This window comes from Streptomyces pluripotens (assembly GCF_000802245.2).
Lineage (GTDB): Bacteria > Actinomycetota > Actinomycetes > Streptomycetales > Streptomycetaceae > Streptomyces > Streptomyces pluripotens.
This window is the reverse complement of the sequence record NZ_CP021080.1, coordinates 1207898-1263824: the sequence shown is the minus strand read 5'-3', so window position 1 is coordinate 1263824 and position 55927 is coordinate 1207898. Positions and strand designations below refer to the sequence as shown.

Below are 55927 nucleotides of genomic sequence, written 5' to 3'. Positions count from 1 at the left end.
CCCTTGAGCCGCAAGGAGATCACACGATGCTGCCCTGGAAGCGAGTGTTCAGACCACTCGCCGCCCTCCTCCTGACAGCCGCCGTCGCCGTCGTCCCCGCCGCCACCGCCCGGGCCGCCACCGCCCCGAGTAGCGGTTGGAACGACTACTCCTGCAAGCCCTCCACCACCCATCCCCGCCCTGTCGTCCTGGTCCACGGCACCCTGGGCAACTCGGTTGACAACTGGCTCGCCCTCGCCCCTTACCTGAAGCACCGCGGGTACTGCGTCTTCTCCCTCGACTACGGTCAGCTGACCGGTGTTCCGGTCTTCTACGGTCTCGGCCCCATCGACAAGTCCGCCGAGCAGTTGTCGGCCTTCGTGGACAAGGTGCTCGCCGCAACCGGGGCCGCCAAGGCCGACCTGATCGGTCACTCCCAGGGCGGCATGATGCCCCGCTACTACCTCCGGTTCCTCGGTGGGGCGGCCAAGGTGAACGCCCTCGTCGGCCTCGCCCCCGACAACCACGGCGCCACGCTGAGTGGCCTCACCCACCTGCTGCCGTACTTCCCCGGTGCCGCCTACCTGATCAAGGCCGCCACCCCCGGCCTCGCCGACCAGATTCCCGGCTCCGCCTTCCTCACCAAGCTCAACGCGGGCGGCGACACCGTCCCCGGAGTGCACTACACGGTCATCGCCACCAAGTACGACGAGGTGGCCACCCCTTGGCGCAGCCAGTACCTGAGCGGTCCGGACGTCCACAACGTCCTGCTGCAGGACCTGTGCCCGCTCGATCTCTCCGAGCACGTGGCGATCGCCCTCTTCGACCGGATCGCCTTCCACGAGGTGGCCAACGCCCTCGATCCGGCCCACGCCAGGACCACCACCTGCGCGTCGGCCTTCAGCTGACGTGCCGCCGGGGCCTGTCCGGCCTGAGCCGCCGGACGGGCCCCGGAGGTGTCACCGGCGCTGGTCGCCGCGCGCCCGGCGGCGGGCCGACAGCAACAGCGTTGCCGCACCGAGTGCCAGCACCGCCGCACCACCGATCGCGGCGCGGAACGTACCGGGGGCCGCGCCGGTTTCGGCGAGGTGCGCCGGCGTCCCATCGGCCTCCGGCCGGTTGGCCGGGGAGGCGGGCTGTGCCGGCTCGCTCGCACCGCCGTGCCCGCCGCGCTCGGCGGCCGGCTTGCCGGCACCGGCCGAGGTCTGCCGACCGGAGGACGTGGAGGGAGCCGGAACGGCTGGGGCCGGGGCGGTGGTTGGGGTGCGCAGGCCCCGGCCACCGCCGAAGTCGACGTCCGAGCAGGAGTAGAACGCCTCCGGGCTGTCCGAGCGCTGCCAGACCGCGTACAGCAGCTGCCGACCGGATCGCTCGGGAAGCGTGCCGGGGAACGTGTAGAAGCCGCCCGAGCCAACCGGGTCGGTGGCCGTCGCGACCGGGTGCTCCAGGTCCAGGTCGGACCAGGCCAGCGGCTTCGTGGGGTCGTAGCCGGGCTTGGTCAGGTAGACGTGGAAGGTGCCCTTGTGCGAGGCGGTCACACGGTACTTGAACGTATACCGCCCGCTGTGCACGCTCGTTGCCGGCCAGTCGGCGCGGGCCAGGTCGAGCCCCTTGAACTCCTCGTTGCCGGCACTGCACAGTCGGCCGTCAGGGATCAGGTGCCGGTGTCGTCCGCCGGCGTCGCCGATCCGGATGCCGTTCCAGTCGTACAGCGCCTGGGTGCCGCCGGCCGCAACCGCAGCCCTGCAAGCGGCCGACGCCGGACTCTCCGGTCCCTCCGCGTAACACTGCACGACGCGGCTGACCGGGTCGCCCATCGAGCCGTGCGCCGCTGCGGGAGCGGCGGCGAGCACGGTCAGGGTGAGCGGCACCAGACCGAGTACGGCGACGGCGGCAGCCCTGGGGCGGGTACGAGCGGGCATGCGGAACTCTCCTCGGAACGGTCCGTGGGATGGGCCGGATCCGGGTTGGGTGATCCGGAGCCAGTCCCAGGAAACCGCGGGATCGCCTGCCAGAGGCGGGCGGAGGAGATCTTTATGGTGCTGTTAAGGGGGTGCTCAGGCAGAGCTCAGGTAGATGGCGTGCGCGCCATGACCGACAGGGGACGCCGAGCGCCCGGGCGCCTGCGGCAAGCGTCAGCCGTCGGGCCACCAGGTTCGTGCGATGTCCTTGCGCACTTCCGGCCGGCGCGCGGGGAGTTCGTCCGCCTCTTCGCGGATCCGGCGGCTGTCCGTCCTCTTCAGGGGCTTCTGCACGGTCACACGGCGCATGGCTGCCTCCTTCAGAGCCTGCCCGGGTTCCGTGTCGGCACGGGAGCAGGCGCTTCCGGCGAGAGTTCCTCATCGGTGCCGGTCTGTCAGTGGCATGTGTCACTCTCCAGGGATGACGAACGGGAATGAGCACCTGGGCGCGGTGTCCGCCGGGACGGACGTGAACTGGGACGCCGAGGCCGCCGCCTTCGACGACGAGCCGGACCACGGCATGCGTGCCCCTGAGGTCCGCGCGGCCTGGGCGGCCAGGCTGCGCTCCTGGCTGCCCGAGCACTCCGCCGACCTCCTCGACCTCGGTTGCGGTACCGGCAGCCTGTCGCTCCTGGCGGCCGAGCAGGGACACCGGGTGACGGGTGTCGACAGTTCCCCGGAGATGGCCGGGCGAGCCCGCGCCAAGCTCGCCGGGCACGACGCGGTGGTGCTCATCGGGGACGCCGCGACCCCGCCGGTTGCCGAGGAGCGCTTCGACGTGGTCCTCGTACGGCATGTGGTGTGGGCACTGCCCGATCTCGCAGGTGCCCTGCGGCGCTGGCGGAGGCTGTTGCGGCCCCAAGGCCGTTTCGTGCTGGTGGAGGGCGTCTGGGGCACCTTGCACCCGGTGGGCATTCCCGCCGCCCGGCTGACCGCTCTGCTGGAGCCGCTCACCGCGCAGGTGCGCGTGGAGCGGTTGTCCGGCGACTCGCTGCTGTGGGGGAAGGACGTGACTGACGAGCGGTACGCGGTGGTGGCGCCGGTGTGAGCACGACCGTGAACCACGAGTGATCCCGCCCGGGAGCTGGTGTCAGGCCAGCAGCTCGCCGAAGCCGCTCCCGAGGGCCAGCTCCTCCAGTCCGCCGAGTGCGGCCACGGCGGCCGCCGCGGCCTCTGGGTCCCGCTCCGTCAGCCCGCTCTCGGCGAACTCGTCCTCGTCCAAGCGCCGTACGTCCGAGCCGTCGGCGGAGCGCCACAGGTCCAGGTCGAGGTCCTCCACGACCAGCTCCGCGCCGCGAAGGACCGCCGGGCGGGTGATGTCGCAGTACCAGCCCTTGAGGGACCCATCGGCCCCGCGGACCTCCTTCACCGAGTACCAGCGGTTCCGCCAGTAGTACTCGGTGAACACGTCACCCGGCTCGAAGCGCACGAAGCCGAAGTCGCGGACGTCCGAACCGGCCCACAGAGCGCGGACGGTCACCCGGACGCCGTCGTCCCGGACCAGCTCCGCCGGGTAACGGATCTTCGTACGACCTCCCTTGACCAGGACGACTTCCAGACGGGCCGTAGGATCAGCCAAGTTTGCGGACATGAGCGCACCTCCGTGGCGCAGGCCTCGTACCCGAGCCCCTCGTTGATCGCGGCCATGGCGTTGTTGCCGGCGTCGTTGCCCTGAAGACCTCGGTGATGCCGGTGGCGCGCGCCCGGTACAGGGAGTGCGCCTTGGCGAGCTGGGCCAGGTCACGCCCGCGGAATGCACGGGCGCGACCGGTCATGGTGGGGAATACCGGGCGTGGCCGCCGGCGTAGGCCACGGCGAAGAGCCAGGCGCCGAACGAGGGGGCCCTCGACGCCGCCCCGGACGTCAGGGCGGAGGTCACGCACGATCAGGGTCATGGAGAGGGACCGTACGGCGAGGGGAGGCCGGAGTGCCTCTCATTTTCCGCCCGGTTCCTGCCCCCGGACCTTCCGCTCGGTGCGGGACAATCGGGCTGTGAGCTTGAAGATCCGCATGAATGACAGCGCGCCCCCGTACGAGCAGGTGCGGGCGCAGATTTCCGAGCAGGCGCGGTCCGGAGCGCTGCCCGTGGGGTACCGGTTGCCGACCGTGCGGGGGCTGGCCGAGTCCCTGGGGCTCGCGGTGAACACGGTCGCCAAGGCGTACCGTGCACTGGAGAGCGACGGAGTGATCGAGACGCGGGGCCGCAACGGCACGTTCGTGGCTGCCGCCGGTACGGCCGCGGAGCGGGAGGCTTCCCTGGCCGCACAGGCGTACGCGGAGCGGGTGCGGCGGCTGGGACTGGGAGAGGAGGCAGCGCTGGCCGCGGTACGGGATGCCCTGCGGGCAGTTTATGGACGGTAGCGGGCCGGCCGTCATCGGTGTACCGCCGGTTCCGGGACCCTCGTCACCACCAGCCCCGCTCTCCCCGCCACCTTCCCGAACGCCTCCGCGTCCCGCACCGCCGCGCCGCCGGGGTCGTTGTTGAAGTACGCGTACACGTCCTCTTCGCCGGACCACGTCGTCGCGACACGGTCCACCCAGGTTTCCAGCGAGCGGCGGCCGTAGCGTGGCCAGGGCTGGGCCCGGCCCTCGTGGAAGCGGACGTAGCCCCAGTCGGTGGTGCGCCACAGCGGGGTGACCGGGCGGGCCAGGACGTCGGCCCAGCACAGGGCCGCGCCCCGGGATTCGAGCACGCTGCGGACCCGGGCCGTCCACCAGGAGTCGTGGCGGGGTTCGACCGCGACCCTCACGCCGGGCGGGAAGCACTTCAGGCAGCCGTCGAGCAGGGGCGGGTCGGCGCGCAGGGTGGGCGGGAGCTGGAGCAGGACCGGCCCGAGGCGGTCGCCCAGGCCTGCTGCGTGGGTCAGGAGCCGGTGGACCGGTTCCTCGGGGTCCTTGAGGCGTTTGATGTGGGTGAGGTAGCGGCTGGCCTTGACCGCGATCACGAAGTCCGGGGGGACCCGGACCCGCCAGGCGGCGAAGGTGTCGTACGACGGCAGCCGGTAGAACGCGTTGTTGATCTCCACGGTTGCGAACAGGCGGGTGTACTCCTCCAGCCACAGCCGTACGGGGACCCCGGCCGGGTAGACGACATCCCGCCAGTCCTTGTACTGCCACCCCGAGGTGCCGACGAACAAGGTCACAGCACCATCAAAGCACTACAGGTACAGGCCCGCGTCCGCTGCGCCCCGGGTGCCCGGCACCGAGGCGGGTGTCGTGCCCCGACGGAGCGCGTACAGCTCCGCGAGGGTCGCGCCCTCGCGGCCGAGGCCCTCCTCGGTACCGAGCCAGTTGACCGCCTCCCCGCGCGTCAGCGGTCCCACCTCGATGCGGGCCAGGCAGCGGCCGGGGCGGACCACGGCCGGGTGCAGACGTTCCAGGTCCTCGTTCGTGGTGACGCCGACCAGGACGTTGCGCCCCTGGCCGAGCAGACCGTCGGTGAGGTTCAGCAGCCGGGAAAGGGCCTGACCCGCCGTGTGCCGGGCCTCGCCGCGGATCAGCTCGTCGCAGTCCTCCAGCAGCAGGAGCCGCCAACGGCCCTTGCCGGCGCCGTCGTCCTCGCCGATCGCGATGTCCATGAGATAGCCGACGTCGGAGAAGAGGCGTTCCGGGTCGAGCACGCAGTCCACCTGGCACCAGGCCCGCCAGGAACGGGCCAGGGTACGCAGCGCGGAGGTCTTGCCGGTGCCGGGTGGGCCGTGCAGGAGGAGCAGCCGACCCGCGATGCGCTCGGGGGTCGTCGTCATCAGGCGGTCCATGGCATCCGCCACCGGCGCGGTGTAGTTGGGCCGGATCTCGTCCCAGGTACCCGCGGAGATCTGCCGGGTGGTGCGGTGCGGGCCGCGCCTCGGGGACACGTACCAGAAACCCATCGTCACGTTCTCGGGCTGCGGTTCGGGCTCGTCGGCGGCACCCTCCGTGGCCTGGTCGAGGACCGACTTCGCCAGCTCGGCGCTGGTCGCGGTGACCGTGACGTCCGCGCCGCGGTTCCAGCGGGAGACCAACAGGGTCCAGCCGTCGCCCTCCGCCAGGGTGGCGCTGCGATCGTCGTCACGGGCGACCCGCAGCACGCGGGCACCGTCCGGCAGCAGGGTCACGCCGGAGCGGACACGGTCGATGTTCGCCGCGTGCGAGTAGGGCTGCTCGCCCGTGGCGAAGCGGCCGAGGAACAGCGCGTCCACGACGTCGGGCGGGGAGTCGGAGTCGTCGACCTGGAGCCGGATCGGCAGAGCGTCGTGCGGGTTCGCGGACATGCGACCATGATCCGGCACCCGTCCGCTCCGTGCACGGCATTTCCGCCGCGGTGCCCCGGTGTCCCCGGACCGTTGCGGGTGTCCTGGAGCGGCCTGCGGTGTGCCCAAGTCCTGCCCCTTGTACGGCTTCCGTGGTTACTGTGTCCCCGATGGGACGTCATGGGTGGGATGTGGAGAATCGACGGTGGCGGCTCGCCGCCCTGCTGGGTGTGGGCGCGGTCGTGCTGGTCCTGGCCGTGACCTTGCTCGGCTCCCTGCCCGCCGACCCCGGCACGGCCGGCACCACACGCGACGGCGACAAGGTTCACGGCACCCCCGCCGGTCCCACCGCGAAGCCGGAACCATACGTCGGCTGGGGCTTCACACACACCCAGTACAGCGCCGACCAGGGAACCACTGCGGCCATCCGTCGGGTGGAACAACTGCTGCGCAAGGACGGCGGGTTAGCGCAGAACCAGCACATCATGGGGTGGGGTGCGGACAATCCCGAACCGGTCCAGGGGCACTACGACTTCGCCGCACTGGACCGTCGTGTCGACTTCGTCCGCGCCTCCGGCGGCACCCCGGTGATCACACTGTGCTGCTCCCCGGACTGGATGAAGGGGGGCAAGGCAGGGGTCGGCAACACCGACTGGAGCCGGTCCGCCCTGGAGACCGCACCCACACCAAACCACTACCAGGATTTCGCCAACCTCGCCGCGACCGTCGCCCGGCGCTACCCGGACGTGAAGCACTTCATCGTCTGGAACGAGTTCAAGGGCTTCTGGAACGACGCCAAGGCCCGCTGGGACTACGAGGGATACACCCGGATGTACAACCTCGTCTACGAGGCGCTCAAGAAGGTCGGCAAGGACATCATGGTCGGCGGGCCCTACCTCGTGATGGACAGTGTCGACCCGCGTGACCAGAACGCCTCCACGGCGCTCCGGGGCCCCTGGGGCGCCATGGACCAGCGGGTCCTGGACGCCTTCGCCTACTGGAACACGCACAAGGTCGGTGCCGACTTCGCGGTGGTCGACGGTTCGAGCTACACCCGCGACGACGAGCTGCTGCCCGACGAGTTCGCGGCCACCGGCAAACTCAGGGCCGTCAGTGAGTGGGTACGGCGGCAGACGCACGACCTGCCGCTGTGGTGGGCCGAGTACTACGTGGAACCCGGCGACGGCAACGACGACCGCAAGGGGTGGTCCGCACCGCACCGCGTCGCCGTCCAGGCCACCGGGATGATCGCCATGGCCGAGGGCGGCGCCGACTCCGGCTTCTACTGGAACCCGGAGGAGGAGAAGGGCTCCTGTCCCGGCTGCCTGTGGACACCCACCGACGGCCCCCACGGGGGCAAGGCCCTTCCCCTGTACGACCTGGTGTCCAGGTTCGCGAAGGCGTTCCCGCCGGGCACGAGGTACGAGTCCGTGTCCGTCGCCGCCGCCGACGAACCCCACGTCCGGGTCCTCGCCAGCCGCAGCACCGTCCTGGTGGTCAACACCCTCGACCGGAGGATCAGCGCGCAGGTCGACGGCAAGCGGTTCGACATGCGCGCGTACGAGGTGAAGTGGCTCGACCGGTGACCCGGCCGGGCCACCCTCACTTCATCGTCAGGAACCGTTGCACCAGTGAGGCCAGCACCACGGCCAGCAGCGGCAGCGAGAACCAGAATCCGCCCTGCAACAGCCGTAGCTGGCGCACACCCGGCCGGATCGCGACCCGCACCGTCTCGCGGGCGGCGAGCAGCAGGAGCAGGACGACGGCGGCCAGCGCGCCGACCACCGACCACGGCGTCCAGGTCACCTGCGGCCCGACTGGTCCCGGATCGGGTTTCGGCACCGGACCGACCGGTGGCTCGCGCAGCGCGTACACCGTGACATCGGCGTTGACCAGGGCCTTTGCCAGCTCCGGCCGGTTGTCGAGGTCCTCCACGAGCTGGCGCTGCCAGGCCGTGGAGAACCCCGCATCCAGTTCCAGGTAGGTCACCTGGCTCCGGTTGATCATCAGATACGAGTTCGGTCCCGCGTCCCTGAGCCTCTTGACCAGGCCCGACACCAGCCTCGGGTCGGTCGGCGCCAGAGTCGGCACATAGGTCACCCGCTCCATGTCCCGCGCGCCCCACGGCAGGGCCGGGGTGACGTCGTTGACCGGGTCCTGACTCAGCCACAACAGCCGTACGGTCGGTTTGTCGTGGGCGTACACCCAGTCCATGGCCGCGACCTCGCCCGGCCGGGTCCGCTCGAACGGTTCGTTCCCCCAGCGGGCCACCAGGAACCCACCCATCAGCAGCAGTCCCGCCAGCAGCGCGGCCGGCGGACCGAGGGCGAGCCGCTTCTCCGCGGTCTGGTTCCCGGACCCGTTCCCAGGCTCCTCCCGGGTGACGCCGGTCCGCGGGAAGAGCGCGAAGGCGCCGAGCAGCGCCGCGCCCGGCAGGGCGAACAGGAAGACCCGCAGTGCCATCTCGCCGCCGTACGACTGCATACCGAAGCCCAGGAACGGCACGAAAGTGAGCACCAGCAGCGATCGCTCGCGGTACCGGTTCAGGCGCCGTCGGCACCAGCCCCAGCAGGCCAGGACCAGTACCGAACCGGCCAGCAGCACCCTGGTGTACAGCACCAGCTTGTGCGTCGGACTCCCGCCCCGGATACGGCCGGTGACGGAGGTGGAAACATTGCTGCCCACCCCGCCCACACCGCCGAAGAGGTCGTCGAAGTGCCCGGACCAGTACGGCTCCGCCATGAAACAGACCCAGACCGCGACCAGCACCGCGAACAGCAAGGGCAGGCCGCGCAGTTCGCAGCGGCCGCTCAGCACGAGGGCCGCGAGCACGCCGAGCATCACGAACGGAGTGAGCTGGTGCGCGGGGACGCTCGCCGCGTACAGGCCCATCAGCACCAGCAGCAGCACCGTCCGCTGCCGCCGGTCGGCCGGCTCCACCTCGGCCTCGCCGGGTCGGACCCTGTTCCAGATCACCCGCGGCGGGCGGAACCAGACCAGCAGGATCGCCGTGAAGACCAGGTACAGCGCATAGGTGAAGCCCTGCGGGGAGAAGTAGTCCTGGCCGACCCAACTGCTCAGGACGAAGATCCACAAACCGGTCCACTTTGCCCGCCAGCTCGCCCGTAGCGCTCGGGTGAGTAGGAACATCGGTGCCAAACAGGCGAGTTCGATGACGGTGGGCCACCAACGGATGACCTCCGTGAAGTGGGTGACCCCGCACGCCCTGCCGACGAACGCGGCCACCGCGAAGAAGCCCGGCCAGCTCCAGCGTGCGTCCAGGTCCGGTACGGCGGTGCCGGTGCGATCGATGTAGTCGATGAAGCCGAGGTGCTGCCAGGCGGTCGGGAACCGCGGTGAGCTCTCGATCAGCGCGGGCAGGGCATGCAGGGACACCACGGTCGCCAGTAGCGTCACCAGCAGCAGGAACCGGTGTTCGCGGCGCAGCCACAGCAGCGCGGCGAACACGGTGATCAGCAGGGCCGCTCCGGCCAGAGTCGGCAGTGGCAGCACCGAGACCAACCCGAGGCCGCCCATCCGGTCCAGGTCGGCGTCGCCGAGTCGCAGCGCGGGGACCCAGTACAGCAGCAGCGCGAAGACGAGCAGACAGCCGAGAGCGACACCCGGGCGGGTGGGTAGCGGCCAGCGCCAAAGCGGCACGGGGACCGTTGGCTCCCCGGGTGCGGGGCCATTCGGTACGGCCTCGTGGGTGGGGGCCCCGGCCAGGACGTCGGCACCCGGTGCGGTTCGCTTACGGGGCGCGCCGAACTCCCGGGCCCTGACCGGTGCGTCGGTCCGGGCCGGCAGCGACGGGCCCGGTGCGGCCTGGGCAGCGGGCTCCTGCCTCTGCCCCACGAGCCCCAGTGGGGGCCGGGGAGGAGCCACCGGCGCACCGGTGGGCGGTGTTCCCGGGCCCGGGCGGACGTCCGGACGCCGCTCCAGGTGATCGAAGTCCACGTGGAGGCCGAGTGTGAGGGTGTCGGAGTCCAGCGCCCAGGCAGGTCCGTGCCTACGGGCCGGGGCATCGGCCGGGACCTCGTGCGCCCCGAGGTCGGAGACGTCCCCGTCCGGTGCCGCCGCCTCGGGCACGGCGACGGGTGCGGCCCGGACCGTCCGCCACAGTTTCGGCGCGGCGATCGCCACGATCACCGCGAGGCTGGAGATCTCGGCGACACCCGCTCCGGTCAGCCCCATCCGGGGGAGTAACAGCAGGGTCAACCCCAGCACCAGCACACACAGCAGGCCCTGTAGCCAGGCGAGTCCGGCGGTGCGGCTCTGTGCGCGCAACACGGCGAAGTAGGTTTCCATGACGACCCGCAGCACCGCGCCGACCGCGAACCAGCGCAGCAGCGGGGTCGCCGCGTCCGCGTAGCCCTCGCCGAACACGCCCAGGATCCAGGGAGCGCCCATGAACAGCAGGCCCGCGATCGGCAGCATGATCCTGGTTATCCGTTTCAGCGCGGCGCGGGTGTTGGCGGCCAGCCGGCCTGGGGCGTGCGAGCCCTCGACCGTGAGGGATGCGCCCATGTTGATGGCGAGCAGATTGATGGTGCCGCCGATGGTGGTGGTGATGTAGAAGTAGGCGTTCTCCGCGGAACTGACCTGAGAGGCGACGATCACGGGGACGAGGTAGACCACTGCGAGGGAGAACAGGGAGCCGGTGTAGTCCCCGGCCAGGAACTTCCCGATCTCCTTGAGGGCCGGCGGGGCGCTGTGCTCCTCGGTCGCCTTGACGTGCCGGGGCACCAGCCGCCGGAACACCAGCCAGCCCAGCGGCACCACCGAGGTGGCGATCGCGGCCCCCCAGGACACGAAGACGCCAGTGGTCGGGATGGCGACGGCGAACGCGGCCAGTAGGGCCAGCTTCACCGCGGAGAACACGGTAGTGCCGACCGGTACCCAGGTCGCGTTGCGCAGCCCGGTCAGCACCCCGTCCTGCAGGGTGAGCAGGTTCCATGCGGCGACGGCGCCGATGAAGCCCAGGCCGTTGAGGGTGCCGTGCAGGAACCGGTACGAGGGCCCCCACACGTCCAGGGTGAGGAGGAAAAGGCCGGCCGCGCCCGCCACCACCAGTGAGCTGCCCGCGTAGGTACGGAAGATGAGCCGTCCGGTGCCGGCTCCCGACACCGGGATGAAGCGGGCCAGTGCGCCGGTCAGGGTCACCGCGGTCAGCCCTGCCAGGAGCTTCATCGCGGCGATCGCGGCCGATCCCTGGCCGACGGCCGACTCGGAGTAGTAGTGCGCCGCGGCCAGCCAGAAGCCGAGTCCGAGGACGGCGGAGATGCCGGTGTTGAGCATCAGGGCGTAGGCGTTGCGGAAGAGCGGGCTGCCACCGGGGGACGGGTTCGTTCCGGGCAGCCGCAGACGGCGCTCGGACTTCCCGGGCCCCTCGGCGCCCTTACCGGCCTCGGTTGTGGTGGTCGTGTCAGACACGGGATCAGATGGCCTTCCGGCGGACCTGGCGGGCCCTGCGGACGAGGGCGTACCCCTTGGTGAGGGTGCGGTCCCTGGCGAAGTTGCGGGCGATGGCACGGCCGTGGAGCAGCCGCTCGAACTCTTCGACGCCCGTGCCACGGCGGACCGTGAGGCGCAGCAGTGCGTACGGGCCCTGACGGTGGTGGGCGAGGCCATTGCCGACGGCGAGCGCCTGGCCGTATCCGCTGTCGCGCACGGCCTGGCGGACCCGTCGGCTGGAATACCCGTAGGGGTAGGCGAACGACACCGGACGGGAGCCGAGCTCGTCGGCGACGACCTCCGTGCAGCGATCCAACTCACCGTGCAGTGTGCCGTCGTCGAGTTGGTCGAGCTGTGGATGGGTGTGGCTGTGCCCGCCGATCTCCACGCCGGCGGAGCTCAGGTCGCGCACCTGCCGCCAGTCGAGCATGGTGTCGAGGCCGCCTCCGGTGTCGTACTCGCCCCTGATCCAGCCGGTGGAGACGAACAGCGTGGCCGGGAAGCCGAGTCTGGCGAGCACCGGTAGGGCGTGCCGATGCACGCCCTCGTAGCCGTCGTCGAAGGTGATCAGCACCGGTCGGGCGGGTAGCGGACGGCCAGAGCGCCAGCAGCCCGCCAGGGCAGCGGTGGTGACCGGGGTCAGGCCCAGGTCACCGATGAGCGCCATCTGTTGCGCGAACGCCTCCGGCGCCACGGACAGGGCTCGGGTGGCACGGTTGGGTGCGGCGGCGACGGAGTGGTACATGAGGATGGGCACGGGCGCGTCACTCATGGCCGTTGCCCCTGCGTTTCCCGGACCGCCGCGCCGGAGAACGGACTTCCGCTCCGTCGTGCCCGTACGCTGCCCACCGCGTACCCGCCCGCTGCGGTGAGGATGCCGGTGACGATCGCTGCTGCGCGCCCCGCACCGCCCGGCCGGCCGAGCAGGGCGTCCCGCAGGCCCCGGGCGAACCCCGCTGGCAGCACCCGGGTGGCGTAGCGGCGCTCTGACTCCAGGCCCTTGGCCGCGCCCACGCTGCGGGCCACCAGGGCCTTGGACAGTCCCTCCGCATAGGTGCGGGTACGGAAGTAGCCGAAGCGTTCGCGGGGTTCGGGTACCCGATGGTGGATGACCGCCCGGTCGTCGATGAGCAGGACGGCGTCCGGGCAGGCCAGGCTGAGGCGGATGCACAACTCCGTCTCCTCGCAGCCCAGCGGGCGCCGGTCGCCGTCCCGTCCGATCCCGGTGGCGAAGCCGCCCGCGGCCTCGAACGCCGCACGCCGGAACGAGGCGTTGCCACCGAGGACGTTGCGTACCCGGGCCCGGCCCGGCGGCAGTCCCTTGTAGGTACAGCCCACCACCCAGTCGAACTCCTCCGGGAACCAGGCCGGTCGTCGGCCCGACGCCCAGACCGGGACCGTACGGCCGCCGACCGCCAGCACACGTGGGTCGGTGTACCCCTCGGCGAAGCTGCGCAGCCAGCCGCGTTCGGCCACGGCGTCGTCGTCCAGGAAGGCGATCACCTCTCCGCGGGAGGCGGAGACGCCGGTGTTACGCCCCGCCGACAGGCCGCGCGGTCCCGCGTTGGGCAGGACCCGGACGCCGCCGGTCTCTTCGTACGCACGGGTCAGCCGGTCGAGCAGGGCCGGGTTGTGGTCCACCACGAGAAGCGTCTCCAGCGCGGGATACGACTGTGCGCGCACTGAGCGGACCGCTGCCAGGATGTCCTCCCAGCGGTCCTCGGTGTACACGCAGATCACCACGGAGATGCCGGGACCTCTCAAGACGCCTCTCCCCGTCCGGCGGTGAGCAGCGGTGAGTGGTGCGTCCGGCGGCGCAGGTCGCGCCGGTTGGAACGCTCCTTGATGATGACTTTCAGCACCCTCAGTCCGTCCCGGACGGCTCTCAGGTTGCTCATGCCGTGGATGCGCAGGTACTCGTGGCTCGGGATCTCCTGCACCTTCAGCCCTGTCTTGACCACCCGGATGTTCATCAGGGTCTCGACCTCGAAACCGGTGCAGTCCAGGTCGATCTTGTCCAGGCAGTGCCGCCAGAAGGCGTTGTACCCGTAGCAGAGATCGGTGTAGCGGGCTCCGAACTTGCGGTTGACGACGGTGCACAGCGCCCAGTTGCCGAGCTTGCGGACGAAGGTCATGTCGTCCGTGCCGCCGCCGTTGGCGAAGCGCGAACCCTTGGCGAAGTCGGCGCCCGAGACCAGGGCGGAGACGTAGGAGACGATCTCGTTGCCGTCGGCCGAGCCGTCCGCGTCGACCATCACGATGATGTCGCCGCTGCATGCCTCGAACCCGGTGATCAGGGCATCCCCTTTGCCCTTGCCCCGCTGTTCGACGACCTTGACGTCCGGCCACAAGGAGCGGGCCACCTTCACGGTGTCGTCCGTGGAACTGCCGTCCACCAGGACGACTTCGTGGATCCAGTCCGGCAGCGTCTTGAAGACGTAGGGCAGATTCTCCGCCTCGTTCATGGCGGGGATCACCACGCTCACCGGCGGAGCGATCGCCAGGTGCGAGGAGATGGGCCGGTAGCGGGTGGCGACGGAAGGATCCTGGCCCGAACTGGGCGGGCGGAGAACGGAACTCATGAGTCATTTCCCTCTCGTCCGGTGGACCGCCCGCCCTTGGGGCGGCCCGGCTGTGTGTCCGGTTCGAAAGGGGGGTTCTCGTCTTCGGGCACGGTGAACTGATCTCCGTGCCCGAAGACGAGCTGGCAAAGCTGGCCGGCCTGCCGCAACAAGACGGCAGCCCCTCGCGCGGCACGACTCGGTCACCGTTGCGGTGACCGAGCACGGCACCCCCCTACCGCGCCCCGCTCCGGCACCGCCGCGGCCCTGAGCCCTCCCCTGAAGCCGTGTGCCGACGTGCCGGTGCGGGTGAGATGTACGACGTTATTGACGATTGAGTCCGAATGGCAAGACCTGAACCGCTGTCTCACCTTCTTATTGGTTTGGCTGTTACGCAACCTTGGTCTATGTCGTTGGCTTCTGTGGGTATTTACCCGAAATCCGTTCCCGGGCCAACGTCAGGAGCAGAAGGAGCAGGCTCAGTACGGTCACCGTGGCCACCCCGCCGCGGATCGACCAGCGGTGCACGGCCAGCATGCCTTGGGCGACCAGCATGTTGACGACGACCGAGCCCGCAAGTGCGCAGAGCGTCCGGGCGAACGGATCCAGTCCGCGCAGCGCCGCAGCGATCGCCACGGTTGGCGCCATGAGCAGGAAGGACAGCGTGCACGGGGCGCGCAGTGGAGAAGCGGAATCGGTGAGGGCGAGCAGTGCTCCGGCCGCACCGACGCCGGTCGCAGCCCCTGCGAGCAGCGGGGGTAGGCCCCTCCCCGGTCCTGCCCGTACCCCGGGGGTGCCTCCGGCGACATCGTCTGTTGAAGGTGTCTTGATGCGTAAGGTCTGCATGGGCGACTTTGCCCCCTGTCGCGCCGGATGCCGGACTTCAATGTGGCGCAGACCGAGGTGGGCCGTCAAGGCGGCGATTCCTCCCTAAACATGCGTTCCGCCGGGGCTTCTGTCCGGGTCTCCTGCCCGGCTCCCCCTCGTGCCGCTCTGCTCCCGCGACACCCTTCCTGACGCTATGTCAACTGATACTGCGTCAGCATGTCCGATCCCCCAGTGCAATAGGTGAGCAGTGAACGTCTCGGGCTGATTCTGTTGAGATCACAAGAGACTTGGCATGGACACTTCCCGTCAACACGCGTAGTTGCTACGACGGTTACTGAAGAGTTGCTGCTAAAGGGAGGTTCCATGAGACGTTCCCGATTTACCGGATTCGTGACTTCGCTCCTTCTCGCCGCCGGCCTCGGCCTCACTGGGGCCGCCTCGGCGCAGGCCTCCACGACGGCCGTGTCCGGCGGCTACGTGGCGCTCGGTGACTCCTACTCCTCCGGAGTCGGGTCTGGCAGCTACATCAGTTCGAGCGGCAGTTGCGATCGCAGTACGAAGGCGTACCCCTATCTGTGGAACGCCGCGCACAGTCCGTCGTCGTTCGCCTTCAACGCCTGTTCGGGCGCCACTACGGACGACGTCCTCGCGAACCAGCTCGGTTCGCTGAACTCAGCCACCTCACTGGTGTCCATCACCATCGGCGGCAACGACGCAGGCTTCGCAGACGTCATGACGACCTGTGTGCTCCAGTCGACCAGCGCCTGCCTCTCCAGGATCGACACCGCCAAGGCGTACGTCGCCAACACGCTCCCCGGCAAGCTGGACACCGTCTACAACGCGATCAGCGCCAAAGCCCCGTCCGCCCGAGTGGTGGTCATCGGCTACCCCCGCTTCTATCTGCTCGGGCAGCTCTGCCTCGGCCTCTCCGAGACGAAGCGGTCCGCGATCAACGATGCGGCCGACTACCTCGACGCCACCGTCAAGACCCGTGCCACGGCCCACAACTTCGTATTCGGAGACGTCCGTCCCACGTTCGCCAACCACGAGATCTGCTCCGGGGACTCCTGGCTGCACAGCCTCAACTGGCTCGACATCGGCGAGTCGTACCACCCCACCGCAGCAGGCCAGTCGGGCGGCTATCTGCCCGTGCTGACGAACGCAGCCTGACCCGAGCGGGCTCGCCCCTCAGGGTGAGGTTCCGGGCGAGCCCGACGGAGCGGCGGAGGCCCCGTACGAGGGGGTCTCCGCCGTCGTGCAGGTCACCGAGAACGGCACGGACTCCGACGTGGCCCGCACGGGAGTGCGCACCTCCACGCTGATTTCGTCGTTGATCGCCCCGCTACCGGAGTACGCCGTCACGGTCAGCCGCTGCTGCCGGGTCCGCCCGCCGCCCGATGGGAATGACAGCGTCTTCCACCCCGGGTCGGACACCGATCCACGGGCTGTCACCCACCGGTACTCCACCTGAGCGGGCAGCCGTCCCACCGTGAACGTCGCTGTGAAGGTGGGCGCCTGGGCGCCCGGCGGTGGGCAGGACCCGGAGTACACCGAGTGCGCACTGCTCAGGCCGACGTGCACAGACTGGGCCGGCCGGCTGACTGACGGACCGTCACCCGTCGATGTGCTGTGCCGCGCGGACGGTGGCACGCTGGTGGCCGATGCGGTGCCGCTGCTCGCCGTGGGGGTGTGCGCACCGCTCGCCCGGCCGCTGCTCGCAGTGCCGCCGGTCCGGCCGGTCCCGGCGTTCCGGTGGTGGAGCAGCGTGTAGGTCAGCCCCGTCAGCGCCAGGACGCCCGCGAGCACGCCCGCGGCCAGCATCACAGCGGAACGCCGCCCGCGCTCCGGCCGGAGAGGGGGCTCGGGGGTCGCGGGCCGGGGCTCCGGGTACCCGCCGGGCGGCGGGATCGGCGGAGTGCGCGAGGGCTGCGCCGTCTGGGCGGCCACCGTCGGGACGTACGGCGCCGCCGGCCGCATCGTGTCCGCCCGCAGGGGCCCACCCGCCGCGACCAGTCGCAGCTCCCGTTCCGCGTGCTCGGCGGACAGCCGCTCGGCCGGGTCCTTGCGCAGCAGCCCACCGATGACGGGCGCGAGCGGACCGGCATGGCGCGGCGGCGGCAACTCCTCGTCCACCACCGCGCGCAGGGTGCTCAGGGGGGTGTCCTGCCGGAACGGAGAGATGCCCTCGACGGCCGCGTACAGCAGCACACCCAGCGACCAGAGATCCGACTCGGGCCCGGGCGTACGCCCCAGTGCCCGCTCCGGAGCGAGGAATTCGGGCGAGCCGATCACCTCACCGGTCATGGTCAGCGCGGAACTGCCCTCGACCGTGGCGATGCCGAAGTCCGAGAGGACCACCCGGCCGTCATCCGCGAGGAGCACGTTGGCCGGCTTCACATCCCGGTGCAGCACCCCGGCGGCATGCGCGGCACGCAGCGCGGACAGCACCTCGGCACCGATGCGCGCGGCCTGCTGCGGCGACAGCGGACCCTCCGCCTCCAGCCGGTCGGCGAGGGACCGGCCGGCCACCAACTCCATCACGATCCAGGGCCGGCCGCCCTCCGCGGCCACGTCGTACACCGTGACCACGTTGCGGTTCGCGACTCGGGCCGCCGCCCACGCCTCCCGCTCCAGGCGCGCGTACATCCGTTCCACGTCGGGGCCGGGCAGCCCGGCGGGCGCCCGTACCTCCTTGACCGCCACCTCGCGGTGCAGCACCTCGTCACGGGCACGCCACACCGTCCCCATGCCGCCCTCGCCCAGCGGGGACAACAGACGGTAGCGGTCCGCGATCACACGTTCACGACCCGGTTCTCCGGACACGGGCGCCCCCAGGGTATGTTGCGCGAATTCTCCACAAAAGTAGCTCAACCGAGTGCGGATGCAGCCCCCCTGAGCAACAATCCGGTGCCGAGCGCGACGACCGCCAACGCGGACACCAGCGGCACCGTCCGGCGCACCAGGGCGGTCAGCGGATGGGCGGTCCAGCGCGGGCGCCGTTCCAGCACCCGGGTCATTCCCGAACCCAGCCGGACAACAGCGAAACCGGCCGCCGTGAGGGTGAGCGCGAGACCGGCTCCGTACGCCACGACGAGCAGCAGCCCGAACCAGGCCTGCCCGAGTGCCGCCGCTCCTACCAGCACGACCACGGCGGACGGGCTGGGCACCAGCCCCCCGGCGAAGCCGAGCAGGATCGTGCCGCGAAGCGTGGGCGCGGTCGAGTGCGTGTGCGTATGGCCTCCGTGGGTGTGGGTGTGGGTGTGCCCCCCACCCGTGTGGGCGTGATCGTCGTCCCCGTGACGGTGGGCGTGGTCACCATGGAGGTGCTCGTGAGGGTGATGGTGGTGGGCCGACTCCTGGCGGCCACCAACACCGGCCAACTGGCGCTGCTCAACATCGTCCGGCGCGTGCGCATGGACGTGCGCGGCCTCGTGCGCACGACTGCGCCAGGCCCGGCGTACCAGCCCGGCGCCGGCCACCAGGACCAGAGCGCCGCTGGCCGTGCCCAGCCAGGCGATCACGGTGGGCGTGGCCGCGGAACCGGCCGTGACGAGGAGACCCAGGGCGACCACGCCGAGCGTGTGGGTCACCGTGACCGAGGCGGCCAGCGGAAGCACGTCCCGCAGTCGGGCCCGGCCCCCGCGTGCCGCCGCCGTGGCGGCCATCAGGGTCTTGCCGTGGCCTGGCGCCAGAGCGTGCATCGCGCCCAGGACGACCGCTATGAGCAGCGCGAGCGCGGCGAAGCCGACGGTCAGGTCGTGCCGGGCCACGAGTTCGTCCAGTGCCCGGGTCCAGCGGTCCGCGCCCCGGGGCAGTACGGCGGCGCCCGGGGCGTCCTGCCGCTGCTCCCGCGCGACGAGCGCCGGGCCGCCGGGGCGCACGCGCAGTACGGCGGCGGTGGTGTCGGCGGGAGAGGCCAGCAAGTCCTGTGGGTAGGCGGTCAGTTCGTGCGAGACCGACTTCCCCGGTACGTCCGTTGCGGTCAGTGTCATACGGTCGCCGCGGGCGGTGATCTCCCGCCATCCCGCCCCACCGGCTGTGTCTGCGCTGTGGAAGCCGAGGGACTCGGTGCCGTCGCGGGGGAGCGGGGCGGTCAGCCGGCACTCCACCCGCAGGGTGTGCAGCCCCGCCTGGCCCGGGCGCAGGTGTGCCGTGGAGTCCTCGGCGGTCAGCGCGACCGTGCGTCCGCCGACGGTGAGCCTGCTGCCGGCTGCGGCGCGTGCGCACCGCTGTCTGGCCCACGCCGTCAGCCCCAGCCGGTCGAGGTCGGGTTTGACCTGGGTCGCCGGGATCTCGGCGAGGTCCTCCACGTGGTCGACACGCAGCTGCCCGGGAGCGACGACCAGGCCGTCGTAGCGGTTGACGGTGAAGTTGCCGAGGGGGTGCGCGCTCGCCACCCCGGCCGGCAGGAGGGCCAAGGCGCCCAGGGCGAGGAGGACGAACGGCAGCCGCGGTTTCACTGGGCACCCTCCAGGGCCTTGCGCGCCCTCGTGGCGCCCAGCGGCGAGAAGCCCGGGTTCAGTTTCAGGGCTGAGGTCAGTGAGGCGCGGCCGGCCGTGCGGTGTCCCGTGGCCAGCTCGATCACGCCGCGGTGGTAGAGGAACGCCGCGTTGCGGTAGCCGGTGGCCGTGGCTGTGCGGGCGTACGGCAGTGCCTCGCCGTCGCGGCCGTTGACGTGCAGCGCCCAGGCGAGGGCGTCGGCGGTGTGCACGCTGTGCCGGCGGGTCCATTCGGCCCGGGCGGCCCGCAGCGCCGCAGCCCGGTCGCCGTGGTCGGCGGCGGCCATCGCGGTGTCCAAGTCGGCGTCGACGCCGTTCGCACGGGCCAGCGCGATCCAGGCGTCCACGAGCGCGTACTGGCGCTGGGCCTTGGCCCGGTCCCCGGCGGCGCCCCGCGCCTCGTACAGCTCACCCAGTTCTACCAGGGGGCGCGGGAGCGGATAGCGGGACACCACCGCTTCCATCCCCTTGATCGCCGTGTCGCGGTCACCGGTGGCTGCCTGCGCGCGGGCGCGGCCTTCCAGCGCCGGGAGGTAGTCGTCGTCGGCGGCCAGGGCACGGGCGTAGGAGGTGAGCGCGGACTTGTAGTCGCCCTGGTTCCAGGCGAGCAGTCCGAGCTGCGCGGCCACGTACGCCGTGTCCCCCGGCGAGGTGGCGGCGGACAACGCCTGTTTCAGGACCCGGCGTGCCGTCGTCACATCGCCGCGCAGCTCGTGCACGTAGGCGTACCGGGTGAAGACCGGGACGCCCGGCTTGCGTGCGTCGGCGGTCTCGGCGGCCTCCGCCGCCTCGGAGTAGCGTCCGAGTTCGACCAGCGCATCGACCCGGGAGGACAGCGCTCGCTCGCTGTACGGGTTCTGCCGCAGAGCCCGGTCGGCATAGCTCAGAGCGTGCTGGAAGTCGTGCCGGGCGGCGGCGAGGGCGGCACAGCCGGCCAGGGCCTGGTCGTTGTCCGGGGCCAGCGCCAGGGACCGCCGCAGTGCCCCGTCGGCCTGCTTGTACCGGGAGGGGTCGCCCTTGGTCCGCGCCTGCTCGTCGTAGGCGAGGCCCAGAGTGGCCCAGCCGCCGGAGTCCCTGGGCTGGGCCCGCAGATGCGCCTGGAGCGCGGCGATGCTCGCATCCAGGTTCCCCCCGCTCAGCACACCGGGGTCGACGGCGACGGCGGCGGTCGGGCGGGATGCCGGTGCCCGGCCGGTGCCGAGGGCCATCGCGCCACCGGTCAGGGCAGTTGCCAGCAGAGCCACGGACGTGGCGAGTTGCGCGAGCCGCCAGCGCCGTCCCGCGGTACGGAAACGGCGGACGGCCGCCACGCGCTCGTCGGAGTCGGAGTCGGAGCCGGAGCCGGAGCCGGAGTCCGCCCCGGCCCCGGCCGGGGCCGGGATGGCGGCCCCGTCGCCGGACGCGGCCTCCCCCGCGGCAGGCCCCCCGGTCCCGTCCGGCTTCCCGGTCCTGTCCGGCTCCCCGCTCACCCGTGGCTCGCCGGCTTCGTCGTCGTTCGTACGCGGGGACATGCCCTCTCCTCGGTCGCCTGATGTCATCTGATCCGCCCTGGTGCTCACTTCATGCCGCTCGGGTACCGGAAGGAGGCGCGGCCCGTCGTCGGGGGAAGGCGGACGCGGGTCGCGCCGGTCTCGGTGGGGTGTGGGCGTTAGTATGGGCGCCGCACACGCCGGCGCCACCAGGCGAAGGCGCTGCCGAGCAGCAGGATCGCGGCCGCTCCGGAGGCCGCCGAGGCGGCGATCAGCATGGTGTCGCCCGAGCCGCTCCCGGAGGACCCGGTTGGCTGCAGCGCGTCGCCGAGCTGGCTGCGTACGTCCGTGCCCGAGGTCGTGCCCTTGGCGAGCGGGCCGCGAGAACCAGAGGCGGGCTGGGCGATGTAGGGGAAGTACTTCTCGAACTTCCGGTCGTTCTTGTTGACCGCATCACCCAGATCGTTCTTGGAGCCGACCAGTTCGCCCTCCATGACCTGCAGTGCCGCGTCCACCACATCGTCGGTGAGCCGCCGGCCGTTCGGGAAGCCCGCCTTGTCGCCGTCCAACACGCCCAGCCGTTTCGGATGCATGCTCGGCTTGATGGCGGTGTTCAGACGCAGTTCCTCCGCCGGTCGCACGTGCGGCGGCTGGTTGAGGCCCTTGACTCCCTTGAGGAAGACGTCGACCAGGTCGTTGCGCGGCTCGGCGGGGGCCTTGATCTTGTAGATGGACTCGATCAGCTTCGGCAGCTCCGGCTCGGTGACGTTCTTCAGGAACTGCGCGTCGTAGGCGGGCTGGGAGGCGTTGAACCGGTCCTTGTCCTTCTGCGGGTTGACGACCTCGTTGACCAGGGGGTTGCCGAGCCGCGAGACCTGGGAGTAATAGCCCTGGGCGTTGCGGCGCTGGGTCGTGGACCAGATGCCGACGACCGGCTGCTGGGCGGACTCGCGGATCAGGTCGTTGGGCACCTGAAGGGCGATGGTGTTGACGTTGTAGCCCTTGAGGGTGTCCCGTCCGACCTCGCTGAGGTTGCCTCCGTACAGCAGGTCGAAGACGCGCAGGTCCGCGAAGAACGGATCGTCCGCCTGCCCGGCGAAGGTGGTGGTGCCGCCCGCCGTCTTGTAGACGGCCTGTGCGCGCAGCTTGCCGTAGTCCGGCATCGACGCCTTGCCGACGTTCGACGGCGCCACCGGCGCATCGTCCGCGAGCTTGGTCTTCGACACCACGTGCCGGTTCTTCAGCCGGATCAGATCGAGGTCGTAGGTCTGTGTGACGTTGAGGTCGGGGTCGGCCAGGTTGGTGACCGGTCCGGTGTTGTAGAGGAAGGTGTTCTTGTTCCTGGTGTGCGTCTTGAAGGTGTAGCGGAATATCAACTCCTCACGCGCGTCACCGTTGTTGTCGACGTGCAGGTCGTACTGGGCGTCGTCCGCGAACGTGTAGAAGTTCGGTCCGCCCGCGGGCTCCTCGAACGGGATCCAGTTGGCCACGATCGTCGTCGTGTCCGGTTTGTCGGGGCTGACGAACGCGTACAGGTCCGTGTTGTCGTACTGCGGAGCGCCCGAGATCAGCGGGGCCTCCCGGTGCGAGGAGGCGGAGGCCGCCCCGGGTTCCAGCGTGGCGACGCCGGCGGCTGCGAGCCCTCCGGCGGCCAATGCACCGCAGATGAGCGTGGCCAGGCCCGTGCGCCCCGTGCCGCTCCTGGAGAAAAGAGGTGTCATGCCGTCCGTCCTCAGTGCCAACTTGCCTTGACGGAGGGGTATACGGAGTGGCACCACCGTGCGGATTGGTCGGAGGGGAAAAAACTTCTGTGCGCTTGCGGCCCGCGTTTTCGGCCCGCTGATCCGTACCACCCTGGGGAGGTGTGTGCGGTGCGAATGCGCGGTACGCGAGGAAGGGCAGGCTGCGGCCACGGCGAGGCAGCCGGTCGGGCGGCCGACGAACTGCTGGTGCTCGTGGCCGGCGGTGATCAACGGGCCTTCGAGGACCTGTACGGACTGGTTTCGGGGCCGGTCTACGGGCTGGTGCGACGAGTGGTCCGTGACCCCGCCCAGTCGGAGGAGGTCGCCCAGGAGGTCCTGCTCGAACTGTGGCGCTCCGCCGCCCGTTTCGACCCGGGCCGGGGCAGCGCCCTGTCCTGGATCCTCACGCTTGCCCACCGTCGCGCCGTCGACCGGGTGCGTAGCGCCCGCGCGGCCGGCGACCGCGAGCAGCGGGAAGCGATACGCGCCGAGGAACCCGCCTTCGATCACGTCGCCGAGGAGGTGGAGGCAGGCCTGGAACGAGAGTGGGTGCGCCGCTGCCTGAACCGGCTCACTGCCCTGCAACGCCAGTCGGTGACCCTCGCCTACTACGACGGGTACACCTACCGTGAGGTCGCCGAGCGGCTCTCGTTGCCACTGGGCACGGTCAAGACGCGCATGCGCGACGGACTCACCCGGCTGCGCCAGTGCCTCGGAGGAGCCACATGAGCACCCTCGGCAGGCTGCTGCGCCGCGAGGCCCCACACTCCCTCGCTGCGCCCTACGCACTCGACGCCCTCGAACCCGGCGAACGGTGCCGCTTCGAGAAGCACCTCCAGGGATGCGACCGGTGCGCCGCTGAGGTACGGGCCCTGGCCGAGGACGCGGTGCGCCTCGCCTGGCAGGCGGCGGCGCCCGCACCCACCGCCCTGCGGGACCGGGTTCTCGCCGCCGTGCGCACCATCCCGCAGGAGCAGGCACCGGCCCGGGAGCGTACGCGCCGGCTGCCGCCGCACGTCTGGGGTGTCCAGCCCCCGCCGGGACGCACCCGCACGCGACGGATGCGCTCCCTCTTCGTGCCGCTCGCCACTGCCACCGCCGCTGCCGCCCTCGTAGTCGCCTCACTCTTCGCGGTCCAGGCGAACCGCACCCAGGACCGGCTCGACGCCGAACGGGCCCGGTCACGTGAGATCGCCCACGTTCTTGCTGCTCCCGACACCCGTGCCGCACGCAGTGAGGACGCGCACGGCCGCAGTATCGGAGTAGTCGCTTCCGAATCGGAGCGGGAAGTCGTCGTCACCCTGAGCGGGTACGGCACTCCGGCCGACGGGCGTGTGCATCAGCTCTGGCTCATGCGCCCCGGTGCGCAACCGCGTTCCCTTGGGCTCTTCGCGGGCGACACGCCCTTGGTCGCGACGGGTCTCGATCCCTCCTCGACGTCACTCGCCGTAACCGTCGAGCCTGACGGTGGGTCAGCTCAGCCCACCGGGCGGCCCATTGTCCAACTCACCCTGAAATCGGTCGGATTCGGAGAGTAGTCAACGAGGCATGGTCAACCGCCTTGCAGGGAAGGTGAATCCCATGGCCGAGATGCACGCATGCCCCGCCAGGGCGATAGGGTTACCCTGCCCGGGCCGGGTGGACTCGTACGGGTGGGGAGTGACATGGAGCAGATAACAGTGCGCAGCAGGGCCAGGGTTCCTGCGATCACCTGCGGGAGCAGCGCGACCAGTTCGCGCCTCGACCGCCATCTGTCGGTATTGGCGGGGCCCGCCATACCGCAGCGGGAGACGGTCGAGGCGACATCGCTGATGCGTGAACTGACGGCGCGTGACTCCGTACACAACCGCAGTGACCGGGGCGTGCGGGTTGGCCGTGTGTCCCTCTTCGCACCGCTGCGCCGGCTGCGCCGTTCGCTGTTCGGCAGCCACTGAGCGGTCGTTCGGCGGCCATCTGGTGAACGGCGCCCCCGGAGGTCCTGTCCGGGGTGCCGCGCTCAGGCAACCACACCGTCCCGGTGCAGCGCTGCGACCTCGCCGTCCGTCATTCCCATGGCCCGCAGGAGCGCATCGGTGTGCTCACCGAGCCCGGGCACGTCACCCATCCGTGCCTCGTCCCCGCCCGGCAGCGTGATGGGGGGCAGTAGTGCCCCCAGCGGCCCGACCGGCGACCCCACCCGGCGCCACCGCTCCCGGGCCGCTAGCTGCGGGTGCTCCGCCAGTTCGGGCAGGTCCCTCAGCCGTGCACAGGCGATCCCCGCCTGTTCCAGTCGGGCCAGCGCCTCCTCGGCGCCCAGCGCCCCCAGGGCCTCGGCGACCAGCTGGTCGGTGCGCTCCCGGTGTGCCACCCGTGCCGCGTTCGTCGCGTAGGCCGGGTCCGTCCCCAGTTCCGGACGGCCCATGACCTGCACGGCCAGCCGCTGCCACTCCCGGTCGTTCTGCACCGACAGCAGCACGCGTTTGCCGTCCGCCGTGACATAGGCGTCGTACGGTGCGATGACTGCGTGCGCGAGCCCGGTGCGAGCCGGAGGCTCGCCCCCGTGCATCGTATGGTGCAGCGGATGCCCCATCCACTCGGCGAGCGCCTCCAGCATGGATACCTCCACCGGCCCGCCCCGCCCGGTTGTCCCGCGTCGCACAAGTGCTGCCAGCACACCAGAGAAGGCGTACATCGCCGCCGCGATGTCCGCGGCCGGGATGCCCGCCTTGACCGGCTGTTCCGGCGTCCCGGTGACGGAGACCAGTCCGGCCTCGCACTGCACGAGCATGTCGTACGCCCGCTTGTCCGCGTACGGCCCCGAACCTCCGTAGCCGGAGATGTCCACGGCGATCAGCCGTGGGTGGCGCGCGCACAGTGTGGCCGCGTCGAGGCCGAGCCGGGCTGCGGCCCCGTGCGCGAGGTTCTGTACGAACACGTCCGCATCCGCGAGCAGTCGCCGTACCACGTCGAGGCCGCGCGTGTCCTTGAGGTCCAGGGCGATGGACTCCTTGCCGCGGTTGCACCACACGAAGTGCGAGGCGAGGCCGTGGGCCGCCGTGTCGTACGCGCGCGCGAAGTCACCGCCGTCGACCCGCTCCACCTTGATGACCCGGGCGCCCAGGTCGGCGAGCTGTCGGGTGGCGAAAGGCGCGGACACCGCCTGTTCGACGGCGACGACGGTGATGCCCTCCAGGGGCAGCGGAAGACGGTCCATGCGAGGGATGATCTCCTTTGCCCGGCGAGTTTGTCAGTAGCCGGGTGGGCAGGCACCGGACGGGACACGGCCGGGGAACGCGGCGCGTACCGCACGCCCGGGCCGGTGCGGTGCGGCTGCTGCGGGTCGGTCGGGCAGGGGCACCCGGCACCGGTACCGAGCATCCGGCGCTCCTGGTCGGACCGACTGTGCGTGCCGCGTCGGGCCGCACCGGTGCGTTGGAGACGCCGATCGTCGATCCGCGCGTCTAGTTCGGGAGCAAGCCGATGACGCCCGCCGGGGCCCCGCCCGGCCGCACCGGCAGAAGGACGCCGAGGACGCCGTACGGCTGGAAGTCGCCCTGCGCAGCCGTCACAGCAGCGTGAACTGCCCCTCCGGGCCCTCCTCGTGATGATCCAGGACCGAGGCCGGGCGGCGGCAGGGCCGCGGGACCGGAAGTACGGCCGCGTCCCGCAGGTCCGTCGCGGTGACCGGCGCCGTCACGGTCAACTCGTCCCGCTGCGGACGTAGTTCCGCCAGCAGGGCGAGAACGGTGATCAGTTCCAGCAGCTCCGACGTCCAGCTCTGCGGCCAGGTGGCCGGCCGGAGCGCAGCGAGGGTGCCGCGCTCGGCCGGGGTGGTGCGGACGGCGAACCAGCTCTCCAGGACCGGGACACCGGCGACTTCGTAGTCCCAGGCGTCGGGCGGGACGGGGGAGATGCGCCCCTCGTCCAGGTACAGGGTCTCCTCGGCACGGTCATAGCGCAGGGCCAGCGGTCGGCTCGGCAAGGGCGCGCGGACGTAGGGGCGGCGGCCACCCGGCAGCTTGGGGCGTTCGCCGTCACGGCGCAGCAGCCAGAGCAGGCGGCGGCCCAGCTCCACCCCGGACTGCCACAGCCGGGCGTCGCCGGTGAGCGGGACGGTGAGGTCGGGGCGGACCGTGGCCAGGATCCAGGCCAGCACGTCCGGCGCCGTGGGGCGGTCGCCCAGCAGAGCGGTCAGATGGTCCAGCAGGCCCGGGGCCAGGTTCGGTTCCCTACCGCCCGGACGCCGGTAGAGCGGGCGGATCCGGCCGGTCCGAAGTATCGGCAGGAGTGAGGTCGCCAGCAGGGGAGTGGGGTCGGCGCCCGTCTCGACCGTGAACACCTGGGGGTCGTCCATCACGCGCCACAGTTCCGGACGGGCCATGTCGATCAGCCGGTGGTCCGGGATCAGCCACCGCTCGTCGAATGGCGCCGCCAGGACCCGCACCGGCTCCGCACAGGGGCCCTCGGCGCGGGCGAGCCGTTCGGTGCCGGCCGGGTGGCCGGGGAGCTGAGACACCGCGGAGTGGAGTGTACGGGCTCGGGTCGGCCCGAACAGTGCGTTCCGGTCCGTGCCGTCCGCCTTGAGTAGGGTGTCCCAGCGGGCCTTCAGGGAGGCGGGATCGGGTGCCGTCGGCCAGGCGCGGCCCGGCCGCAGCGGTGCGACGGACCACGGCATGAGGTCCGCCAGCAGCGGAGCGTCGTCGTGCGTCACGCAGGGCATGGTACGGCCTGACCAGCGCCCGGGATCAGGTCGCGTCCAGGGTGACGGTGAACGCGAAGCGGTCGCCCCGGTAGTGGATGACCACTACGTCCAGCACCCTGCCGGAACTGTCGTAGGTCACGCCCGTGTAGTGCAGGATCGGGCTGAGCAGCGGCACTTGGAGCAGCCGTGCCGTCTCGGGGTCGGCGAGCCGGGCCTCCACGGTGTCGGTGATCCGGCTGATGTCCGCTTCGACGACATCGCGCAGCACCTTGGTCATCGGCCAGCGGACCAGGTCGTCCAGGTCGATGCGCGCGGCCAGTTCGGGGCGCACGTGGTTGACGGCGTGGTTGGTCGGCTCGCCGGTCTTCTCGTCGCTGCGCAGGCGGTGGTACGTCGCCACCCGAGCCAGATCGGGGAAGTACTCGGCCATCTCGGCGGGCACGGGTGCCGTGCCGTGGTCCAGCAGCTCGGTCGTCATGCCGGACTGCTGGGCCACGATCGCGTCCACGGAACCCAGCAACTGCACCGGGGTCCCGCGCCGCACCCCGGGCTCGATGAACGTGCCGCGCCGCCGGTGCCGGCTGATCAGCCCCTCGTCCTCCAGCTCCTTCAGGGCCTGCCGCATGGTCAGCACGCTGACGCCGTAGTGCTCCGCCAGTTGTTCCTCGGTGGGCAGGCGCAGCGGGGCCTCGGGTGAGCGGCCGAGTATCGAAGCGCGCAGCGACTGCGACACCTGGTACCAGAGCGGCAGCTTGCGGTTCAGGACGATCGAGTCCGGGGCGAAGGAGGTCACGGGGCTATCCGTACCTGTCGGGGCTGGTTCGGCGCAATGCGTCAGTGCGATGGCCGGAAGTGGCGCTCCAACCCCTCCCAGACACCGTCGTAGCCCTGTTGGAGATGGTCTGCCCCTTCCGCGTGCGGGGTGAGGGCGATCGGCCAGCGGGTTTCGAACATGAAGGCCAGCCCGTCGTCGACCTTGTGCGGCTCCAGCTCGGCCGCGCTCGCCTTGTCGAACGTCTCCCGGTCCGGGCCGTGGGCCGACATCATGTTGTGCAGCGAGCCGCCGCCGGGCACGAAGCCCTCGGCCTTGGCGTCGTAGGCGCCTTCGATGAGGCCCATGTACTCGCTCATCACGTTGCGGTGGAAGTACGGCGGGCGGAAGGTGTCCTCGCCGACGAGCCACCGCGGTGCGAACACCACGAAGTCGGCACCGGCCAGGCCCGGGGTGTCCGACGGAGACGTGAGGACCGTGAAGATGGAGGGGTCGGGGTGGTCGTAGGAGATACTGCCGATCACATTGAACCGGCGCAGGTCATAGATGTATGGCACATGGTTGCCGTGCCAGGCGACGACATCGAGGGGCGAGTGGTCGTAGGTGGCCGTCCAGAGGTTGCCGCAGTACTTGTTCACCACCTCCACCGGGCCTTCGACGTCCTCGTACGCGGCGACCGGGGCCTGGAAGTCCCGCGGGTTGGCCAGCCCGTTGGCGCCGATCGGGCCGAGGTCGGGAAGCTGGAAGGGCGCCCCGTAGTTTTCGCACACATAACCGCGCGCTGACTCGTCGAGCAGCTCCACACGGAAGCGCACCCCACGCGGAATCAACGCCACCTGGGCCGGTTCCACATGAAGCCGCCCGAACTCGGTGTGCAACAGCAGCCCACCCCGCTCGGGTACGAGCAGCAGTTCACCGTCGGCATCGGAGAAGACCCGTTCCATCGAGGCGTTGGCGTGATACAGGTGCACGGCGATGCCGGCGCGCTGGGTCGCGTCGCCGTTTCCGCCGAGTGTCCACAGACCGGCCAGGAAGTCGGTGCCGGCAGGCGGTTCGGGCAGTGGGTTCCAGCGCAGCCGGTTGGGGTCGGGAACGGTCTCGGTGAAGGGAGCCGTGCGGATCGCGCCGTTTCCGGTGCGGACGAAGGCCGGGTGTGCGGCCGACGGGCGGATGCGGTACAGCCACGAGCGGCGGTTGTGCGCCCGCGGCTCGGTGAAGGCGGAACCGCTCAGCTGTTCCGCGTACAGGCCGAGCGGTGCGCGCTGCGGCGAGTTGCGGCCCTCGGGTAGGGCGCCCGGCACCGCCTCCGACGCGTGTTCGTTGCCGAACCCGGTCATATAGGACAGTCCCTCGGCGGTCTTCCGTGCGTCGCCGCTCATGTTCGCTCCCTTGCGTCCCGGATTCCTATGTAACACCGTAGGAATCCGGAGGGGTGGACGCAAGGGGATCCCGCGTACTCCTCCCGGGGGACGGAAAGAACCAGCCTTCAGGGGGATCCGGCCGCCGGTGCGTTGTCCTAATCTCCGGAGCATGTCGTGGATGTCATGGCCGCGCAGGTCTCTCGTCGCCCTGGCGGCCTGTGTCCTGCTCCCCCTCGCGGCGGCGGGCTGCGGGGGCGGTGAGGCGCACGGCCGGCGCGGCGGTGCGCCCTCGCCTTCGCCGGCGGGCAAGGTCCTGGACGGTACCGACGACACCGGCCGGCACCTGCGTGAGGTCGCCAGGGAGAACGCGCCCGAGGTCGCCGTGGAGGTGTCCCCGGGTTCCACCGGCGGCTGGGACGTCCGGCTGGCCTTCCGCCGCTTCCGCTGCTCCGCGCCCGGCGCGCAGCCGGTCGCGGCCACCGGTCGCGGGTTCGCCCTCCTCTTCGTCGACGGTCGCCAGATCGCCCGCCTGCGCACGCAGCGCTACCACCTGCCCGACCGTCTCGTGTCCCGCGGCACCCACCATGTCACCGCCCGGCTGTACGCCGACGACGCCACCGTGTGGGCCGTGCACGGCAAGCCGGTCGAGAGCACCGCCGACATCACGGTGTCGGACGCGCGGGCGGACACCGGCCGGCCATCGGCCGGAACCACGACCGCAGTCGCCGGTGAATGAGTGCAGCGGCCACTTTCCTCCGTACTGAGGGGCGCTGTTCACCGGACCCCGGCGGAGAGGCATCATGAAGTCCGTGCCCCATGCGACATCGCTCCGCCGTGCGCCCGTCCAGCGGCGCAGTGCCGAACGGCTGACCAGGATCCTCGACGCGTGCGCCGAACTCCTCGACGAGGTCGGCTACGACGACCTGAGTACCCGTACGGTCGCCCTGCGGGCCGGTGTGCCCATCGGCTCGGTCTACCGGTTCTTCGGCAACAAGCGGGAGATGGTCGACGCCCTCGCCCAGCGCAACCTGGAACGGTACACCGAACGGGTCACCCGGCGCCTTGCGGAGGCCCGCGAGGGGGGGACCTCCCGGAGGGGCGGATCCGGGAGGTCCCCCCGCCGGGGAGACTGGCGGGTCGCCATGGACGCCGTCCTGGACGAATACCTGGCCATGAAACGCACCGCGCCCGGTTTCTCCCTGATCGACTTCGGCAATCAGATCCCGGTTGGCGCCCGTCAGGGCGAGCCCAACATCAAGGTCGCCGGCCGGCTCACCGACCTGCTCTCGGGCTACCTCGGCCGCGTCCCCGACGCGGACCTGCGCCGGGTCTTCCTGGTCGCCGTGGAGGCCGCTGACACCCTGGTCCAGCTGGCCTTCCGGACGCACCCGGAAGGGGACGAGGCGATCATCGACGAGACGCGGGAACTGCTGCGGGCGTACTTGGGGCGCGTGCTCGACTGAGTGCCGGCCGGGCCTCGGGGGGTCCCGGGCCCACCTGATTGCTCGGTTGCACCGGAAACCGACGTCATCGATCCGGGGTCTCCCTTCCATGCCTACCGGTCGGTATGCTCCTTGCGCATCCGTCCGACACCGCCGCCGATCCTCCGGGAGGACCCGTGTCCCGCACCGCCCTGCGAATCTGCCCCCTGTGCGAGGCCACCTGCGGGCTGACCCTCACCATCGAGGGCCCCCGGGTCACCGGTGCCCGAGGTGACGGCGAGGACGTCTTCAGCAAGGGGTTCATCTGTCCCAAGGGGGCCTCCTTCGGCGCCGTGGACAGTGACCCCGACCGGCTGCGCACCCCGCTCGTCCGGGAGAACGGCACCCTGCGCGAGGCCACTTGGGAGGAGGCCTTCGACGCCGTCGCCGCCGGCCTGCGCCCGGTCGCACAGCGGCATGGCCCGAACTCCGTCGGCGTGGTCCTCGGCAACCCCAACGTGCACACCGTGGCCGGTGCCCTGTACCCGCCGGTCCTGCTGGGCACCCTGGGTACCCGCAGCCTGTTCACCGCCTCCACGGTCGACCAGATGCCCAAGCACGTCTCCAGCGGGCTCCTGTTCGGCGACGCGAACGCCATCCCGGTGCCGGACCTCGACCACACCGCCCATCTGCTCCTGATCGGTGCCAACCCTCTGGAGTCCAACGGAAGTCTGTGCACCGCCCCGGACTTCCCCGGCAAGCTGAAGGCGCTCAAGGCCCGCGGCGGACGGCTCATCGTCGTGGACCCCCGCCGGACCCGCACGGCGCGGCTCTCCGACCGGCACCTCGCGATCCGGCCCGGCACCGATGCCCTGCTGCTGGCGGCGATGGTGACCACGCTGTTCGAGGAGGACCTGGCCGATCCCCAGGCCCTGGCCCCGTACGTCCAGGGCGTTGCGGAACTGCGGGCCGCGACCGAGGACTTCACCCCGGAAGCCGTGGCCGCGGCCTGCGATGTCGACGCCGGTGTCATCCGTACCCTGGCCCGCGAACTCGCCGCCGCGCCCACCGCCGCCGTCTACGCCCGCATCGGCAGCTGCACCGTTCCGCACGGCACCTTGGCCAGCTGGCTGGTCGACGTCCTCAACATCCTCACCGGCAACCTCGACCGGCCCGGCGGCGCCCTCTTCCCCCGAGCCGCCACCGACAAGACGCCCCGGCCGGCCGGACCCGGCCGCGGCTTCGCGCTCGGCCGCTGGCACTCCCGGGTCCGGCAGCACCCGGAGGCCAAGGGCGAGCTTCCTTTGTCGGCGCTTGCCGAGGAGATCGACACCGCGACCGAGGAGGGCGAACCGGTGCGCGCGCTGATCGTCGTCGCGGCGAACCCGGTGCTGTCCGCACCCGATGGCAACCGCCTCGACAAGGCCCTTGACTCCCTGGAGTTCATGGTCAGCGTCGATCCGTACCTCAATGAGACCTCGCGTCACGCCCACGTCGTCCTCCCCCCGCCCCCGCCTTCCCAGAGCCCGCACCACGACTTCGCCTTCAACGCCCTGGCCGTACGCAACCAGGTCCGCTACACCCGCCCTGCCGTTCCGTTGGAGCCCGGGCGCATGGCCGAGAGCGAGATACTCGCCCGGCTGGTCCTGGCCGCCGGTGGCATGCACGGCACCGACCCGACGGCGGTGGACGCGATGGTCATCGAGCAGACTCTGGGCAAGGCCGTCCGGGATGAGCACTCACCGGTGCACGGCCGTGACCCCCGGCGTCTCGCCGACCAGCTCACCGGAGACAACGGCCCCGAGCGGCGGCTCGACATGATGCTGCGCCTCGGTCCCTACGGCGACGGCTTCGGCATGCATGCCGAGGGGCTGACCCTGGCCAAACTGCTCGCCCACCCGCACGGCATCGACCTCGGCCCGCTCCGCCCCCGCCTGCCGCAGCCGCTCCGGACACGAAGCGGCAAGATCGAGCTGCTGCCCGAGCCGATCGCCGGCGACCTGCCCAGGCTCCGCCGGGCCTTGCACGAGAGGCCCGAGGGGCTCGTCCTCGTCGGCCGCCGTCATCTGCGCTCCAACAACAGCTGGATGCACAATGTGCCCGCCCTCACCGGCGGCAGCAACCGCTGCACCCTGCACATCCACCCCGAGGACGCGGCCCGTCTCGGTGTGCGGAACGGGACTGAGGTGTGTGTCAAGGGTGCCGGGGGAGAGGTGGTGGCTCCCGCCGAGGTCACCGACGGGGTCCGTCCCGGAGTGGTGAGCCTGCCGCACGGCTGGGGCCACAACCGCCCCGGCACCCGGCTGGGCCACGCCTCGGCCACACCCGGCGTCAACGTCAACCAGCTCCTCGACGGCAGCCTGCTCGACCCCCTGTCGGGCAACGCGGTCCTCAACGGCGTACCCGTCGAGGTGACCGCACACCCGACCGGCTGAGCCGGAAGGGCGACATCCAGGGGCGCGCGGTGCCCGTTCCCCCCGCCGGCGTCCGGGAAGCAGGCGACACGGCGGGCACCCGTTGAATCCCGGCCGCACGGGCCTTCCGGTCGCGGCGCGGCACCCCCGGCGGCGTCCGGGCCCCGGTGCGCGAGCGGACCGGGCCGCCATGCGCGGGGTCGGTGAATGGGCCGAACACGCCACCCCAGCCATCCGGGTGCACGGCGGCACACGGGCCCGCCCCTCGTGGAACTCGTCCGTTGCCCCGTTTTCGGCCGGCCGTCCGACCCGGAGGAGTGAGCGACCTCCGCCTTGGCGATGATGTCCGGGTACCTCTGGCGCCCAAAAACTAACGCCGCTAGTTTGTGTGCCGGACGACCTCGACCCGCCGGGAGGAAGCAGCATGAAGGCACACGACGGCCTGTACATCGACGGCGCCTGGCGGCCGGCCGAGGGCAGGGACGAGATCGAGGTCGTGAATCCGGCCGACGAGCAGATCGTCGCCCGGGTCCCTGCGGGCGGCGCCCTGGACGTCGACACCGCCGTCCGTGCGGCCCGCTCCGCCCTCGCCGCCTGGGCCGCCACCGCGCCGGCCGAGCGTGCCGCGTGCCTCACCGCGCTCCGGGACGTCCTCGTGGCCCGCAAGGACGAGATCGCGGAGACGGTCACCACCGAACTCGGTTCGCCCCTTGCGTTCTCACAAGCCGTGCACGTGGCCGTGCCGATCGCGGTGGCGGGTTCCTACGCCGAGCTGGCCGCAACCCATTCCTTTCAGGAGAGGGTCGGCAACTCCACCGTGCTGCACGAGCCGATCGGCGTGGTCGGGGCGATCACCCCTTGGAACTACCCCCTCCACCAGATCGTCGCCAAGGTTGCTCCGGCTCTCGCCGCGGGCTGCACGGTCGTCCTCAAGCCCGCCGAGAACACCCCGCTCACCGCCCAGTTGTTCGCCGAGGCGGTGTACGAGGCGGGTGTACCGGCCGGCGTGTTCAACCTGGTCACTGGTTTCGGTCCGGTCGCCGGGCAGGCCCTGGCCGAGCATCCCGGCGTGGACCTCGTCTCCTTCACCGGCTCCACGGCAGTGGGCAAGCAGATCGGCGCGGTGGCCGGCGGGGCGGTCAAGAAGGTGGCCCTGGAACTGGGCGGGAAGTCCGCGAACGTCATCCTGCCCAGCGCCGACCTCGCCCAGGCGGTCAACGTCGGCGTGGCCAACGTGATGTCCAACTCCGGCCAGACGTGCAGCGCCTGGACCCGCATGCTGGTCCACCGGGACCAGTACGACGAGGCCGTGGAGCTGGCTGCGGGTGCCGCCGCCAAATACGGTGAGCGCATCGGCCCGGTGGTCAGCGCCAAACAGCAGGCCCGGGTGCGTGGCTACATCGAGAAGGGCATCGCCGAGGGTGCCCGGCTGGTCGCCGGCGGCCCCCAGCCGCCGCGGCCGAGGGGCTACTTCGTCAGCCCCACCGTCTTCGCCGATGTCACCCCTGGCATGACCATCGCCCAGGAGGAGATCTTCGGCCCGGTCCTCTCCCTCCTCCGCTACCAGGACGAGGAGGAGGCCCTGCGCATCGCCAACGGCACGGTGTACGGCCTGGCCGGCGCTGTGTGGGCCGGGGAAGAAGCGGAGGCGGTGGCCTTTGCCCGCCGCATGGACACCGGTCAGGTGGACATCAACGGGGGGCGGTTCAACCCGCTCGCCCCCTTCGGCGGTTACAAGCAGTCCGGAGTCGGCCGGGAACTCGGCGCGCACGGGCTCGCCGAGTACCTGCAGACCAAGTCCCTCCAGTTCTGAGGAAGTTCGAAAGCCATGGCCGTACGAGCCGCTGTCCTGCCCGCCGTCGGTGCGCCTTTGGAGATCACCGGCATCGAGCTGCCCGATCCGGGCCCCGGACAGGTCCGGATCCGGCTCGCCGCCGCCGGCGTCTGCCATTCCGACCTGTCCCTGTCCAACGGAACCATGCGAGTGCCGGTGCCGGCCGTCCTCGGTCACGAGGGTGCCGGTACGGTCGTCGCCGTAGGGGAGGGCGTCACCCATGTCTCCCCCGGTACCCCCGTCGTACTCAACTGGGCCCCTTCCTGCGGTACCTGCCACACGTGCGTGCTCGGCGAGGTCTGGTTGTGCGCCAACGCCCTGAACGGTGCAGCCGACGTCTACGCCCGCACCACCGATGGCGTCGACCTCCATCCCGGTCTGAACGTCGCCGCGTTCGCCGAGGAGACCGTCGTCGCCGCGTCCTGTGTGCTGCCCCTGCCCGATGGTGTCCCGCTCGCTGACGCCGCCCTCCTCGGTTGTGCGGTCCTCACCGGCTACGGGGCTGTCCACCACTCGGCGAAGGTCAGGCCCGGCGAAACGGTTGCCGTGTTCGGTGTCGGCGGAGTCGGCCTCGCCGCACTCCAGGCGGCCCGCATCGCGGGCGCCTCCCGCGTCATCGCCGTCGACGTCTCGCCCGGCAAGGAGGAGCTGGCCCGCGCGGCCGGCGCCACCGACTACCTCCTCGCCACCGAGAACACTCCGCGTGAGATCCGCGCCCTCACCGGCCAACAGGGCGTCGACGTGTCCGTGGAGTGTGTGGGCCGCGCCGTCTCCATCCGGGCTTCCTGGGACTCCACCCGCCGGGGCGGTCGCACGACCGTCGTCGGCATCGGTGGAAAGGACCAGCAGGTCACCTTCAACGCCCTGGAGATCTTCCACTGGGGCCGCACCCTGTCCGGCTGCGTGTACGGCAACACCGACCCCGCCCGCGACCTGCCGGTACTCGCCGCACATGTGCGCGAGGGCCGGCTGGACCTCTCCGCGCTGGTCACCGAGCGGATCGCCCTAGAGGGCATCCCGGCCGCCTTCGAGAACATGCTCGCGGGCAAGGGCGGCCGTGCGCTGGTCGTGTTCTGACCCTGCTCCCGGCCCTATTCGGGCCGTGGTCGGCCCGTCGCGACCCGGACGGGCCGACCGGCGCGCCTTTGGGACCGCGACACCGCCACGCCCGCCAGACACAACACCCCGCCCACGAGCGTGAGCACCCCCGGAACCTCGCCGAGCGCCAGCCACGACATCAGCACCACCAGGGCAGGCACGGCGTAGGTCGTGGCGCCCATCCGGCTCGCGGTGGTCCGGGCGAGCGCATAGGCCCAGGTGGTGAATGCCAGGGCGGTCGGGAACACGCCGAGGTACACCATGTCGAGGGTCGCCGGCACGGGGGCGCGCACGCTCTCTTCGGCGAGTTGTCCGGCGAACGGCAGACAGGCCACGGCGCCGGTCAGGCATCCGAACGTCGTCACCTGCAGGGCACTGGCCCGTGCCAGGGCGGGCTTCTGCGCCACCACCCCGCAGGCGTAGGCGAGGGCTGCCAGCAGACACAGCACCACACCGAGCACCGAGGACCGGCCCCCGTCCGACATCGACAGCCCCACGATCACCGCGCCCGCGAAGGACACCGTCATCCCAGCCAGTAGCCTCGGCGGTGTCGAGTCACCGAGCAACCGGGCGCCCAGCAGGGCGATCAGCAGCGGACCGACGTTCACGACCAGCGCCGCGGTCCCCGCGTCCACCTGCCGCTCGCCCCAGTTCAGGATGGCCATGTAGAGCCCGAACCACAGCAGCCCGGACTGCAGTATGCCGCGCCAGGCGGCCCGGGGCGGCAGCCCTTCCCGGCGGACGGCCCAGATGACCACCAGGGTGAGGGCGCCCGACGCCAGACGGCCGAGTGCCAGCGCTCCGGGCGAGTACGCCCGTCCCGCGCTCCGGATCGCCACGAAGGCGGAGGCCCACAGCACGACCGTGACGACGGCCGCTGCGGTGGCGGGCAGACGGGGACGGCCAAGAGTGGTGTTCATCGTGCTCCTGAGGTGGGAGTGGGACGGTGGTCCCGGTCGGCGGATGCCGGATGGCCATCCGGTGCGGTGACGGCTTGCACGCCCGGGCGGTGCGGTACCGAGGAGGTGAGGAACCGGGGACGAGGGGAACCGGCGTTGTCGCGGGCGACCCGTGCTCAGCTGGCCGCGGGAACCCGCGTCCCGCAAACGCGGAAACCCGCGTTCCCCACGCCCGGAGTTCAGTGCAGGGCACCGGATGGGACGCCGAGCATCGAGGACAGTGCCAGCTCGCCGGCCGGCGTCACCCTCACCGCCCGCTCGGTTCCGATCCGCACGCACCAGCCCGCCTCCAGCGCATGCCGACACAGCGCGGCCCCGGCGGCCCCGGCGAGATGGGGACGCCGCTCGGTCCAGTCGAGACAGGCACGGGCGAGCGGGCGGCGACCCGTGCGGTCAAGGACGATTCCCGCTGAGCCGAACCAGTCCAGTCCCGAGTCCGTCAGGGCGAATCCGGTGTCCTGCCGCAGGAACCCCCGCTCGGTCAGCGCGTCCGTGATCGCGGTGCCGAGCCGTCCGGCCAGGTGGTCGTAGCAGGTACGCCCGCGGACCATGGCCGATCCGGCGCTCGACTCCCGTAGCGTGCGCGGCTGGTGCGGCAGTGCTGTCGGGGGCAACTGCGCCGCGAGACCCTCCACGAGCTGTGCCGCGCGGGCGTCGGCCAGCCGGACGTACCGGTGCCGTCCCTGGCGTTCCTCCGTCAGTAGTCCGCCCGCGACGAGCCTGCTCAGGTGCTCGCTGAGCGTGGACGCGGCGACCCCGGCGTGCCGGGCCAGCTCACCGGCGGTCCAGGCCCGCCCGTCCAGCAGCGCCAGCAGGCACGCGGCCCGTGTGTCGTCGGCGACCAGCGCGGCGAACGAGGCGAGGCCGGCCGCCCGGGAGTCCTTGGTGGTCATGGAGCCAGCATGCGGTACCGACGCTTCGGTCCCGGCCGAAAGGTCCGCGGCGGCGCTATGCGCTCTGTCGTACCTGCTCATACTGCTGGGCCAGTCCGTCCAGCAGTGCCGTCAGTCCCGTCGCGAAGGCCCGTTCGTCGATCTTCTCTTGTTGCTCGGCGAGCAGGTGGGCCTGGCCGAGGTGGGGGTAGTCGGCGGGGTCGTAGGCGCTGGCGTCGTCCACGAAGCCGCGGGCGAACGAACCGAGCGCGGAGCCCATGATGAAGTACCGCATCAGCGCGCCGATGGAGGTCGCCTGCGCAGGTGGCCAGCCTGCCTCGACCATCGCGCCGTAGACCGCGTCGGCCAGGCGCAGGGCGGCGGGACGGCGGCCCGGGCCGCGGGCGAGTACCGGGACGATGTTCGGATGGTCCCGCAGGGCGGCCCGGTAGGAGACGGCCCAGTCGTGCAGCGCGGTCCGCCATTCCCGGCCGTCCTCGAACATCGACAGGTCCACCAGCGCGCTCACGGAGTCGGCGACCGCCTCCAGGATCTCGTCCTTGGTGCGGAAGTGGTTGTACAGCGAAGGTCCGCTCACCCCCAGTTCAGCGGCGAGTCGGCGGGTGGAGACGGCCGCGAGGCCCTCCCGGTCCACCAGGCCACGGGCCGTTTCGACGATCCGGTCGGTGCTGAGGAGGGGCTTGCGCGGTCTGGCCATGGCGCACATAGTAGGGCTGCAACCAGAAACTAGCAGTGCTAATTTAAGGGGCGGTTTTCGAGATCGTCGATGCGCTCGTAGGTGTGTCCGCCGGTGTGTCCGTTCGATGTGGGGTGATCTCGTGGTGAACCTGGGGCTCAGCGAGGAACAGGCGGCCGTGCGGCAACTCGCCCGGGACTTCGTGGTGCGCGAGATCGCACCGCACGCGGTCACCTGGGACCGCCAGGAGGAGGTCGACCGGGGGATCGTGAAGAAGCTCGGTGAGGTCGGTTTCCTCGGTTTGACCATCGACGAGGAGTACGGCGGCTCCGGCGGCGACCACCTCACCTACTGCCTGGTGACGGAGGAGCTGGGGCGTGGGGACTCCTCCGTCCGCGGGATCGTCTCCGTCTCCCTCGGGCTCGTCGCCAAGACGATCGCCGTCTGGGGGAGTGAGGAGCACAAGCGGCGCTGGTTGCCGGGGCTGACCGCCGGAGAGTACGTCGGCTGCTTCGGCCTGACCGAGCCCGGCACCGGATCCGATGCGGGCAGTCTCACCACCCGTGCCGTCCGCGACGGTGACGACTACGTGGTCAACGGCACCAAGATGTTCATCACCAACGGCACCTGGGCGGACGTCGTCCTGCTCTTCGCTCGCTCCACGGACGCCCCCGGCCACAAGGGCGTGACCGCCTTCCTCGTCCCCGCCGACACGCCTGGCCTGACCCGCCGCACCGTCCACGGCAAGTTGGGCCTGCGCGGCCAGGCCACCGCCGAACTCGTCCTGGAGGACGTGCGGATACCCGCCTCGGCGATGCTGGGCGAGGAGGGCAAGGGTTTCTCCGCGGCCATGTCCGCGCTCGCCAAGGGGCGCATGTCGGTGGCCGCGGGATGCGTCGGCATCGCCCAGGCCGCACTGGACGCGGCCGTGCAGTATGCCGGTGAGCGGGAGCAGTTCGGCGGGCCCATCGCCCGCCACCAGTTGGTACAGGAGCTGATCAGCGACATCGCGGTCGACGTCGACGCGGCCCGGCTGCTGACCTGGCGGGTGGCCGATCTCGTCGACCGCGGGGAGGCGTTCGCCGTCGAGTCCTCCAAGGCCAAGTTGTTCGCCTCCGAGGCGGCGGTCCGTGCCGCCAACAACGCCCTCCAGGTCTTCGGGGGGTACGGCTACATCGACGAGTATCCGGTCGGCAAACTCCTGCGCGACGCCCGTGTGATGACCCTGTACGAGGGCACCAGCCAGATCCAGAAGCTACTCATCGGGCGTTCTCTGACCGGGGTCTCGGCGTTCTGAGTACTCGCCTGAGTACCTCGGCGGATGGGGCACGGGTCACGTCCGCCGATGCTGTTGCCCATGAGTGACACACCGGTCAAACAGCAGAGCACGGTCGCCTTCTACGGCCAGGCCGTCGCCTCCTTCGCGGTCTCCCTGGCGGCCACCGCCATCGGCGTCTTCCGGCTCGACGCCGACGCCTGGGTGCGGGCCTTCCTGGCGATCGCCGTCCTCTACCTCGTCACCTCCGCCTTCACCCTGGCCAAGGTGATCCGTGACCGCCAGGAGGCCGGGCAGATCGTCAGCCGCGTCGACCAGGCGCGCCTGGAAAAGCTGCTCGCCGCGCACGACCCGTTCGAGAAACTGTCGTGAGGAAGGTCGGTGAAGGGCTGCCCCGTCGAACGTCCGGTCGGGCGCCGTTGACGTGGTCAAGTCGCTCCCGGGCCGGTGTGGTGCAGGGCCGGTCCGGGACGAAGGCGGCCGTGGCCCGGGCCCCATCGGTGCGCCCTGGTCCCGGGAGGGCGTTGGGCCAGGTCATTCTACGAACCCCCGCCCCTCCCACCGCACCGCGTGTGCCGAGTCCTGCAGGCCTGGCTGTGGTATCCCTGACGGGATCGGGCACCCCTGGAACATGAACGACATCCCAGGGTGAAGCCTCGGGTGAAAGCGACCTCTAAGCGCCCGCTCACCGTCGGCGGTATGGTGGTGTTCCTGTCATCGAGAGGGGCCAACAAGCGATGAGTACGGCGGAGGAGACGACCGGCGGCGAAGCGGAGCCGTGGGAGCAGGTCACCCCTGACGCGGCCCGGCGGCTGCTCGTCGCCGCCGTGGAGGCCTTCGCCGAGCGCGGTTACCACGCGACGACGACCCGCGACATCGCGGGCCGTGCCGGGATGAGCCCGGCTGCGCTCTACATCCACTACAAGACCAAGGAAGAGCTGCTCCACCGGATCAGCCGGATCGGCCACGACAAGGCCCTCGACATCCTGCGCACCGCGGCCCGCCGTGAGAGCAGCGCCAAGGAGCGGCTGGCCGACGCCGTCAGCTCCTTCGTCCGCTGGCACGCCGGGCGGCGCACCACCGCGCGGGTCGTCCAGTACGAACTCGACGCCCTCGGCCCCGAGGCCCGTGCCGAGATCGTCGCGCTGCGCCACCAGGTCGACGCCGAGGTGCGCGGGATCATCGAGGACGGGGTGGCCGCGGGCGAGTTCGACGTCATCGACGTCAAGGGCACCACGCTCGCCGTGCTGTCGCTGTGCATCGATGTGGCCCGCTGGTTCAACGTGCACGGCCCGCGCACTCCCGAGGAGGTCGGCGCGCTCTACGCCGACCTGGTGCTGCGGATGGTCGGGGCGGAGTAGGCCCCGACCATCCCCAGTGGCCTCAGAGGTAGTACCGGGACACCGACTCCGCCACGCACACCGGCTTGTCGCCGCCCTCGCGCTCCACGGTGAAGGCGACCGTCACCTGGACACCGCCGGTGACGTCGTCGACGCCGGTGATCTTCCCGGTGGCGCGCAGCCGGGAGTCCACGGGTACGGGGGAGGGGAAGCGGACCTTGTTCGTTCCGTAGTTGACGCCCATCTTCACGCCCTCGACCCGGATGAGCTGCGGGCCGAAGAGCGGCAACAGGGACAGTGTGAGGTAGCCGTGGGCGATGGTGGTCTTGAAGGGGCCCGTCGCGGCCTTCTCCGGGTCCACGTGGATCCACTGGTGGTCCCCGGTGGCGTCGGCGAACAGATCGATCCGCTTCTGGTCGACCTCCAGCCAGTCGGTGTGGCCCAGTTGCTCGCCCACGGCTGCTTTCAGCTCGTCGGCGGAGGTGAACGTCCTCGGTTCTGCCATGCTCCTGGCCTCTCGCTCGCTTCTCTAAGCAACTGCTTAGCATGGTCGGGTGGGGAGGCAATGTCAACGGATGTCGGGGTTGGTCGGGTGGGTAGTGTCTGCGGAGTGCCCCAGATTCCAGAGAAGGTCCACGAGCTGACCGTCGGCCAGTTGTCCGCACGCAGTGGCGCGGCCGTCTCCGCCCTGCACTTCTACGAGTCCAAGGGGCTGATCCGTAGTCGCCGCACGTCCGGCAACCAGCGCCGGTACAGCCGTGACACCCTGCGCCGGGTCGCTTTCGTCCGTGCGGCCCAGCGGGTCGGCATCCCGCTGGCCACGATCCGTGACGCGCTGGCCGAACTGCCCGAGGAGCGCACTCCGACCCGCAGGGACTGGACACGGCTGTCGGAGAAGTGGCGCTCCGAGCTGGACGAGCGGATCAGCCAGCTGAACCGGCTGCGTGACCACCTCACCGACTGCATCGGCTGCGGCTGCCTGTCCCTGGAGAACTGCGTCCTGTCCAATCCGGACGACGTCTTCGGTGAACGGCTGACGGGGTCCCGGCTGCTGGCCGAGGGCCGCGCGTAGTTGCTGCTCGTGCCTGGTGCGGCCCTGGCCATCCGGTCGCGCCCGTACGCGTACTCGGTCCTGTCCTTGCGTGTCCCTGTCCAGCCGCTCGGCGAAATCGGTCAGGCCGACATCAAGAGCTGTTCCCGCCTGGCGTACTGGAGTGCCTGCGGGGTGAGCACGGGCCGTGGCACCAGGATGCCGCAGTCCGCACAGACGGGCCCGGACGACGGCTCGTGGTCCAGTCCGTACCGCCACACCAGGTGCACTCCCGCGCACACCGGGCAGGAGGAGCCCGGTTCCCGCTCCAGGGCGGCGATCAGTCTGCGCAGCACCTCGGCCAGCGGCTCGTCCGGGTGGACCCGCGGGTCGTCGCACCAGGCGACCCCGAATCCGCCCCACGTCAGCCGGTGCCAGTCGTCGATGCTGCCCGGCCGGCGCAGCCCGTTGTGCTTCTCCTTCCTCCGGCGCGCGGTGAACTCCCCTTCGTAGCCGAGCCAGACGACGCGGCCCTCCTCCAGTTCCTCCAGTGCGGCCACGAGCCGCACCGGATCGGGGGAGCGGTCCTCGCGGTCGAACCCCGCCCGGGAACACAGGTGGTCCCAGGTCGCCCGATGCCCGTAAGGGGCGAACTTCTCCAGGCACTTGCGCAGTGAGTACCGCCGCAGTGCCAGATCACAGCCCGGATCGCGTACCTGTCTCGCCAGACTCCGGAAACCGGCCATCGCCCTGCACCTCCGTCACACCTGCACCTGTACTCCACTCACTTCGGCGTCGTCGTACGGACGTCGTCGAAGAGACGTGTCGACAGGCGATTCGGCTCCATCTCTTCTCGGGATCCCTTGCAGTCACCAAAAGGTGACGCTTGTTCATCTTCAAACTCGGGGATACCGGCGGTAACGTTCGCCCACCCCAGTCGCTAGGAGCTGCCATGCCATGGCGAACCCCACGTACCGTCCTTGACAGACTGAGAACGTTCCGCCGACTCCCCGGGTTCCTGAAGTCCGCTTCCGCATGTGTTCTGATCGCGGGTCTCCTCTCCCCGCTCACCCAGACCGCAGCGGCGGCGGCCGATGCGACCGCCTCCGGGGACTACTGCGGCGGCCAGTGCTCGGACATCCTGCCGCCCGGTGAGAACGGCAACGCGACCCTCGTGCAGATCCTGCTCAACCAGGCCTTCGGCATCCAGCCCGCGCACGCCGAGGACCAGCTCGGCCCGTACGCCCACCTGGCCACCGGATACCCGGGCCTCACCGAGTCGACCATCAACTCCTTCTTCAACGACGCCTCGTTCGGAGTCCCGTCCGACCAGGTCGCCTCCACGGAGAAGCCCGCCGGCCGCGGTGACGTGACGATCGTCCGCGACAAGAAGACCGGTGTGCCGCACATCACCGGCACCACCCGCTACGGCACCGAGTTCGGCGCCGGGTATGCGGCGGCCGAGGACCGGTTGTGGCTGATGGACGTCTTCCGACACGTGGGCCGCGGTCAGTTGACCTCCTTCGCCGGCGGTGCCGCCGCCAACCAGGGCCTGGAGCAGCAGTTCTACCGCAACGCGCCCTACACCGAGGCCGACCTGCAGGCGCAGATCGACAACGCGGTGGCGGAGAACGGCGCCCGGGGCCGCCAGGCCATGGCCGACGCCAACGCCTACCTCGCCGGGATCAACGCCTACATCGACGCCTCCGACAAGGGCCGCTACTTCCCCGGTGAGTACGACCTGACCGGCCACAAGAACGCGATCACCAACGCCGGCACCATAGAGCACTTCAAGATCACCGACCTGGTGGCGCTGGCCTCCGTCATCGGCTCCCTGTTCGGCTCCGGTGGAGGCGGTGAGGTCGGCAACGCCCTCTCACTGATCGCGGCCCAATCCAAGTACGGCGTCGAGGAGGGCACCAAGGTCTGGGAGTCCTTCCGTGAGCGCAACGACCCCGAGGCAGTCCTCACCGTCCACGACGGTGAGAGTTTCCCGTACGCGTCCAAACCCACTGCGGCCAAGGGCGAGGCATTGCCCGACGCGGGCTCGGTGACCCGGGAGCCGCTCGTCTACGACCGCACCGGCAGCGCGGCCACGGCGAGCGCCACCAGCGCCTCCGCCACGGCCGCGAAGGCGACGCTGGGCTCCGCCAGACGTGGGATGTCCAACGCCCTCGTGGTCAGCGGCAAGTACACCGCGAGCGGCCACCCCGTCGCCGTCTTCGGCCCGCAGACCGGCTACTTCGCGCCGCAGCTGCTCATGCTCCAGGAGATCCAGGGCCCCGGCATCAGCGCCCGTGGCGCGTCCTTCGCCGGCCTGAGCATGTACGTCGAACTCGGCCGCGGCCAGGACTACTCCTGGAGCGCCACCAGCTCCGGCCAGGACATCATCGACACCTACGCCGTCGAGCTGTGCCAGGACGACCACCACTACCTGTACCACGGCACCTGTACCGCCATGGACGAGGTCGAGCGGAAGAACTCCTGGTCGCCGACCCTGGCCGACGGCACGGCCGCGGGCTCCTACACCATGCGGGTATGGCGTACGAAGTACGGACCCGTGCAGTACCGGGCGACCGTCGGCGGCAAGAAGGTCGCCTACGCCACCCTGCGCTCCTCATACCTCCATGAGGTGGACTCGATCATCGGCTTCCAGATGCTGAACGATCCGGGCTTCGTCAAGGGGCCGGAAGACTTCCAGAGCGCGGCGCAGCACATCAACTACACCTTCAACTGGTTCTACGCCGACTCCCAGCACACCGCCTACTACAACAGCGGCGACAACCCCGTCCGGGCGAGCGGCGTCGACGCCGACTTCCCGGTGTGGGCACAGCCGGCGTACGAGTGGCGGAACTGGGACCCCGCCACCAACACGGCGGACTACACCCCGGCCTCCGCCCACCCCCACTCCGTCGGTCAGGACTACTACATCTCCTGGAACAACAAGCCGGCCAAGGACTACACGACTGCGTCCTGGGGCGACGGCTCGGTGCACCGCGGCAATCTGCTGGACGACCGGGTGAAGAAACTGATCGCGGCCGGCGGGGTGACGCGCTCGGCACTGGTGAAGGCCATGGCGGACGCCGCCCTCACCGACCTGCGTGCCGAGGACGTACTGCCGAAGCTGCTCAAGGTGATCGACTCCTCGGCGGTGACCGACTCCACGGCCGCCGCGGCGGTGACCAAGCTCCAGGCGTGGGTGACGGCTGGCGCCAAGCGGACTGAGACCTCGGCCGGTGCGAAGACGTACGCCGACGCCGACGCGATCCGCATCCTGGACGCCTGGTGGCCGCTCCTGGTCAAGGCCGAGTTCGAACCGGGCCTGGGCAGTGACCTGTACACCGCCTTCACCGGCAATCTGGGGATCGACGAGGCCCCGTCCTCCGGACACGGCCCGACCGGGGCACACGCCGGAAGCGCATTCCAGTACGGCTGGTGGAGCTACGTCGACAAGGACATCCGGTCGGTGCTCGGGGAGAACGTGCAGGGAGCGCTGGCGCACGAGTACTGCGGCGGCGGCAGCCTCAGCTCCTGCCGGGACATCCTGATCAGCACGCTGAAACAGGCGGCCGGCATGACCGCCGCGCAGGTCTACCCGGGCGACGACCAGTGCTCCGCGGGCGACCAGTGGTGCGCTGACTCGATCGTCCAGCGCACCCTGGGCGGCATCAAACACGGCAAGATCGGCTGGCAGAACCGGCCGACCTATCAGCAGGTCGTGGAGTACACCTCGCACCGGTGAGGTGACGCTGGCGGTGGGTCAGGCGATGCGGCCCGCCGCCAGCACCACCCGTGCCAGCTCCGGGTGCACGATGTCGCTGTGCGCCCCGCTGGGCGGTCCGCCGTGCCGGACCACGGCTGCCGCGTCCACGTTCACACAGCCCGCGGCGGGCAGGGATCCGTTCAAGGCTGCGGCGAGGTCCAGACGCACGGTACCCGGTACCGCCTGCACCCCGTCGTGCCCCATGGCACCCCATCTGGGACCCAGCACGGCAGCGATCTCGCCGCCCACGCAGGAGCGGTCGTCCCCGGCCAGCCGGGACGCCAGCGGGTACAGGGTGCCGAGCGCCGAGTCGAAGTGCGAGTAGCAGCACACCAGCGGGCCGTCGATCCGCCGCTGCCGGTCCTTCAGGGCTCCCGACCGGTCCGGATCGTGTGGCAGCCGGTCCGCGAACGCGTAGTGCGAGAAGGCGCCTTGGAGCAGGGTCACCGACCGCACCGCACGTACGCCACCGGGTAGCCCGCGCAGTGCGAACGACACCAGCCGCCCGCCGAAGCTGTGGCCCACCAGGTGCACCCGTACCCCGGGCGCTGCGTGGGCCAGCTGTCCGGTCACCGGCCCGAGTCCGTGTTCGCCGACCGTTCCGGCCCGCCGCTTCATCGTGTAGTAGGTGGCCTGTCGAAGCAGTTCCTTGGCGCCCTCCCAGGGGTTGGGGATGCTGAAGCGGTTGGTCGTACCAGGTGAGTCGAGTGCGGCCAGGGCGCTCGCGAACGCCTCGCATGCGGTCACCGGGTCCTGGGTGAACACGGCCGGTTCGCCTCCTTCTTCCCCGGTGTCCGCCGCACCCGGCCGCTGCTCCCCGGTCACCAGCAGTCGCACCAGCCGCCCGAACTCCCGCAGCCCCTCGGTTCCGGCCGGTCGTTGGTCCAGCAGCACGGCCAGCCGGGCGATCTCGGGCGCCCGGCCGGGAAAGGTGTTCCGCAGCGCACGCACGGTGTCCTCGTCCAGCCCCGGGTGCGGTCCCGGGGCTGGAGCCACGGACCTGGGGAAGTCCGGGATCGGCTCGTCGCTGAACCGCATCGACGGCCAGATCACGCCCACGTAGCCAAGTCGGGCCCTGGGCGCGAGCCTCGGGATGGGGGCGAAGAAACGGCGGTACAGCGCGGTCGCTCCCGATCGGTCGTTGTTCCAGCCGTGTGCGAAGACGATCAGGTCACGGACGCCGAGGTCCGTGACCTGTGCCGTCAGCTGGTCGCGTTCGGGGCCGTCCACGTCCCCGTCCGCGTCGAAGGTCAGCTCCCAGTAGGGAGTCACGTTCATCCCAGGATCCGCCATGCCAGGCTCCCTCGTCCCCCCTGAAACGACGCGTTACGGGCGCATCGTCCTGCTACGGGGCGAGGTTGGCCATACTCCGCGCCTCACCCGGTTGGCGCGGTCACTCTTCCCAGTGACATACCGACTGGTTAGTCTGGCCAGGCGGAGTCAAAGCGCGCCACGCGATATTCGTGTCGAAGGAGACCGAGGTGGAAGCCGTGCGGGATGCGGGAGTGGTCGTCACCGGAGCGGGCGGTGGGATCGGGGCCGCGCTGGCCCGCCGATTCGCCGGCGAGGGCGCCAGGGTCGTGGTGAACGACCTGGACGCAGGCAAGGCCAAAGCGGTGGCCGAGGAGATCGGAGGGATCGCGGTGCCCGGTGACGCCTCCACCGTCGTCGACGACGCGCGGGACGCCCTCGGTGGCGCCGTCGACGTCTACTGCGCCAACGCCGGCGTCGCCTTCGAGGACGGCGGCACCGGCGGACCGCTGGACGAGAAGTCCTGGGCAACGGCCTGGGACGTCAATGTGATGGCCCACGTCCGCGCGGCCCACGGACTCCTCCCCGGCTGGCTGGAGCGCGGCAGCGGCCGGTTCGTCTCCACGGTCTCCGCCGCCGGGCTCCTCACCATGATCGGCGCTCCCTCCTACAGCGTCACCAAGCACGGTGCCTTGGCCTTCGCCGAGTGGCTGTCGCTCACCTACCGTCACCGGGGTCTGAAGGTGCACGCCATCTGTCCGCAGGGCGTGCGCACCGACATGCTCGCAGCCACTGGCACCGCGGGCGACCTGGTGCTCCGGCCGACCGCGATCGCCCCTGAGGCCGTCGCGGACGCCCTGTTCCGGGGCATCGAGGAGGATCGCTTCCTGATCCTGCCGCACCCGGAGGTGGCCGGCTTCTACCAGGCGCGGGCCGGTGACCCCGACCGCTGGCTGACGAGCATGAACCACATCCAGCAGAAGTGGGAGGAAACCCGGTGACCACGTCGCGGTACTCCGCCCGGCCCTGGTTGGCCCTGCTGGACGAGGCTCAGCGTGCCCCGGTCGCCCCCGCCGACTCACTCGTGCACGCTCTGCGCGCTGCGGTGTCCCAGGCCCCCGAGCGCACCTTCCTCGCCTACTTCGACGCCCGGCTGAGTTACCGCGAAGTAGACGAGTTGAGCGACTCCGTCGCCGCGCACCTCGCCGCGCGGGGACTCGAACGCGGCGACCGGGTGGCCGTCCTGCTGCAGAACTCCCCGCACTTCGTCCTCGCGGTGCTCGGTGCCTGGAAGGCGGGAGCGACCGTCGTCCCGGTCAACCCCATGTACAAGTCGGCCGAGGTCGCGCACGTCCTGCGGGACGGTGAGGTGACCGCGTTGATCTGCTCCGACCGGGCTTGGGAGGGGTACCTCAGGGACACCGCCGCCGGATCGCCGGTGCGGATCGTCCTCACCGGCTGCGAACTGGACTTCCAGACCCGCGACGACGCGCGCGTGCTGGCCTTCGAGCGGCTGCCCCAGGCCCCGGACGCCGACGACCTCGTGGCCGTCGCCCGGCAGGGCGGCGCGGCGCCCGAGGGGCGCGCGCCGCGCCCGGACGACATCGCGCTGATCAGCTACACCTCGGGCACCAGCGGCACCCCCAAGGGCGCCACCAACACCCACGGCAACATCATGCACAACGCCGAGCGGCAGCGGAGGGGCCTCGACCTGCCCGAGGCGCCCGTCTACTACGCGCTCGCGCCGCTGTTCCACATCACCGGCATGGTCTGCCAGTTCGGCGCCTGCTTGAACAGCGCGGGCACCCTGGTGCTCGCCTACCGCTTCGAGCCGGGTGTCGTCCTGGAGGCGTTCGCCGAGCACCACCCGCACTACACGGTCGGCCCGTCCACCGCGTACATGGCGCTCGCCGCCCACCCGGACGTCACCCGTGAGCACTTCGCCTCCTTCGTGAACCTCTCCTCCGGGGGCGCGCCCGTACCACCGTCCCTGGTGGAGAGGTTCCAGGAGCGGTTCGGGCCGTACATCCGCGTCGGCTACGGCCTCACCGAGTGCACCGCCCCCTGCGCCTCCGTCCCGCCCGGCCTGGAGGCCCCCGTCGACCGCGCCTCCGGGACACTGTCGGTGGGTCTGCCCGGCCCGGACACCCTCGTGCGCATCCTGGACGAACAGGGCGACGAGGTGCCCTTCGGCGAACAGGGCGAGATCGTCGTAGGCGGGCCGCAGGTCGTGCCGGGGTACTGGCGGTGCCCAGAGGCCACCGCCGAGACCTTCCCGGACGGTGAGCTGCGCACCGGGGACATCGGTTTCATGGACGAACAGGGCTGGCTGTACGTCGTGGACCGCAAGAAGGACATGATCAACGCGTCCGGCTTCAAGGTGTGGCCCCGTGAGGTGGAGGACGTCCTGTACACCCACCCGGCGGTGCGCGAGGCAGCAGTCGTCGGCGTTCTCGACGGCTACCGTGGGGAGACCGTCAAGGCCTGTGTCAGCCTGCGTCCGGGGGCCGAGGTGGACCCAGATGAACTCGCGGTGTACTGCAAGGAGAGACTGGCCGCCTACAAGTACCCGCGCCACGTGGAGATCCTGCCCGACCTACCCAAGACGGCGAGTGGGAAGATCCTCCGGCGGGAACTGCGTTCCCGCGCGCACGACAACGACGACGCCGGTCAGTAGGCGACGAGGAAAGGCAGGTGGCGGCAGTGCCCAGGACGACGGACGGAGACGGAACGCCCGTTCCACAGCGGCTGCTGGCCGCCGCCACCCGGCTCTTCGCCGAGCAGGGATACGACCGCACCTCCGTGCAGGAGATCGTGGAGGCAGCCGGCGTCACCAAGGGGGCGCTGTACCACTACTTCGGCTCCAAGGACGACCTCCTGCACGAGGTGTACGCGCGCTTGCTGCGCGTCCAGCAGGAGCGGCTGGACGCGTTCGCGGACGCCGATGAGCCGGTCGAGCAGCGGCTCAGGGCAGCCGCGGCGGACGTCGTCGTCACGACGATCGAGCACCTGGACGACGCGATGATCTTCTTCCGCTCCATGCATCAACTGAGCCCGGAGAAGAACAAGCAGGTCCGCGCCGAGCGCCGCCGCTACCACGAGCGTTTCCGCGCCCTGATCGAGGAGGGCCAGAAGACGGGCGTCTTCTCCACCGCGACCCCGGCCGACCTGGTCGTGGACTACCACTTCGGCTCGGTCCACCACCTGGCGACCTGGTACCGCCCCGAAGGCCCCCTCACGCCCCAGCAGGTCGCCGACCACCTCGCCGACCTGTTGCTGCGGGCGCTGCGCCCCTGACGGCAGTCCTGGAGGGAGCCACCGCGGCCCTGGAGAGCGGGCGAGGGGCTGCCGCCGGCGCGGCAGCCCCTCGCCGCCCTCACAGGTGCTTCTTCAACTCCCTGCGCGCCAGCGACCGCTGGTGCACCTCGTCCGGGCCGTCGGCCAACATCAGGGTGCGGGCGCCCGCGTACAACTCGGCCAGCGGGAAGTCCTGGCTCACACCGGCCGCGCCGTACAACTGGATCGCGCGGTCGAGGATGCCGACCACCGCACGCGGGGTGGCGATCTTGATGGCCTGGATCTCCGTGTGGGCACCCCGGTTGCCGCTGGTGTCCATCAGCCAGGCCGTCTTCAGCACCAGAAGGCGCAGTTGTTCCACGGTGACCCGGGCGTCGGCGATCCACTGCTGGACCACGCCCTGCTGCGCCAGCGCCTTGCCGAAGGCCGTGCGGGAGACGGCTCGCCGGCACATCAGCTCGATCGCGCGTTCGGCCATGCCGATCAGCCGCATGCAGTGGTGGATCCGCCCGGGGCCGAGCCGGGCCTGGGCGATGGCGAAGCCGCCGCCTTCCTCGCCGATGAGGTGGGAGACCGGCACTCGCGCGTGGTCGAAGACCACCTCGGCGTGACCGCCGTGGGAATGGTCCGCGTAGCCGAAGACCTGCATCGCGCGCTTGACCGTCACGCCCGGCGTGTCGCGCGGGACCAGAACCATGGACTGCTGGCGGCGGATGTCCGCACCGTCCGGGTCCGTCTTGCCCATGACGATGAAGATCCGGCAGTCCGGGTTCATCGCGCCGGAGATGTACCACTTGCGGCCGGTGATGACGTACTCGTCGGACCCGTCGGAGGCGCGCTCGATGCGCGTGGTGATGTTCGTGGCGTCCGAAGAGGCCACGTCCGGTTCGGTCATGGCGAACGCCGACCGGATCTCACCGGCCAGCAGCGGCTCCAGCCACTGCTTCTTCTGCTGTTCGCTGCCGAACTGCGCCAGCACCTCCATGTTCCCGGTGTCGGGTGCGGCACAGTTCGTTGCGGTGGGTGCCAAGTGCGGAGAGCGACCGGTGATCTCGGCGAGCGGCGCGTACTGGAGGTTGGTCAGTCCGGCGCCGTACTCGGCGTCGGGCAGGAAGAGGTTCCACAGCCCCTGCCTGCGTGCCTCGGCCTTCAGGTCCTCGACCACCGCCGGGGTGTCCCAGGGCGAGTCCAGTGCGGCCCTTTGATCCTCGGCGACCGCCTCGGCCGGGTAGACGTGCTCGTCCATGAAGGCGAGGAGCCTGGTGCGCAGTTCCTCGGTGCGCGCGTCGAACGCGAAGTCCATGTCCGGTCAGCCTTCCTGGAGAGTCGTCAGTCCGTGGTTGATGAAGACGGGTACGAGTTCGCCGATGCGGTCGAAGCCCGGCCCGACCGTCCTGCCCAGCGTGTACCGGTAGTGGATGCCCTCCAGGATCACGGCGAGCTTGAACCAGGCGAACGCCGTGTACCAGGGGACCGTGCTGACGTCGCGCCCCGAGCGCGCGGCGTACCGGTCGATCAGCTCCTGTGGGGACGGGTGCCCGGGGGCCTCGGCGGTGGTGGAGACCGGAGAGTCGGGCATGCCGAGCGGCCGGCTGTACATCACCAACAGGCCCAGGTCGGTCAGCGGGTCGCCGAGCGTCGACATCTCCCAGTCGAGGACGGCCTTGATCCGGTCGTCCTCGCCGATCAGGACGTTGTCGAGCCGGTAGTCGCCGTGTACGACCGCTGGGGCCGGGGAGGTCGGCAGCGCGCGTCCGAGCGCCGCGTGGAGCTCGTCGATGCCGGGCAGGTCGCGGTTGCGGGAGGCGTCCAACTGCTTGCCCCAGCGGCGCAGTTGCCGATCCAGGAAGCCTTCCGGCCGGCCGAAGTCGGCGAGGCCCACGTCAGCGGGGTCCACGGCATGCAGGTCGACCAGCGTGTCCACCAGGGACAGCACCGCGTCGCGGGTGCGCTGTTCACCGAGCGGGGCCAGCTGCTGGGCGGTGCGGTACGGGGTGCCCTCGACGAACTCCATGACGTAGAAGGGCGCCCCGAGGACCTCCTCGTCCTCGCACAACAGTACGGGTTGCGGGACCGGTACCCGGGTTGGATGCAGGGCACTGATCACCCGGTGCTCGCGCTTCATGTCGTGCGCGGTGGCCAGGACATGCCCCAGTGGGGGTCGGCGGACGACCCACTTCGAGGTGCCGTCGGAGAGAGCATAGGTGAGGTTCGACCGTCCGCCCTCGATCAGCCGTCCGGTCAGCGGGCCGTTCACCAGACCGGGGCGTTCGCGGTCGAGCAGGGTGCGCAGCCGGTCCAGGTGGAGTCCGGGTGGGTGGTCGGCGCTCATACATCACTCCTCCGAAGGGTGAACAGGACTCCACTCATGATGCCGACCGGTCGGTATGTCGTCCAGTGCACGAAGCGGGCGGCGGGTCGAACGTGACCGGGGCCACGATAGTGCCGGCGGCTCCCCGGTGTACGGGCCGAGGGGGCCGCCGGTACCCGCCGCCCAGCGGGTCAGCGGTCATCCCCGTGTCCCTCGTGTGCGGCGTGCCGGTGTCCGCCGCCGCTCCTAGACCACGAGGGCAGCCGCGCACACGGCCAGCGCCACTGCGTACAGCGCTGCGGTGGTCGCGTGTCGGGGTGCCAGTGCGGCCGGTCGGGTGCCAGAGGTCAGCGCGTGGACGCGGTGTTGGGTCACCCGCAGGAAACCGAGCCACAGTGTGCAGCACAGCGCGGACACGGCGACTCCGGCGGTCGTCAGGCCATCGTGCAGTGCGGTCTTCACGGCGAGCACGGCAACCACCGTGGCTGTCAGTGTGGTGCGTCGCCAGGCCAGTCGGGTGCGCTCGGGCTGTAGTCCCGGGTCCCGTCCGCCTGGCCCCTCGTCCATGCTCACCCCGCCCATCCGGCCACCACCACCACGACCATCGCCAACGCCACCGCCGCGATCACCAGGCCCAGCAGTGCCGGGAAGCGGGATCCGGGCAGGTCCTCGCCGCGTCGCATCGCCCGCTCGCAGCGGACCCAGTGATTCACCGCGCGCAGGGAGCACAGCACGCCGGCGCCCAGCAGCGCGAGGGCGAGACCCACCCGCCACGCCCAGCGCAGGTCCGGCAGGAACTGGTCGACCGCGAAGCCGCCGCCGATCAGCGCCAGCGCGGTACGCAGCCAGGCCAGGAAGGTGCGCTCATTGGCCAGCGAGAACCGGTAGTCGGGCGTGCTCCCTTCGGCCCGCACCTGTTCCGGCGCGAACCACAGTCGGACATTCTGTACGAATTCCGTCACGTGCAGGACCCTACCGGCGCCTCACTGGTCCGCCCGGAACGCCCGCAGCCGCTCGTACGCCGTCCGGCCGTCCGGTACCCATTCCCACCTGCCGAGGAGTCGCTCGACCTCCCCCTCGGGCAGGAAGTCGTACCACTGGACCTCCTCCGCCTGGGGCTGCACGGGCAGGTCGCAGCGCACCTCGTACACCGCCGACCACCAACTCCGGCCCACCCGGTCGTCGTAGAGGAACTTGAAGAGGAAGGCCGGGCGGGGCAGGCCGCTCACGCCCAGTTCCTCCTCCGCCTCCCGCAGTGCTGCCTCGTCGTAGGACTCGCCCGCCCCGACGACCCCGCCGACGAACATGTCGTACAAGGAGGGGAATACCAGCTTGCCGGCGGTGCGCCGGTGGACGAACAGCCGGCCGTCCGCGTCCCGGACCTGGATGAACACGCAGCGGTGGCGCAATCGGCGGGCGTACACCTCGCCGCGCGGACACTGGGTGACCACCCGGTCATTCTCGTCGACGACGTCGAGGATCTCGTCAGCAGGGTCCATGTTCGCATTCACATCCCTTCACATCCGCGAGTGCCCATTCAGCGGTGCCGGCAACTGCGGTCGACGAGCTCGGCCTCGGCCTCGGCGCTACGGCACGGCATCGCCGGGTGCAGCCCGAGCAGCACGATGCCCCCGACCGCAGCCGCGAGTCCGGCCGCTTCCCAGGCCAGCGCCCCGGTGTCGGTGTGCAGCCGGTCACCGAGGAAGCCCACCCCGCACAGGATCCCGGCGAGCGGCTCGGCTGCGGTGAGCGCGGGCAGCGACATGCGCAGCGGTGCCGTCTCGAACGCGCTCTGCACCAGGATGAGCCCGGTGACTCCGCACACCAGTACGCCGTACGGCTGCCACCCCGAGAGCAGCGCGGTGAGGCCGCCCTCGGCGAAGCGCGTGCCGCTCACTCGGGTGAGCGCGTCCTGGACGCCGTACAGCAGGCCGGCCGCAAGGGCCAGCAGGACCGGCCCCCAGCTCAGCCGGGACCGCTTGGCGCACGCCGTGAGGATCAACGCCGCACCCACCACGGCACCGATGATCAGCCAGTGCCGCATGGGATTGGTCACGGCGCTGCCGGCGCGCGGCTCGCCCGCCGTGATGAACGCGCTGACACCGCCCGCGAGCAGCAGCAGCCCAGCCCAGCCCTGGCGCCCCAGTGGCTGTCTGGTCTGGTGGCGGGAGAGCGCGAGGGCGAACAGCAGATTGGTCGCGAGCAGCGGCTCGACCAGGGAGACCTCGCCCTTGGCGAGGGCGATCGCACCCAGCGTCATGCCGGCCACCATCAGGCCGAGGCCACCCAGCCAGCGCGGCACCCGCATCAGGTCGAGTAGCAGCCTGGGCGAGAGGAAGTCGCCCAGTGGGGCCCGTTGGGCGACGTTCTGCTGGAACACGAACCCGAACCCAAGACAGCACGCCGCGCTCACGGCGAGGAGGAAAACCACAACGGACACCTGCGTACCTCGATCATCCGGCCGGACGCACGAGCGCGTAGTGGCCGACTGTAGCGCCCCGGGGCCGTATCGCTCCGGAGAGTACCGGGACCGGGCGGTCGAATCGGTCATGCGGTCCGGACGGTCGCGGGTCGGACGCAGGAGCCGGACCGGTGGGTCGGCGTCCGCTCGCCGGTTGTGCGGTGCCATGGTGTACGCCACAGTCACCCGCCCGGCAGTTGGCCGGGGCCCGGCCGACCTGCGGCGATCAGCCTCAAATGGCTTTCTCCCTACGTTAGGTGAAGTTATCAACACCTCCGTTCCGCTTGACGTGACCCTTGGCTGAGGGTTTGCTGTGAGTGATCGTTCGATGGCAGCCTGAGAAACAGGAAGTCCTGCGGTGTCC

The 55927-nt window shown here is 70.8% G+C and carries 52 protein-coding genes (1 of these 52 only partly in view); 22 read left to right on the top strand and 30 right to left on the bottom strand.

Annotation, left to right across the window (positions count from 1 at the left end; all coding sequences use genetic code 11):
• Window positions 1-26: 26 nt before the first annotated feature.
• A complete protein-coding gene (locus LK06_RS05515; protein WP_043409086.1) occupies window positions 27-887 on the top strand; it encodes an esterase/lipase family protein in 861 nt (286 codons plus the stop codon).
• Between the two features lie 51 nt (window positions 888-938).
• Here LK06_RS05515 and LK06_RS05510 read toward each other — a convergent pair whose 3' ends face one another.
• Together LK06_RS05510 and LK06_RS34830 are read right to left on the bottom strand one after the other, a co-directional pair.
• Window positions 939-1901: a lytic polysaccharide monooxygenase auxiliary activity family 9 protein gene (locus tag LK06_RS05510; RefSeq protein ID WP_043409083.1), complete on the bottom strand. Its 963-nt coding sequence runs from the start codon at window positions 1899-1901 to the stop codon at window positions 939-941.
• A gap of 213 nt (window positions 1902-2114) precedes the next feature.
• Window positions 2115-2249: a hypothetical protein gene (locus LK06_RS34830; protein WP_086083104.1), complete on the bottom strand. Its 135-nt coding sequence runs from the start codon at window positions 2247-2249 to the stop codon at window positions 2115-2117.
• Between the two features lie 112 nt (window positions 2250-2361).
• Here LK06_RS34830 and LK06_RS05500 point away from each other — a divergent pair, with 112 nt between their 5' ends.
• Entirely contained in the window at window positions 2362-2988 is a 627-nt protein-coding gene (locus LK06_RS05500) for a class I SAM-dependent methyltransferase (protein ID WP_039651696.1), read from the top strand.
• A gap of 42 nt (window positions 2989-3030) precedes the next feature.
• On the opposite strand, the gene LK06_RS05495 is transcribed toward LK06_RS05500, so the two are convergent.
• Window positions 3031-3531 carry a ribonuclease FAU-1 family protein gene (locus LK06_RS05495; protein WP_039651698.1) on the bottom strand — a complete coding sequence of 167 codons (501 nt, stop codon included), beginning with the start codon at window positions 3529-3531 and terminating at the stop codon, window positions 3031-3033.
• Between the two features lie 401 nt (window positions 3532-3932).
• On the opposite strand from LK06_RS05495, the gene LK06_RS05485 reads away from it, so the two are divergent.
• Window positions 3933-4301 carry a GntR family transcriptional regulator gene (locus tag LK06_RS05485; RefSeq protein ID WP_039651700.1) on the top strand — a complete coding sequence of 123 codons (369 nt, stop codon included), beginning with the start codon at window positions 3933-3935 and terminating at the stop codon, window positions 4299-4301.
• 11 nt (window positions 4302-4312) lie between these two features.
• Here the strand turns inward: LK06_RS05485 and LK06_RS05480 are convergent, their stop codons facing one another.
• Window positions 4313-5083, bottom strand: a complete 771-nt coding sequence (locus LK06_RS05480; RefSeq protein WP_039651701.1) for a DUF72 domain-containing protein — start codon at window positions 5081-5083, stop codon at window positions 4313-4315.
• A gap of 15 nt (window positions 5084-5098) precedes the next feature.
• The gene (locus tag LK06_RS05475; RefSeq protein ID WP_039651702.1) at window positions 5099-6193 is read right to left on the bottom strand and encodes a DUF5925 domain-containing protein; all 1095 of its coding nucleotides are present in this window, start codon (window positions 6191-6193) and stop codon (window positions 5099-5101) included.
• A 149-nt stretch (window positions 6194-6342) separates the two neighbouring features.
• Here LK06_RS05475 and LK06_RS05470 point away from each other — a divergent pair, with 149 nt between their 5' ends.
• Window positions 6343-7758 carry a GH39 family glycosyl hydrolase gene (locus tag LK06_RS05470; protein WP_039651703.1) on the top strand — a complete coding sequence of 472 codons (1416 nt, stop codon included), beginning with the start codon at window positions 6343-6345 and terminating at the stop codon, window positions 7756-7758.
• Between the two features lie 16 nt (window positions 7759-7774).
• On the opposite strand, the gene LK06_RS05465 is transcribed toward LK06_RS05470, so the two are convergent.
• The 5 genes from LK06_RS05465 to LK06_RS05445 all read right to left on the bottom strand — a co-directional run bounded on the left by LK06_RS05465 (window position 7775) and on the right by LK06_RS05445 (window position 15033).
• On the bottom strand, window positions 7775-11605 hold the full coding sequence (locus tag LK06_RS05465; protein WP_043433203.1) for a lipopolysaccharide biosynthesis protein: 3831 nt from the start codon (window positions 11603-11605) through the stop codon (window positions 7775-7777).
• A gap of 4 nt (window positions 11606-11609) precedes the next feature.
• Window positions 11610-12398, bottom strand: a complete 789-nt coding sequence (locus LK06_RS05460; protein ID WP_174673809.1) for a polysaccharide deacetylase family protein — start codon at window positions 12396-12398, stop codon at window positions 11610-11612.
• Window positions 12395-13390: a glycosyltransferase family 2 protein gene (locus tag LK06_RS05455; RefSeq protein ID WP_043409070.1), complete on the bottom strand. Its 996-nt coding sequence runs from the start codon at window positions 13388-13390 to the stop codon at window positions 12395-12397. The genes LK06_RS05460 and LK06_RS05455 overlap by 4 nt, the downstream gene beginning before the upstream one ends.
• Window positions 13387-14208, bottom strand: coding sequence for a glycosyltransferase family 2 protein (locus LK06_RS05450; RefSeq protein ID WP_039651710.1), 822 nt, complete (start codon window positions 14206-14208; stop codon window positions 13387-13389). Before LK06_RS05450 ends, LK06_RS05455 begins: the two co-directional genes overlap by 4 nt.
• A gap of 384 nt (window positions 14209-14592) precedes the next feature.
• The gene (locus tag LK06_RS05445; protein WP_039651711.1) at window positions 14593-15033 is read right to left on the bottom strand and encodes a hypothetical protein; all 441 of its coding nucleotides are present in this window, start codon (window positions 15031-15033) and stop codon (window positions 14593-14595) included.
• A gap of 345 nt (window positions 15034-15378) precedes the next feature.
• On the opposite strand from LK06_RS05445, the gene LK06_RS05440 reads away from it, so the two are divergent.
• The gene (locus LK06_RS05440) at window positions 15379-16185 is read left to right on the top strand and encodes an SGNH/GDSL hydrolase family protein (protein ID WP_039651713.1); all 807 of its coding nucleotides are present in this window, start codon (window positions 15379-15381) and stop codon (window positions 16183-16185) included.
• 18 nt (window positions 16186-16203) lie between these two features.
• Here the strand turns inward: LK06_RS05440 and LK06_RS05435 are convergent, their stop codons facing one another.
• The 4 genes from LK06_RS05435 to LK06_RS05420 all read right to left on the bottom strand — a co-directional run bounded on the left by LK06_RS05435 (window position 16204) and on the right by LK06_RS05420 (window position 22704).
• A complete protein-coding gene (locus tag LK06_RS05435) occupies window positions 16204-17838 on the bottom strand; it encodes a serine/threonine-protein kinase (RefSeq protein WP_039651715.1) in 1635 nt (544 codons plus the stop codon).
• 44 nt (window positions 17839-17882) lie between these two features.
• Entirely contained in the window at window positions 17883-19475 is a 1593-nt protein-coding gene (locus LK06_RS05430) for a HoxN/HupN/NixA family nickel/cobalt transporter (RefSeq protein ID WP_043433206.1), read from the bottom strand.
• Window positions 19472-21025 (bottom strand): tetratricopeptide repeat protein, encoded by a 1554-nt coding sequence (locus LK06_RS34215; protein ID WP_234367364.1) that lies wholly within the window; start codon window positions 21023-21025, stop codon window positions 19472-19474. The genes LK06_RS05430 and LK06_RS34215 overlap by 4 nt, the downstream gene beginning before the upstream one ends.
• 137 nt (window positions 21026-21162) lie before the next feature.
• Window positions 21163-22704, bottom strand: a complete 1542-nt coding sequence (locus LK06_RS05420; RefSeq protein WP_039651777.1) for a DUF4331 domain-containing protein — start codon at window positions 22702-22704, stop codon at window positions 21163-21165.
• Window positions 22705-22860: 156 nt separating this feature from the next.
• Here LK06_RS05420 and LK06_RS05415 point away from each other — a divergent pair, with 156 nt between their 5' ends.
• From LK06_RS05415 to LK06_RS05405, 3 genes are all read left to right on the top strand, one after another.
• A complete protein-coding gene (locus LK06_RS05415) occupies window positions 22861-23454 on the top strand; it encodes a sigma-70 family RNA polymerase sigma factor (protein ID WP_052269868.1) in 594 nt (197 codons plus the stop codon).
• Complete coding sequence (locus LK06_RS05410) at window positions 23451-24263, top strand: anti-sigma factor (RefSeq protein ID WP_039651717.1); 813 nt, start codon at window positions 23451-23453, stop codon at window positions 24261-24263. The genes LK06_RS05415 and LK06_RS05410 overlap by 4 nt, the downstream gene beginning before the upstream one ends.
• A gap of 126 nt (window positions 24264-24389) precedes the next feature.
• Window positions 24390-24659 carry a hypothetical protein gene (locus tag LK06_RS05405; RefSeq protein WP_071659103.1) on the top strand — a complete coding sequence of 90 codons (270 nt, stop codon included), beginning with the start codon at window positions 24390-24392 and terminating at the stop codon, window positions 24657-24659.
• Window positions 24660-24721: 62 nt separating this feature from the next.
• On the opposite strand, the gene LK06_RS05400 is transcribed toward LK06_RS05405, so the two are convergent.
• From LK06_RS05400 to hmgA, 4 genes are all read right to left on the bottom strand, one after another.
• Complete coding sequence (locus LK06_RS05400) at window positions 24722-25918, bottom strand: CaiB/BaiF CoA transferase family protein (RefSeq protein ID WP_039651720.1); 1197 nt, start codon at window positions 25916-25918, stop codon at window positions 24722-24724.
• 351 nt (window positions 25919-26269) lie between these two features.
• A complete protein-coding gene (locus LK06_RS05395) occupies window positions 26270-27424 on the bottom strand; it encodes a type ISP restriction/modification enzyme (RefSeq protein WP_039651722.1) in 1155 nt (384 codons plus the stop codon).
• Window positions 27425-27449: 25 nt separating this feature from the next.
• The gene (locus LK06_RS05390; RefSeq protein WP_039651723.1) at window positions 27450-28199 is read right to left on the bottom strand and encodes a GntR family transcriptional regulator; all 750 of its coding nucleotides are present in this window, start codon (window positions 28197-28199) and stop codon (window positions 27450-27452) included.
• A 41-nt stretch (window positions 28200-28240) separates the two neighbouring features.
• Window positions 28241-29557: a homogentisate 1,2-dioxygenase gene (gene hmgA / locus LK06_RS05385; protein WP_039651724.1), complete on the bottom strand. Its 1317-nt coding sequence runs from the start codon at window positions 29555-29557 to the stop codon at window positions 28241-28243.
• 151 nt (window positions 29558-29708) lie between these two features.
• On the opposite strand from hmgA, the gene LK06_RS05380 reads away from it, so the two are divergent.
• The 5 genes from LK06_RS05380 to LK06_RS05360 all read left to right on the top strand — a co-directional run bounded on the left by LK06_RS05380 (window position 29709) and on the right by LK06_RS05360 (window position 36285).
• Complete coding sequence (locus tag LK06_RS05380; protein ID WP_052269869.1) at window positions 29709-30275, top strand: hypothetical protein; 567 nt, start codon at window positions 29709-29711, stop codon at window positions 30273-30275.
• A 64-nt stretch (window positions 30276-30339) separates the two neighbouring features.
• Window positions 30340-31002 (top strand): TetR/AcrR family transcriptional regulator, encoded by a 663-nt coding sequence (locus LK06_RS05375; protein ID WP_039651726.1) that lies wholly within the window; start codon window positions 30340-30342, stop codon window positions 31000-31002.
• Between the two features lie 155 nt (window positions 31003-31157).
• Window positions 31158-33395, top strand: a complete 2238-nt coding sequence (locus LK06_RS05370; RefSeq protein ID WP_039651727.1) for a molybdopterin-dependent oxidoreductase — start codon at window positions 31158-31160, stop codon at window positions 33393-33395.
• A 403-nt stretch (window positions 33396-33798) separates the two neighbouring features.
• The gene (locus LK06_RS05365) at window positions 33799-35187 is read left to right on the top strand and encodes an aldehyde dehydrogenase family protein (protein ID WP_039651728.1); all 1389 of its coding nucleotides are present in this window, start codon (window positions 33799-33801) and stop codon (window positions 35185-35187) included.
• Between the two features lie 15 nt (window positions 35188-35202).
• On the top strand, window positions 35203-36285 hold the full coding sequence (locus LK06_RS05360; RefSeq protein ID WP_039651729.1) for a Zn-dependent alcohol dehydrogenase: 1083 nt from the start codon (window positions 35203-35205) through the stop codon (window positions 36283-36285).
• 14 nt (window positions 36286-36299) lie between these two features.
• Here LK06_RS05360 and LK06_RS05355 read toward each other — a convergent pair whose 3' ends face one another.
• The 3 genes from LK06_RS05355 to LK06_RS05345 all read right to left on the bottom strand — a co-directional run bounded on the left by LK06_RS05355 (window position 36300) and on the right by LK06_RS05345 (window position 38855).
• On the bottom strand, window positions 36300-37226 hold the full coding sequence (locus LK06_RS05355) for a DMT family transporter (protein WP_039651731.1): 927 nt from the start codon (window positions 37224-37226) through the stop codon (window positions 36300-36302).
• A gap of 218 nt (window positions 37227-37444) precedes the next feature.
• The gene (locus tag LK06_RS05350; protein WP_039651732.1) at window positions 37445-38158 is read right to left on the bottom strand and encodes an ArsR/SmtB family transcription factor; all 714 of its coding nucleotides are present in this window, start codon (window positions 38156-38158) and stop codon (window positions 37445-37447) included.
• A gap of 55 nt (window positions 38159-38213) precedes the next feature.
• Complete coding sequence (locus LK06_RS05345) at window positions 38214-38855, bottom strand: TetR/AcrR family transcriptional regulator (protein ID WP_039651779.1); 642 nt, start codon at window positions 38853-38855, stop codon at window positions 38214-38216.
• A 124-nt stretch (window positions 38856-38979) separates the two neighbouring features.
• On the opposite strand from LK06_RS05345, the gene LK06_RS05340 reads away from it, so the two are divergent.
• The 3 genes from LK06_RS05340 to LK06_RS05330 all read left to right on the top strand — a co-directional run bounded on the left by LK06_RS05340 (window position 38980) and on the right by LK06_RS05330 (window position 41471).
• Window positions 38980-40131, top strand: coding sequence for an acyl-CoA dehydrogenase family protein (locus LK06_RS05340; protein ID WP_043433241.1), 1152 nt, complete (start codon window positions 38980-38982; stop codon window positions 40129-40131).
• Window positions 40132-40191: 60 nt separating this feature from the next.
• A complete protein-coding gene (locus LK06_RS05335; protein WP_039651783.1) occupies window positions 40192-40482 on the top strand; it encodes a YiaA/YiaB family inner membrane protein in 291 nt (96 codons plus the stop codon).
• A 365-nt stretch (window positions 40483-40847) separates the two neighbouring features.
• Window positions 40848-41471: a TetR/AcrR family transcriptional regulator gene (locus LK06_RS05330; RefSeq protein WP_043433209.1), complete on the top strand. Its 624-nt coding sequence runs from the start codon at window positions 40848-40850 to the stop codon at window positions 41469-41471.
• A 22-nt stretch (window positions 41472-41493) separates the two neighbouring features.
• On the opposite strand, the gene LK06_RS05325 is transcribed toward LK06_RS05330, so the two are convergent.
• Window positions 41494-41955 carry a MaoC family dehydratase gene (locus LK06_RS05325; RefSeq protein ID WP_039651735.1) on the bottom strand — a complete coding sequence of 154 codons (462 nt, stop codon included), beginning with the start codon at window positions 41953-41955 and terminating at the stop codon, window positions 41494-41496.
• Between the two features lie 105 nt (window positions 41956-42060).
• On the opposite strand from LK06_RS05325, the gene soxR reads away from it, so the two are divergent.
• On the top strand, window positions 42061-42522 hold the full coding sequence (soxR, locus tag LK06_RS05320; RefSeq protein ID WP_039651737.1) for a redox-sensitive transcriptional activator SoxR: 462 nt from the start codon (window positions 42061-42063) through the stop codon (window positions 42520-42522).
• Window positions 42523-42623: 101 nt separating this feature from the next.
• On the opposite strand, the gene LK06_RS05315 is transcribed toward soxR, so the two are convergent.
• Entirely contained in the window at window positions 42624-43226 is a 603-nt protein-coding gene (locus LK06_RS05315; protein WP_039651738.1) for a hypothetical protein, read from the bottom strand.
• Between the two features lie 206 nt (window positions 43227-43432).
• Here LK06_RS05315 and LK06_RS05310 point away from each other — a divergent pair, with 206 nt between their 5' ends.
• Window positions 43433-46222: a penicillin acylase family protein gene (locus tag LK06_RS05310; protein ID WP_043433211.1), complete on the top strand. Its 2790-nt coding sequence runs from the start codon at window positions 43433-43435 to the stop codon at window positions 46220-46222.
• An 18-nt stretch (window positions 46223-46240) separates the two neighbouring features.
• Here the strand turns inward: LK06_RS05310 and LK06_RS05305 are convergent, their stop codons facing one another.
• Complete coding sequence (locus LK06_RS05305) at window positions 46241-47536, bottom strand: hypothetical protein (protein ID WP_043433213.1); 1296 nt, start codon at window positions 47534-47536, stop codon at window positions 46241-46243.
• A 188-nt stretch (window positions 47537-47724) separates the two neighbouring features.
• Here LK06_RS05305 and LK06_RS05300 point away from each other — a divergent pair, with 188 nt between their 5' ends.
• Genes LK06_RS05300 through LK06_RS05290 form a run of 3 tightly spaced genes read left to right on the top strand, consistent with a single transcriptional unit; the run spans window position 47725 to window position 50791 of the window.
• The gene (locus tag LK06_RS05300) at window positions 47725-48495 is read left to right on the top strand and encodes an SDR family oxidoreductase (protein WP_039651743.1); all 771 of its coding nucleotides are present in this window, start codon (window positions 47725-47727) and stop codon (window positions 48493-48495) included.
• Window positions 48492-50171 carry a class I adenylate-forming enzyme family protein gene (locus tag LK06_RS05295; RefSeq protein WP_043433214.1) on the top strand — a complete coding sequence of 560 codons (1680 nt, stop codon included), beginning with the start codon at window positions 48492-48494 and terminating at the stop codon, window positions 50169-50171. The genes LK06_RS05300 and LK06_RS05295 overlap by 4 nt, the downstream gene beginning before the upstream one ends.
• A gap of 26 nt (window positions 50172-50197) precedes the next feature.
• Window positions 50198-50791, top strand: coding sequence for a TetR/AcrR family transcriptional regulator (locus LK06_RS05290; RefSeq protein WP_039651784.1), 594 nt, complete (start codon window positions 50198-50200; stop codon window positions 50789-50791).
• A 79-nt stretch (window positions 50792-50870) separates the two neighbouring features.
• Here LK06_RS05290 and LK06_RS05285 read toward each other — a convergent pair whose 3' ends face one another.
• From LK06_RS05285 to LK06_RS05260, 6 genes are all read right to left on the bottom strand, one after another.
• Window positions 50871-52094, bottom strand: coding sequence for an acyl-CoA dehydrogenase family protein (locus LK06_RS05285; RefSeq protein WP_043433216.1), 1224 nt, complete (start codon window positions 52092-52094; stop codon window positions 50871-50873).
• Between the two features lie 6 nt (window positions 52095-52100).
• Window positions 52101-53123, bottom strand: a complete 1023-nt coding sequence (locus tag LK06_RS05280) for a phosphotransferase family protein (protein ID WP_039651748.1) — start codon at window positions 53121-53123, stop codon at window positions 52101-52103.
• Window positions 53124-53348: 225 nt separating this feature from the next.
• Window positions 53349-53669: a DUF202 domain-containing protein gene (locus LK06_RS05275; protein ID WP_039651749.1), complete on the bottom strand. Its 321-nt coding sequence runs from the start codon at window positions 53667-53669 to the stop codon at window positions 53349-53351.
• Window positions 53670-53671: 2 nt separating this feature from the next.
• Entirely contained in the window at window positions 53672-54064 is a 393-nt protein-coding gene (locus tag LK06_RS05270; protein WP_039651750.1) for a YidH family protein, read from the bottom strand.
• A 21-nt stretch (window positions 54065-54085) separates the two neighbouring features.
• On the bottom strand, window positions 54086-54601 hold the full coding sequence (locus LK06_RS05265; protein WP_039651751.1) for an NUDIX hydrolase: 516 nt from the start codon (window positions 54599-54601) through the stop codon (window positions 54086-54088).
• 38 nt (window positions 54602-54639) lie between these two features.
• A complete protein-coding gene (locus LK06_RS05260) occupies window positions 54640-55542 on the bottom strand; it encodes a DMT family transporter (RefSeq protein WP_052318891.1) in 903 nt (300 codons plus the stop codon).
• Between the two features lie 379 nt (window positions 55543-55921).
• Between LK06_RS05260 and LK06_RS05255 the strand changes: the two genes are divergently transcribed.
• A protein-coding gene (locus LK06_RS05255) for a hypothetical protein (protein ID WP_071659102.1) crosses the window boundary here: on the top strand, window positions 55922-55927 show its beginning. 1044 nt of this gene lie beyond the right edge of the window; only the first 6 of its 1050 coding nucleotides appear in the window; the start codon lies at window positions 55922-55924; its stop codon lies beyond the right edge, outside the window.

Excerpts from the sequence above, each read along its gene's own strand:
- LK06_RS05350 (WP_039651732.1), bottom strand. The coding sequence starts at position 38,158 with ATGACCACCAAGGACTCCCGGGCGGCCGGCCTCGCCTCGTTCGCCGCG.
- LK06_RS05460 (WP_174673809.1), bottom strand. The coding sequence starts at position 12,398 with ATGAGTGACGCGCCCGTGCCCATCCTCATGTACCACTCCGTCGCCGCC.
- LK06_RS34215 (WP_234367364.1), bottom strand. The coding sequence starts at position 21,025 with ATGTCCCCGCGTACGAACGACGACGAAGCCGGCGAGCCACGGGTGAGC.
- LK06_RS05355 (WP_039651731.1), bottom strand. The coding sequence starts at position 37,226 with ATGAACACCACTCTTGGCCGTCCCCGTCTGCCCGCCACCGCAGCGGCC.
- LK06_RS05415 (WP_052269868.1), top strand. The coding sequence starts at position 22,861 with ATGCGCGGTACGCGAGGAAGGGCAGGCTGCGGCCACGGCGAGGCAGCC.
- LK06_RS05285 (WP_043433216.1), bottom strand. The coding sequence starts at position 52,094 with ATGGACTTCGCGTTCGACGCGCGCACCGAGGAACTGCGCACCAGGCTC.
- LK06_RS05510 (WP_043409083.1), bottom strand. The coding sequence starts at position 1,901 with ATGCCCGCTCGTACCCGCCCCAGGGCTGCCGCCGTCGCCGTACTCGGT.
- LK06_RS05500 (WP_039651696.1), top strand. The coding sequence starts at position 2,362 with ATGACGAACGGGAATGAGCACCTGGGCGCGGTGTCCGCCGGGACGGAC.
- LK06_RS05360 (WP_039651729.1), top strand. The coding sequence starts at position 35,203 with ATGGCCGTACGAGCCGCTGTCCTGCCCGCCGTCGGTGCGCCTTTGGAG.
- LK06_RS05310 (WP_043433211.1), top strand. The coding sequence starts at position 43,433 with ATGCCATGGCGAACCCCACGTACCGTCCTTGACAGACTGAGAACGTTC.
- LK06_RS05275 (WP_039651749.1), bottom strand. The coding sequence starts at position 53,669 with ATGGACGAGGGGCCAGGCGGACGGGACCCGGGACTACAGCCCGAGCGC.
- LK06_RS34830 (WP_086083104.1), bottom strand. The coding sequence starts at position 2,249 with ATGCGCCGTGTGACCGTGCAGAAGCCCCTGAAGAGGACGGACAGCCGC.
- LK06_RS05375 (WP_039651726.1), top strand. The coding sequence starts at position 30,340 with ATGAAGTCCGTGCCCCATGCGACATCGCTCCGCCGTGCGCCCGTCCAG.
- LK06_RS05265 (WP_039651751.1), bottom strand. The coding sequence starts at position 54,601 with ATGGACCCTGCTGACGAGATCCTCGACGTCGTCGACGAGAATGACCGG.
- LK06_RS05470 (WP_039651703.1), top strand. The coding sequence starts at position 6,343 with ATGGGACGTCATGGGTGGGATGTGGAGAATCGACGGTGGCGGCTCGCC.
- hmgA (WP_039651724.1), bottom strand. The coding sequence starts at position 29,557 with ATGAGCGGCGACGCACGGAAGACCGCCGAGGGACTGTCCTATATGACC.
- LK06_RS05345 (WP_039651779.1), bottom strand. The coding sequence starts at position 38,855 with ATGGCCAGACCGCGCAAGCCCCTCCTCAGCACCGACCGGATCGTCGAA.
- LK06_RS05380 (WP_052269869.1), top strand. The coding sequence starts at position 29,709 with ATGTCGTGGATGTCATGGCCGCGCAGGTCTCTCGTCGCCCTGGCGGCC.
- LK06_RS05330 (WP_043433209.1), top strand. The coding sequence starts at position 40,848 with ATGAGTACGGCGGAGGAGACGACCGGCGGCGAAGCGGAGCCGTGGGAG.
- LK06_RS05315 (WP_039651738.1), bottom strand. The coding sequence starts at position 43,226 with ATGGCCGGTTTCCGGAGTCTGGCGAGACAGGTACGCGATCCGGGCTGT.
- LK06_RS05335 (WP_039651783.1), top strand. The coding sequence starts at position 40,192 with ATGAGTGACACACCGGTCAAACAGCAGAGCACGGTCGCCTTCTACGGC.
- LK06_RS05280 (WP_039651748.1), bottom strand. The coding sequence starts at position 53,123 with ATGAGCGCCGACCACCCACCCGGACTCCACCTGGACCGGCTGCGCACC.
- LK06_RS05400 (WP_039651720.1), bottom strand. The coding sequence starts at position 25,918 with ATGGACCGTCTTCCGCTGCCCCTGGAGGGCATCACCGTCGTCGCCGTC.
- LK06_RS05305 (WP_043433213.1), bottom strand. The coding sequence starts at position 47,536 with ATGGCGGATCCTGGGATGAACGTGACTCCCTACTGGGAGCTGACCTTC.
- LK06_RS05410 (WP_039651717.1), top strand. The coding sequence starts at position 23,451 with ATGAGCACCCTCGGCAGGCTGCTGCGCCGCGAGGCCCCACACTCCCTC.
- LK06_RS05475 (WP_039651702.1), bottom strand. The coding sequence starts at position 6,193 with ATGTCCGCGAACCCGCACGACGCTCTGCCGATCCGGCTCCAGGTCGAC.
- LK06_RS05515 (WP_043409086.1), top strand. The coding sequence starts at position 27 with ATGCTGCCCTGGAAGCGAGTGTTCAGACCACTCGCCGCCCTCCTCCTG.
- LK06_RS05325 (WP_039651735.1), bottom strand. The coding sequence starts at position 41,955 with ATGGCAGAACCGAGGACGTTCACCTCCGCCGACGAGCTGAAAGCAGCC.
- LK06_RS05395 (WP_039651722.1), bottom strand. The coding sequence starts at position 27,424 with ATGCCCTGCGTGACGCACGACGACGCTCCGCTGCTGGCGGACCTCATG.
- LK06_RS05365 (WP_039651728.1), top strand. The coding sequence starts at position 33,799 with ATGAAGGCACACGACGGCCTGTACATCGACGGCGCCTGGCGGCCGGCC.
- LK06_RS05445 (WP_039651711.1), bottom strand. The coding sequence starts at position 15,033 with ATGCAGACCTTACGCATCAAGACACCTTCAACAGACGATGTCGCCGGA.
- LK06_RS05440 (WP_039651713.1), top strand. The coding sequence starts at position 15,379 with ATGAGACGTTCCCGATTTACCGGATTCGTGACTTCGCTCCTTCTCGCC.
- LK06_RS05495 (WP_039651698.1), bottom strand. The coding sequence starts at position 3,531 with ATGTCCGCAAACTTGGCTGATCCTACGGCCCGTCTGGAAGTCGTCCTG.
- LK06_RS05420 (WP_039651777.1), bottom strand. The coding sequence starts at position 22,704 with ATGACACCTCTTTTCTCCAGGAGCGGCACGGGGCGCACGGGCCTGGCC.
- LK06_RS05405 (WP_071659103.1), top strand. The coding sequence starts at position 24,390 with ATGGAGCAGATAACAGTGCGCAGCAGGGCCAGGGTTCCTGCGATCACC.
- LK06_RS05450 (WP_039651710.1), bottom strand. The coding sequence starts at position 14,208 with ATGAGTTCCGTTCTCCGCCCGCCCAGTTCGGGCCAGGATCCTTCCGTC.